At 44.4% G+C, this 57,671-nt stretch carries 54 protein-coding genes and 1 other annotated feature (1 of these 55 running past the window's edge); of the genes, 42 read left to right on the forward strand and 12 right to left on the reverse strand.

The window, feature by feature from the left end; translation table 11 throughout:
- The 14 genes from dnaA (at position 1) to ACTW1R_RS00070 (ending at position 16,276) form a co-directional block, all read left to right on the forward strand.
- Positions 1 to 1,338, forward strand: coding sequence for a chromosomal replication initiator protein DnaA (gene dnaA, locus ACTW1R_RS00005; RefSeq protein ID WP_015508676.1), 1,338 nt, complete (start codon positions 1 to 3; stop codon positions 1,336 to 1,338).
- Between the two features lie 159 nt (positions 1,339 to 1,497).
- Positions 1,498 to 2,628: a DNA polymerase III subunit beta gene (gene dnaN / locus ACTW1R_RS00010; protein WP_005226354.1), complete on the forward strand. Its 1,131-nt coding sequence runs from the start codon at positions 1,498 to 1,500 to the stop codon at positions 2,626 to 2,628.
- A 222-nt stretch (positions 2,629 to 2,850) separates the two neighbouring features.
- Complete coding sequence (gene yaaA / locus ACTW1R_RS00015) at positions 2,851 to 3,090, forward strand: S4 domain-containing protein YaaA (RefSeq protein WP_008376781.1); 240 nt, start codon at positions 2,851 to 2,853, stop codon at positions 3,088 to 3,090.
- Complete coding sequence (recF, locus tag ACTW1R_RS00020) at positions 3,077 to 4,189, forward strand: DNA replication/repair protein RecF (RefSeq protein WP_489927364.1); 1,113 nt, start codon at positions 3,077 to 3,079, stop codon at positions 4,187 to 4,189. The genes yaaA and recF overlap by 14 nt, the downstream gene beginning before the upstream one ends.
- Positions 4,190 to 4,194: 5 nt before the next feature.
- Positions 4,195 to 6,144, forward strand: coding sequence for a DNA topoisomerase (ATP-hydrolyzing) subunit B (gyrB, locus tag ACTW1R_RS00025; RefSeq protein ID WP_005226359.1), 1,950 nt, complete (start codon positions 4,195 to 4,197; stop codon positions 6,142 to 6,144).
- Between the two features lie 23 nt (positions 6,145 to 6,167).
- Complete coding sequence (gyrA, locus tag ACTW1R_RS00030; RefSeq protein WP_325836623.1) at positions 6,168 to 8,693, forward strand: DNA gyrase subunit A; 2,526 nt, start codon at positions 6,168 to 6,170, stop codon at positions 8,691 to 8,693.
- Between the two features lie 263 nt (positions 8,694 to 8,956).
- Complete coding sequence (gene rpsF / locus ACTW1R_RS00035; RefSeq protein ID WP_005226363.1) at positions 8,957 to 9,256, forward strand: 30S ribosomal protein S6; 300 nt, start codon at positions 8,957 to 8,959, stop codon at positions 9,254 to 9,256.
- Between the two features lie 43 nt (positions 9,257 to 9,299).
- Positions 9,300 to 9,824: a single-stranded DNA-binding protein gene (gene ssb / locus ACTW1R_RS00040; protein ID WP_005226365.1), complete on the forward strand. Its 525-nt coding sequence runs from the start codon at positions 9,300 to 9,302 to the stop codon at positions 9,822 to 9,824.
- Positions 9,825 to 9,847: 23 nt separating this feature from the next.
- Positions 9,848 to 10,084, forward strand: a complete 237-nt coding sequence (rpsR, locus tag ACTW1R_RS00045; RefSeq protein ID WP_005226367.1) for a 30S ribosomal protein S18 — start codon at positions 9,848 to 9,850, stop codon at positions 10,082 to 10,084.
- A gap of 240 nt (positions 10,085 to 10,324) precedes the next feature.
- On the forward strand, positions 10,325 to 11,773 hold the full coding sequence (locus tag ACTW1R_RS00050) for a GGDEF domain-containing protein (protein WP_015508681.1): 1,449 nt from the start codon (positions 10,325 to 10,327) through the stop codon (positions 11,771 to 11,773).
- Between the two features lie 15 nt (positions 11,774 to 11,788).
- Positions 11,789 to 12,241 carry a 50S ribosomal protein L9 gene (gene rplI / locus ACTW1R_RS00055; RefSeq protein ID WP_005226371.1) on the forward strand — a complete coding sequence of 151 codons (453 nt, stop codon included), beginning with the start codon at positions 11,789 to 11,791 and terminating at the stop codon, positions 12,239 to 12,241.
- A 108-nt stretch (positions 12,242 to 12,349) separates the two neighbouring features.
- Positions 12,350 to 13,720, forward strand: a complete 1,371-nt coding sequence (gene dnaB, locus ACTW1R_RS00060) for a replicative DNA helicase (RefSeq protein ID WP_005226374.1) — start codon at positions 12,350 to 12,352, stop codon at positions 13,718 to 13,720.
- 247 nt (positions 13,721 to 13,967) lie between these two features.
- Positions 13,968 to 15,260 (forward strand): adenylosuccinate synthase, encoded by a 1,293-nt coding sequence (locus ACTW1R_RS00065; protein ID WP_005232916.1) that lies wholly within the window; start codon positions 13,968 to 13,970, stop codon positions 15,258 to 15,260.
- 140 nt (positions 15,261 to 15,400) lie between these two features.
- Positions 15,401 to 16,276 carry a DegV family protein gene (locus ACTW1R_RS00070; protein ID WP_005226378.1) on the forward strand — a complete coding sequence of 292 codons (876 nt, stop codon included), beginning with the start codon at positions 15,401 to 15,403 and terminating at the stop codon, positions 16,274 to 16,276.
- A gap of 100 nt (positions 16,277 to 16,376) precedes the next feature.
- Here ACTW1R_RS00070 and ACTW1R_RS00075 read toward each other — a convergent pair whose 3' ends face one another.
- Complete coding sequence (locus tag ACTW1R_RS00075; RefSeq protein WP_005226380.1) at positions 16,377 to 17,999, reverse strand: ABC-F family ATP-binding cassette domain-containing protein; 1,623 nt, start codon at positions 17,997 to 17,999, stop codon at positions 16,377 to 16,379.
- Positions 18,000 to 18,207: 208 nt separating this feature from the next.
- On the opposite strand from ACTW1R_RS00075, the gene ACTW1R_RS00080 reads away from it, so the two are divergent.
- Positions 18,208 to 19,026 (forward strand): ZIP family metal transporter, encoded by an 819-nt coding sequence (locus ACTW1R_RS00080; protein ID WP_016608938.1) that lies wholly within the window; start codon positions 18,208 to 18,210, stop codon positions 19,024 to 19,026.
- Between the two features lie 55 nt (positions 19,027 to 19,081).
- On the opposite strand, the gene ACTW1R_RS00085 is transcribed toward ACTW1R_RS00080, so the two are convergent.
- Positions 19,082 to 19,285 (reverse strand): hypothetical protein, encoded by a 204-nt coding sequence (locus ACTW1R_RS00085; protein ID WP_010748476.1) that lies wholly within the window; start codon positions 19,283 to 19,285, stop codon positions 19,082 to 19,084.
- Positions 19,286 to 19,435: 150 nt separating this feature from the next.
- Here ACTW1R_RS00085 and ACTW1R_RS00090 point away from each other — a divergent pair, with 150 nt between their 5' ends.
- Complete coding sequence (locus ACTW1R_RS00090; RefSeq protein WP_087626680.1) at positions 19,436 to 19,837, forward strand: DUF4809 family protein; 402 nt, start codon at positions 19,436 to 19,438, stop codon at positions 19,835 to 19,837.
- Positions 19,838 to 19,941: 104 nt separating this feature from the next.
- Here the strand turns inward: ACTW1R_RS00090 and ACTW1R_RS00095 are convergent, their stop codons facing one another.
- Together ACTW1R_RS00095 and proB are read right to left on the reverse strand one after the other, a co-directional pair.
- Complete coding sequence (locus tag ACTW1R_RS00095; protein ID WP_077453230.1) at positions 19,942 to 21,186, reverse strand: glutamate-5-semialdehyde dehydrogenase; 1,245 nt, start codon at positions 21,184 to 21,186, stop codon at positions 19,942 to 19,944.
- Entirely contained in the window at positions 21,183 to 21,998 is an 816-nt protein-coding gene (gene proB, locus ACTW1R_RS00100) for a glutamate 5-kinase (protein ID WP_005226390.1), read from the reverse strand. Before proB ends, ACTW1R_RS00095 begins: the two co-directional genes overlap by 4 nt.
- A gap of 189 nt (positions 21,999 to 22,187) precedes the next feature.
- Here proB and ACTW1R_RS00105 point away from each other — a divergent pair, with 189 nt between their 5' ends.
- The 12 genes from ACTW1R_RS00105 (at position 22,188) to ACTW1R_RS00160 (ending at position 32,481) form a co-directional block, all read left to right on the forward strand.
- On the forward strand, positions 22,188 to 22,697 hold the full coding sequence (locus ACTW1R_RS00105; RefSeq protein ID WP_010748479.1) for a dCTP deaminase/dUTPase family protein: 510 nt from the start codon (positions 22,188 to 22,190) through the stop codon (positions 22,695 to 22,697).
- A 44-nt stretch (positions 22,698 to 22,741) separates the two neighbouring features.
- The gene (gene radA / locus ACTW1R_RS00110) at positions 22,742 to 24,112 is read left to right on the forward strand and encodes a DNA repair protein RadA (protein ID WP_005226394.1); all 1,371 of its coding nucleotides are present in this window, start codon (positions 22,742 to 22,744) and stop codon (positions 24,110 to 24,112) included.
- Between the two features lie 155 nt (positions 24,113 to 24,267).
- On the forward strand, positions 24,268 to 25,407 hold the full coding sequence (locus ACTW1R_RS00115) for a PIN/TRAM domain-containing protein (RefSeq protein WP_005226396.1): 1,140 nt from the start codon (positions 24,268 to 24,270) through the stop codon (positions 25,405 to 25,407).
- A 169-nt stretch (positions 25,408 to 25,576) separates the two neighbouring features.
- Positions 25,577 to 27,034, forward strand: a complete 1,458-nt coding sequence (gene gltX, locus ACTW1R_RS00120; protein WP_016608945.1) for a glutamate--tRNA ligase — start codon at positions 25,577 to 25,579, stop codon at positions 27,032 to 27,034.
- Positions 27,031 to 27,229, forward strand: a binding site (T-box leader). It overlaps the preceding gene by 4 nt.
- A 65-nt stretch (positions 27,230 to 27,294) precedes the next feature.
- On the forward strand, positions 27,295 to 27,831 hold the full coding sequence (epsC, locus tag ACTW1R_RS00125) for a serine O-acetyltransferase EpsC (protein WP_026008130.1): 537 nt from the start codon (positions 27,295 to 27,297) through the stop codon (positions 27,829 to 27,831).
- Positions 27,824 to 29,236, forward strand: a complete 1,413-nt coding sequence (gene cysS, locus ACTW1R_RS00130; RefSeq protein ID WP_016608947.1) for a cysteine--tRNA ligase — start codon at positions 27,824 to 27,826, stop codon at positions 29,234 to 29,236. The genes epsC and cysS overlap by 8 nt, the downstream gene beginning before the upstream one ends.
- Positions 29,233 to 29,655 (forward strand): Mini-ribonuclease 3, encoded by a 423-nt coding sequence (locus tag ACTW1R_RS00135; protein ID WP_005226405.1) that lies wholly within the window; start codon positions 29,233 to 29,235, stop codon positions 29,653 to 29,655. The genes cysS and ACTW1R_RS00135 overlap by 4 nt, the downstream gene beginning before the upstream one ends.
- Complete coding sequence (gene rlmB / locus ACTW1R_RS00140; RefSeq protein ID WP_005226411.1) at positions 29,621 to 30,460, forward strand: 23S rRNA (guanosine(2251)-2'-O)-methyltransferase RlmB; 840 nt, start codon at positions 29,621 to 29,623, stop codon at positions 30,458 to 30,460. The genes ACTW1R_RS00135 and rlmB overlap by 35 nt, the downstream gene beginning before the upstream one ends.
- Positions 30,457 to 30,975, forward strand: coding sequence for an NYN domain-containing protein (locus tag ACTW1R_RS00145; protein WP_010748486.1), 519 nt, complete (start codon positions 30,457 to 30,459; stop codon positions 30,973 to 30,975). Before rlmB ends, ACTW1R_RS00145 begins: the two co-directional genes overlap by 4 nt.
- 95 nt (positions 30,976 to 31,070) lie before the next feature.
- Positions 31,071 to 31,634: a sigma-70 family RNA polymerase sigma factor gene (locus ACTW1R_RS00150; RefSeq protein ID WP_015508689.1), complete on the forward strand. Its 564-nt coding sequence runs from the start codon at positions 31,071 to 31,073 to the stop codon at positions 31,632 to 31,634.
- 87 nt (positions 31,635 to 31,721) lie between these two features.
- Entirely contained in the window at positions 31,722 to 31,967 is a 246-nt protein-coding gene (locus tag ACTW1R_RS00155; RefSeq protein WP_005226417.1) for a Veg family protein, read from the forward strand.
- Positions 31,968 to 32,028: 61 nt separating this feature from the next.
- A complete protein-coding gene (locus tag ACTW1R_RS00160) occupies positions 32,029 to 32,481 on the forward strand; it encodes a GNAT family N-acetyltransferase (protein WP_010748489.1) in 453 nt (150 codons plus the stop codon).
- Positions 32,482 to 32,576: 95 nt separating this feature from the next.
- Here ACTW1R_RS00160 and mscL read toward each other — a convergent pair whose 3' ends face one another.
- Positions 32,577 to 33,023 carry a large conductance mechanosensitive channel protein MscL gene (gene mscL / locus ACTW1R_RS00165; protein ID WP_005226421.1) on the reverse strand — a complete coding sequence of 149 codons (447 nt, stop codon included), beginning with the start codon at positions 33,021 to 33,023 and terminating at the stop codon, positions 32,577 to 32,579.
- Between the two features lie 161 nt (positions 33,024 to 33,184).
- On the opposite strand from mscL, the gene yfmF reads away from it, so the two are divergent.
- The 7 genes from yfmF to rny all read left to right on the forward strand — a co-directional run bounded on the left by yfmF (position 33,185) and on the right by rny (position 42,155).
- A complete protein-coding gene (gene yfmF / locus ACTW1R_RS00170) occupies positions 33,185 to 34,453 on the forward strand; it encodes an EF-P 5-aminopentanol modification-associated protein YfmF (RefSeq protein ID WP_060791695.1) in 1,269 nt (422 codons plus the stop codon).
- Complete coding sequence (yfmH, locus tag ACTW1R_RS00175; protein WP_074934338.1) at positions 34,446 to 35,744, forward strand: EF-P 5-aminopentanol modification-associated protein YfmH; 1,299 nt, start codon at positions 34,446 to 34,448, stop codon at positions 35,742 to 35,744. The genes yfmF and yfmH overlap by 8 nt, the downstream gene beginning before the upstream one ends.
- Positions 35,745 to 36,208: 464 nt before the next feature.
- On the forward strand, positions 36,209 to 37,111 hold the full coding sequence (locus ACTW1R_RS00180; protein ID WP_016608952.1) for a helix-turn-helix domain-containing protein: 903 nt from the start codon (positions 36,209 to 36,211) through the stop codon (positions 37,109 to 37,111).
- A 132-nt stretch (positions 37,112 to 37,243) separates the two neighbouring features.
- Positions 37,244 to 37,825, forward strand: coding sequence for a CDP-diacylglycerol--glycerol-3-phosphate 3-phosphatidyltransferase (pgsA, locus tag ACTW1R_RS00185; RefSeq protein WP_005226440.1), 582 nt, complete (start codon positions 37,244 to 37,246; stop codon positions 37,823 to 37,825).
- Positions 37,826 to 37,952: 127 nt separating this feature from the next.
- Positions 37,953 to 39,191, forward strand: a complete 1,239-nt coding sequence (locus ACTW1R_RS00190; RefSeq protein WP_005226441.1) for a competence/damage-inducible protein A — start codon at positions 37,953 to 37,955, stop codon at positions 39,189 to 39,191.
- Between the two features lie 102 nt (positions 39,192 to 39,293).
- Entirely contained in the window at positions 39,294 to 40,337 is a 1,044-nt protein-coding gene (gene recA, locus ACTW1R_RS00195) for a recombinase RecA (RefSeq protein WP_005226448.1), read from the forward strand.
- Between the two features lie 243 nt (positions 40,338 to 40,580).
- Positions 40,581 to 42,155 (forward strand): ribonuclease Y, encoded by a 1,575-nt coding sequence (gene rny, locus ACTW1R_RS00200; protein WP_005232891.1) that lies wholly within the window; start codon positions 40,581 to 40,583, stop codon positions 42,153 to 42,155.
- Positions 42,156 to 42,453: 298 nt separating this feature from the next.
- On the opposite strand, the gene treR is transcribed toward rny, so the two are convergent.
- Genes treR through ACTW1R_RS00215 form a run of 3 tightly spaced genes read right to left on the reverse strand, consistent with a single transcriptional unit; the run spans position 42,454 to position 46,517 of the window.
- A complete protein-coding gene (treR, locus tag ACTW1R_RS00205) occupies positions 42,454 to 43,170 on the reverse strand; it encodes a trehalose operon repressor (RefSeq protein ID WP_005226457.1) in 717 nt (238 codons plus the stop codon).
- Between the two features lie 54 nt (positions 43,171 to 43,224).
- Entirely contained in the window at positions 43,225 to 43,875 is a 651-nt protein-coding gene (gene pgmB, locus ACTW1R_RS00210; protein WP_005232889.1) for a beta-phosphoglucomutase, read from the reverse strand.
- Between the two features lie 14 nt (positions 43,876 to 43,889).
- The gene (locus ACTW1R_RS00215; RefSeq protein ID WP_489927365.1) at positions 43,890 to 46,517 is read right to left on the reverse strand and encodes a glycoside hydrolase family 65 protein; all 2,628 of its coding nucleotides are present in this window, start codon (positions 46,515 to 46,517) and stop codon (positions 43,890 to 43,892) included.
- Positions 46,518 to 46,853: 336 nt separating this feature from the next.
- On the opposite strand from ACTW1R_RS00215, the gene treP reads away from it, so the two are divergent.
- Positions 46,854 to 48,833 carry a PTS system trehalose-specific EIIBC component gene (gene treP / locus ACTW1R_RS00220; protein WP_074934335.1) on the forward strand — a complete coding sequence of 660 codons (1,980 nt, stop codon included), beginning with the start codon at positions 46,854 to 46,856 and terminating at the stop codon, positions 48,831 to 48,833.
- 121 nt (positions 48,834 to 48,954) lie between these two features.
- Here treP and ACTW1R_RS00225 read toward each other — a convergent pair whose 3' ends face one another.
- On the reverse strand, positions 48,955 to 50,328 hold the full coding sequence (locus ACTW1R_RS00225; RefSeq protein ID WP_074934334.1) for an MFS transporter: 1,374 nt from the start codon (positions 50,326 to 50,328) through the stop codon (positions 48,955 to 48,957).
- 258 nt (positions 50,329 to 50,586) lie between these two features.
- Here ACTW1R_RS00225 and ACTW1R_RS00230 point away from each other — a divergent pair, with 258 nt between their 5' ends.
- Positions 50,587 to 51,072 carry a DUF2798 domain-containing protein gene (locus tag ACTW1R_RS00230; protein WP_005226468.1) on the forward strand — a complete coding sequence of 162 codons (486 nt, stop codon included), beginning with the start codon at positions 50,587 to 50,589 and terminating at the stop codon, positions 51,070 to 51,072.
- A 292-nt stretch (positions 51,073 to 51,364) separates the two neighbouring features.
- Here ACTW1R_RS00230 and ACTW1R_RS00235 read toward each other — a convergent pair whose 3' ends face one another.
- Genes ACTW1R_RS00235 through ACTW1R_RS00245 form a run of 3 tightly spaced genes read right to left on the reverse strand, consistent with a single transcriptional unit; the run spans position 51,365 to position 52,429 of the window.
- Positions 51,365 to 51,529: a hypothetical protein gene (locus ACTW1R_RS00235; protein ID WP_005226470.1), complete on the reverse strand. Its 165-nt coding sequence runs from the start codon at positions 51,527 to 51,529 to the stop codon at positions 51,365 to 51,367.
- Positions 51,526 to 52,116 (reverse strand): DUF1700 domain-containing protein, encoded by a 591-nt coding sequence (locus ACTW1R_RS00240; RefSeq protein ID WP_010748498.1) that lies wholly within the window; start codon positions 52,114 to 52,116, stop codon positions 51,526 to 51,528. The genes ACTW1R_RS00235 and ACTW1R_RS00240 overlap by 4 nt, the downstream gene beginning before the upstream one ends.
- Entirely contained in the window at positions 52,103 to 52,429 is a 327-nt protein-coding gene (locus ACTW1R_RS00245) for a PadR family transcriptional regulator (protein WP_005226473.1), read from the reverse strand. The genes ACTW1R_RS00240 and ACTW1R_RS00245 overlap by 14 nt, the downstream gene beginning before the upstream one ends.
- A gap of 319 nt (positions 52,430 to 52,748) precedes the next feature.
- On the opposite strand from ACTW1R_RS00245, the gene ACTW1R_RS00250 reads away from it, so the two are divergent.
- The 5 genes from ACTW1R_RS00250 to ACTW1R_RS00270 all read left to right on the forward strand — a co-directional run.
- Positions 52,749 to 53,363, forward strand: a complete 615-nt coding sequence (locus ACTW1R_RS00250; RefSeq protein WP_175496508.1) for a TetR/AcrR family transcriptional regulator — start codon at positions 52,749 to 52,751, stop codon at positions 53,361 to 53,363.
- Between the two features lie 345 nt (positions 53,364 to 53,708).
- Positions 53,709 to 55,730 carry a type I pullulanase gene (gene pulA, locus ACTW1R_RS00255; protein WP_489927366.1) on the forward strand — a complete coding sequence of 674 codons (2,022 nt, stop codon included), beginning with the start codon at positions 53,709 to 53,711 and terminating at the stop codon, positions 55,728 to 55,730.
- Between the two features lie 117 nt (positions 55,731 to 55,847).
- Positions 55,848 to 56,855 (forward strand): LacI family DNA-binding transcriptional regulator, encoded by a 1,008-nt coding sequence (locus ACTW1R_RS00260; RefSeq protein WP_016608965.1) that lies wholly within the window; start codon positions 55,848 to 55,850, stop codon positions 56,853 to 56,855.
- Positions 56,856 to 57,011: 156 nt separating this feature from the next.
- On the forward strand, positions 57,012 to 57,299 hold the full coding sequence (locus ACTW1R_RS00265; RefSeq protein WP_489927367.1) for a PTS cellbiose transporter subunit IIB: 288 nt from the start codon (positions 57,012 to 57,014) through the stop codon (positions 57,297 to 57,299).
- A gap of 31 nt (positions 57,300 to 57,330) precedes the next feature.
- On the forward strand, positions 57,331 to 57,671 hold the 5' portion of the coding sequence (locus ACTW1R_RS00270; RefSeq protein WP_074934330.1) for an L-fucose/L-arabinose isomerase family protein. Its footprint extends 1,078 nt past the window's final position; 341 of the gene's 1,419 nt are visible here — the first part of the coding sequence; it begins with the start codon at positions 57,331 to 57,333; its stop codon lies off the right edge, out of view.

Raw genomic sequence — 57,671 nt, forward strand, 5'->3', positions numbered from 1 at the left:
ATGCCATCTGCTGATTCTATTTGGCAAGATCTTCAACGTTCCTTTAAAGAAGAGCTGAATCCGGCCAGTTATAGTGCTTGGATCGAGACTGCCAATGTCTTGTCGTTTGAAAAAAATCAGCTGCTGATCGAAGTACCCAGCGATCTTCATAAATCTTATTGGGAAAAAAATCTAGCTGCCAAAATTGTTGAAATGGGATTTATGAAAACTGGTGAAGAATTGATTCCTAGTTTTGTGACTGTCGAAGAAGCAGAAGCTTTAAAAACAGCCCCTTCTACTATTCAAACAGCTGCAGAAGAAAACGAGCGGCCGCCGAAATCGATCTTAAATGAAAAATACACATTTGATACCTTTGTCATCGGGAAAGGCAATCAGATGGCCCACGCTGCTGCTTTAGTTGTTGCAGAAGATCCTGGGTCTATTTATAATCCGCTGTTCTTCTATGGTGGCGTTGGTTTAGGGAAAACCCACTTGATGCACGCGATCGGTCATCAAATGTTGCTGAAACGTCCCAATGCCAAAATCAAGTACGTTAGTAGTGAAAATTTCACCAATGATTTCATTACTTCTATTCAAAAGAACAAAATGGAAGATTTTCGAAACGAATACCGCAATGTTGATCTTTTGCTGGTGGATGATATTCAATTCTTAGTCAATAAAGAAGGAACCCAAGAAGAATTCTTTAATACCTTCGAAGAACTGTATCGCAATAATAAACAGATCGTCCTGACAAGTGATCGCTTGCCAAATGAGATCCCGACTTTACCGGAACGTTTGGTTTCCCGTTTTGCTTGGGGCTTATCCGTTGATATCACCCCGCCGGATCTAGAGACGCGGACTGCGATTTTGCGGAAAAAAGCCGAAGCCGAACGCTTGGAGATCCCCGACGATACCTTAAGTTATATCGCTGGGCAGATCGATTCGAATATCCGAGAACTTGAAGGAGCACTCGTGCGGGTGCAAGCTTTTGCTACGATGCAAAACTCAGACATTACAACGAGCTTGGCAGCTGAAGCCATCAAAGCCTTGAAATCAAGCCATGGCTCGACCCAAGTTTCGATTTTGCAGATCCAAGAAGAAGTCGCAAAATACTATCACATTCATGTCAATGATCTAAAAGGGAAAAAACGGGTCAAAGGCATCGTTGTCCCACGCCAGATCGCGATGTATCTCTCTCGAGAATTGACCGATAGTTCTTTACCAAAAATCGGCGGCGAATTTGGCGGCAAAGACCATACAACGGTCATTCATGCCCATGAAAAAATTCAGCATTTAGTCGAAACAGATCCCACGATCAAAAATGAGATCGCTGAAATCAAACAAATCCTCTTCAGCTGATCTGTGGATAAGAAAAGAAGAACCAAAAAAGTTGTCCACAAGTTATTCACAGGCATTTTCGTTAGTCTAATCACTCTTTTCTCGAGTTATCCACATTACTAACAAGCCTATTACTACTATTACTTTTATTTAATAACTATAAATTAAAGGAGTATCGCTATGAAGCTAACTTTAAACCGAACAGAGTTCATGCAAGAATTACAAACTGTCCAACGGGCGATTTCAACCAAAACCACCATCCCGATCTTAACTGGAGTAAAATTATCCCTTTCCGAAAAAGGATTGACCATGACTGGGAGCAACGCCGATATTTCCATTGAAACTTTTTTAAGTGTGGAAAACGAAAAAGCGCAAATGCAAATCGAAAAAACAGGAGCGATCGTTTTACAAGCACGTTTCTTCAGCGAAATTGTTCGTCGTTTACCTGAAAGTACCTTAACGTTAGAAGTTTTAGACAATAATCAAGTAGCGATCACTTCTGGAAAAGCCAACTTTACCGTCAACGGCTTGGATGCCGATAGTTATCCACATTTACCAGTTGTCGAAAGTCAAGATTCGATCGAGATTCCAGCGCACGTATTGAATAAGGTCGTTAGTGAAACAGTCTTTGCGGTTTCGCAACACGAAAGCCGTCCGATCTTGACTGGGGTCCACTTTGTCTTAGAAAATCAAAAATTATTAGCTGTTGCGACGGACTCACACCGTTTGAGCCAACGGGTGATTCCATTGGAAAGCGGAGAAACAGCCTTCAACATCGTGATTCCTGGCAAAAGCTTAACGGAACTTTCTCGTTCCTTAACAGATGAAGAAGAAGCGATCCAAATCAGCATTATGGATAACCAAGTGTTGTTCCAAACGAAAACCATGAAATTCTATTCTCGTTTATTGGAAGGAACTTACCCAGATACCAACCGTCTGATTCCTTCAAGCTTCAATACTGAGATTGAATTTTCTGTCCCAGAATTGTTACAAGCCATCGAACGGGCGTCATTGCTTTCTCATGAAGGCCGTAACAACATCGTTCGTTTGGCGATCTCCGAAGAAGCCGTTGTCTTATACGGAAACTCACCAGAAATCGGGAAAGTGGAAGAAGATCTTTCTTTTGAAAAAGTGACCGGCGACCCATTAGAGATCTCTTTCAATCCTGACTATATGAAAGCAGCACTACGAGCCTTTGGTGACACCAGCATCGTGATCCGCTTTATCTCAGCGATCCGTCCCTTTACATTGGAGCCGACAGAGAGCAAAGGCAGCTTTATCCAGCTGATCACACCGGTGCGGACCAACTAGTTTTTCATGTCTTTTGAAAAAAGTTGAAACAATCATCTGAAAATGAATAAATGAGTTAAAAGGGCTTAAAATCGTTTTTAAGCCCTTTTTTCTATTTTGGCTTCTTTTTTATCTAAAAGCAGTAAGTCTTCTGAGAATGAAAAATATGCCGATGAATTTGTTTTCTTGGCAAAAAAAGAGTATAATAGAGCTAAACGCTCTTTGATAGAATTGAGGGGAATTATGAAAATGCAAATACCGTTAGAAACGGAATACATGACACTTGGACAAATGCTCAAAGAAGTCAGTGTGATCAGCAGCGGCGGCCAAGCGAAATGGTACCTTGCAGAGCACACCGTTTTTGTCGACGGCGAGCCAGAAAATCGACGAGGGCGCAAATTGTATGCGGGAATGCGTGTTGAGCTACCTGATGAAGGTACTTTTTTTATGGTGAAGAAGGAAGACGCCGATGCGGCTGAATGAGTTGCATTTAAGCAATTATCGGAACTATGATTCGCTGACACTGACTTTTGAGAAAGGTCTGGTCATTTTTTTAGGCGAAAACGCGCAAGGAAAAACCAATATTTTAGAAAGTATCTATGTATTGGCGATGACCAAAAGCCACCGCACCTCCAGCGAGCAAGAGCTTATCCGCTGGGACACAGAAGGGGCGCGGATCTCTGGCAGTGTCAGTCGGGGACGCTCAACGATCCCGTTAGAACTGTTTTTGTCAAAAAAAGGACGAAAAACGAAAGTAAACCACATTGAGCAAAAAAAGCTCAGTAGTTACATAGGGCAGTTGAATGTCATTTTATTTGCTCCAGAAGACCTCTCCCTTGTAAAAGGAAGTCCCCAAGTCCGCCGCAAATTTCTCGATATGGAAATTGGGCAGATCGATCCAATCTATCTCTATGATCTCGTTCAATACCAATCCGTTTTGAAACAGCGCAATCAATACTTAAAACAGCTGAATGAAAAAAAACAGACCGATGAGATCTATTTAGATGTTTTAACGGAACAGCTGGTGGCTTTCGGCAGTAAAATCATTTTATCCAGACAACGATTTGTTCAGCGCTTGGCGTATTGGGCAAATCAGCTGCACCAAAAGATCAGCCAAGGAAAAGAAACCTTGCAGATCGACTACTTATCGAATGTGCCCGGTGAGGCGAGTACGCTGGAGGAGATCCAACAGCAATTTGTCAAAGCCTTGGCACAAGTCAAAGACCGTGAACGATTTCGGCAAGTCACGTTGGCAGGTCCCCATCGAGACGATCTGGATTTTTTGATCAATGAGAAAAATGTTCAGACCTTTGGTTCGCAAGGACAGCAGCGAACGACCGCCTTAAGTGTTAAATTGGCAGAAATCGATTTGATGAAAGAAGAAACGGGGGAATATCCCGTCCTTTTATTAGATGACGTTATGAGTGAGCTGGATGATTCCCGACAACTGCATTTATTGGAGACCATTGAAGGAAAAGTTCAGACCTTTCTGACAACGACGACATTAGAACATGTGAAAGACAAAATGTCTGTGGAAGCAGAGATTTTTTATGTAGAGCAAGGACATATTAAAGGAGAATAGACTGAATGACAGAAGAAGAAAAAAGCTTAGTTGAACGTGCAAAAGCCTATGATGCCAGTCAGATCCAAGTGCTGGAAGGACTAGAAGCCGTCCGCAAACGACCTGGGATGTATATTGGTTCTACCAGTTCAGAAGGTTTGCACCACTTAGTATGGGAAATCGTCGATAACTCGATCGATGAAGCACTAGCAGGCTTTGCCTCAAGTATTCAAGTGATCATTGAACCAGATAATAGTATTACGGTCGTCGATGACGGTCGGGGGATCCCCGTTGATATCCAAGCCAAAACAGGCCGTCCAGCGGTAGAAACCGTCTTTACGATCCTGCATGCCGGCGGGAAATTCGGCGGTGGCGGCTACAAAGTATCTGGTGGACTGCACGGGGTAGGGTCCTCCGTCGTTAATGCGTTATCCACGACTTTAGACGTAAAAGTCTATAAAGAAGGCAAAGTGTATTATCAAGAATACCATCGTGGGGCAGTCGTTGATGATTTGAAAGTGATCGATGAAACCGACCGCCACGGAACGACCGTCCACTTTGTTCCAGATCCAGAGATCTTTACGGAAACAACCGTATTCAATTTTGATAAATTAGCGACACGGGTTCGGGAATTAGCCTTCTTGAACCGTGGCTTAAAAATCTCGATCGAAGACAAACGGGAAGAAAAACCCGTCTTGAAAGAATATCATTACGACGGTGGGATCAAGAGCTATGTGGAGCATTTGAATGCAAGTAAGACAGTGATTTTCCCAGATCCGATCTACTTAGAAGGAGAACAACAAGGAATCACGGTTGAAGTTTCCATGCAATATACCGATAGCTACCACAGCAATCTGTTGAGTTTTGCCAACAACATCCATACCTATGAAGGCGGAACCCATGAATTCGGGTTTAAGACTGCCTTGACACGGGTGATCAACGATTACGCCCGCAAGTCAAAATTGATGAAAGAAAACGACGAAAACCTGACCGGAGAAGATGTTCGGGAAGGATTGACGGCAGTTATCTCTATCAAGCATCCAGATCCTCAGTTTGAGGGACAAACGAAAACCAAATTAGGAAATTCCGAAGTGCGGACAGTCACTGATCGTCTTTTTTCCGAACATTTCACGAAATTCTTGATGGAAAACCCGAATGTGGGTCGTCAAGTCGTGGAAAAAGGACTTTTGGCATCAAAAGCCCGTCAAGCAGCCAAACGTGCCCGAGAAATGACTCGCCGAAAAGGTGCGTTAGAAATCAGTAACTTACCTGGGAAATTAGCCGACTGTTCCAGTAATGATCCAGAAAAATGCGAACTGTTTATCGTCGAAGGAGATTCTGCCGGCGGTTCAGCAAAACAAGGCCGCAGTCGCGAATTCCAAGCGATCTTACCGATCCGTGGGAAGATTTTAAATGTCGAAAAAGCCAGCATGGACAAAATCTTAGCAAACGAAGAGATCCGTTCATTGTTTACAGCAATGGGAACTGGGTTTGGTGCTGATTTTGATGTAGCAAAAGCCCGTTACCACAAGCTAGTTATCATGACCGATGCCGATGTCGATGGTGCCCATATCCGGACCCTGCTTTTGACGCTTTTCTATCGTTATATGCGTCCAATCGTTGAAGCTGGTTATGTCTATATCGCACAACCGCCATTGTACGGTGTCAAACAAGGGAAAAATATCCACTATATCCAACCCGGCAAGAATGCCGAACAAGATTTGAAAAATACGATTGAATCACTGCCTGCGACACCAAAACCAACGGTTCAACGCTACAAAGGTCTAGGGGAAATGGATGACCACCAGTTATGGGAAACCACGATGGACCCTGAAAATCGGATGATGCTGCGGGTCAGCGTAGATGATGCCATAGAAGCCGATCAAATTTTTGAAATGCTGATGGGGGATCGCGTCGAACCAAGACGGGCCTTTATCGAAGAAAACGCGCACTACGTGAAAAATCTTGACATCTAGCCAATCGTAGAGGAGGAAACAGCTTGAGTGAAGAAGCAAAACAAAATATTCATGACGTCAATCTGACCAGTGAAATGCGCGAGTCCTTTATCGATTATGCAATGAGTGTAATTGTTGCTAGGGCTTTACCAGATGTGCGGGATGGCTTAAAGCCGGTTCACCGCCGAATTTTATATGGAATGAATGAATTAGGGGTCACACCAGACAAGCCCCATAAAAAATCAGCCCGGATCGTCGGCGATGTCATGGGGAAATACCATCCCCATGGGGACAGTGCGATCTATGAATCAATGGTGCGGATGGCACAGCCCTTTAGCTATCGCTACATGCTAGTCGATGGCCATGGAAACTTTGGTTCAGTCGATGGTGACGGTGCCGCTGCGATGCGTTATACCGAAGCCCGCATGAGTAAACTGGCGATGGAGATGCTGCGGGACATCAACAAAGATACCGTTGATTTCCAAAGCAACTATGATGATACAGAACGAGAACCAGCGGTATTACCTGCCCGCTTCCCGAACCTTTTGGTCAACGGGACGACTGGGATCGCTGTTGGGATGGCGACCAATATCCCGCCTCATAACTTGAATGAAGTCATTGCAGCCATCGATCTATTGATGGAAAATCCAGAAGTTACAACGAGTGAATTGATGGAAGTCCTACCAGGACCAGACTTCCCAACTGGCGGGATCGTGATGGGAAAATCCGGTATTCGCCGTGCCTATGAAACAGGGAAAGGTTCGATCACTGTTCGCGGAAAAGTCGAAGTGACTGAAATGCCCAACGGCAAAGAACGGATCTTAGTGACTGAATTGCCGTATATGGTTAATAAAGCGAAGTTGATCGAACGGATCTCTGAGCTGCACCGTGACAAACGGATCGAAGGAATCACCGATCTGCGGGATGAATCATCTCGTGAAGGCATGCGGATCGTGATCGACGTTCGTCGCGACGTCAGTGCGTCGGTGATCTTAAACAATCTCTACAAAATGACTGCACTGCAATCTTCTTTTGGCTTTAATATGTTAGCCATTGAAAAAGGCGTGCCGAAGATTTTGAGCTTGAAACGAATTTTAGAAAACTACATCGAGCACCAACAAGAAGTGGTGACTCGTCGGACACAGTTTGATAAAAACAAAGCAGAAGCTCGTGCCCACATCTTGGAAGGATTACGGATCGCATTGGATCATATCGATGAGATCATTGCTTTGATCCGGGCATCAAATTCTGATGATGAAGCGAAAAATAGCATGATGGAGCGCTTCAAATTGTCCGATCGCCAAGCGCAAGCGATTTTAGATATGCGTTTGCGTCGCTTGACTGGTTTGGAACGCGACAAGATCGAAAGCGAGTACCAAGGCTTGTTAGAATTTATCGCTGATTTGACAGACATTTTAGCAAATCCACAACGAGTCCTAGAGATCATCCAAACGGAGTTGCAAGAATTAGGCCAACGCTTTGGTGATGATCGCCGGACTGAATTATTGGTTGGGGAAGTCTTAAGTCTTGAAGATGAAGATTTGATCGAAGAAGAAGAAATCGTCATTACCTTGACGAACAATGGGTACATCAAACGAGTAGCTAAGTCTGAATTCCGTGCACAACGCCGCGGCGGACGTGGCGTTCAAGGAATGGGGATCCACGATGAAGACTTCGTGAAGACGTTGGTTTCTTGTTCGACTCATGACACATTACTGTTCTTCACCAATAAAGGGAAAGTTTACAAAGCCAAAGGCTATGAAATTCCTGAGTATGGTCGGGCAGCCAAAGGGATCCCTGTGATCAATCTCCTAGGGATCGATTCTAGCGAACGGATCGAAGCGATCATTTCGGCTTCTGGTGGGCCTCAAGAAGGACGCTACTTGTTCTTCACGACGCGTCTAGGTGTGGTCAAACGGACCTCAGTGACGGCCTTTTCAAATATCCGTGCCAATGGTCTGATTGCGATCGGTCTTCGGGAAAATGATGAGTTGGTCAACGTAATTGAAACCCACGGCGAAGATGTCGTGATCATCGGAACCCACGATGGCTACTCTGTGACCTTCAAAGAAGCGCTTGTGCGGGATATGGGCCGAACAGCTGCTGGTGTGCGAGGCATTCGTCTAAGAGACGGAGACTACGTGGTAGGCGCTGCAGTGATCACAGAAGACAGTGAAGTCTTGGTCATCACTGAGAACGGCTATGGCAAGCGTACCAAAGGCTCTGAATACCCAATCAAAGGTCGTGGCGGAAAAGGGATCAAAACAGCCAACATTACGGCGAAAAACGGTCCATTAGCCGGCTTGACGACGGTCAGCGGTGAGGAAGACATCATGGTGATCACCGATAAAGGCGTCTTGATTCGTTTCAATGTAGCGACTGTTTCCCAAACTGGTCGGGCAACCTTAGGGGTTCGTTTGATGAAGATGGAAAACAATGCCAAAGTAGTGACGATGGCAACGGTTGAACCAGAAGTCGAAGAAGAACTAGCGACTGCTGAAGAAACAGCGGTACAAGACGTACCAGATGTGGAAGAAACAACGGAAGACACCACGGATACACAAGAATAAGCAATACGTTTTCTAGGAAGACAGCAACCTGCGAACCTGCAGGTTGCTGTCTTCCTATTCTTTTTCAAAAAATCGGCAGAAGCTGACGTATTTATCAGTGTAAGCGATTGTTTGCGGTGATGGGTAGATGCAGGGACGCAAAAAAACAGCTTGCAGTAAGGACGAAAAAAGTGTATAATAATTATTTGTGAGTAGTCTAATTAGACCACTCTCTCTGCTCCTAGAAAACTAGGGGCCAAAGTCCACAGGGAGGTGAAAAATCAATGGAAAACACGAAATATGAGATTTTATATATCATTCGTCCAAACATTGATGAAGAAGCAAAAGCCGCATTGATCGCTCGTTTTGACTCAATCTTAACTGATAACGGCGCTGAAGTTATCGAATCAAAAGATTGGCAAAAACGCCGTCTAGCGTATGAAATGGATGGATTCCGTGAGGGTATCTATCACATCGTTAAAGTTTCTTCTTCAACAACTGCAAGTGCAATCAACGAGTTTGACCGTCTTGCGAAAATCAATGATGACATTATCCGTCACATGATTGTCAAAGAAGAAGCATAATATTGTTTCACATGAAACAAAAGCGATGAGGAGATGATGAACTTTGATTAATAATGTTGTACTAGTAGGAAGACTAACCAAAGATCCTGATTTACGTTACACTTCTAATGGCACTGGTGTCGCAACCTTTACCTTGGCGGTAAACCGCAATTTTACCAACCAAAGTGGAGAGCGCGAAGCTGATTTCATCAACTGTGTTATTTGGAGAAAACCAGCGGAAACATTAGCAAACTATGCACGCAAAGGAACTTTATTAGGGGTTACTGGACGTATTCAAACCCGTTCATACGACAACCAACAAGGCCAACGTGTTTATGTAACAGAAGTCGTTGCTGACAACTTCCAATTATTAGAGTCGCGGAATGCTTCCGAGCAAAGACGCACAACTGATAGCGGATCTGGCAGTAACAATACGTATAACTCAAACAGTTCTTCTGGATTTGGTAACAATAACTCAAATCAAACTCAATCCTCTCAACCATCAGGAATGCCTAATTTTGATCGAGACAACTCCGATCCATTCGGAAACTCATCAATCGACATTTCAGACGATGATTTACCATTCTAAGAAATTGATAGGAGGGAAATAGGATGGCACAACAAAGAAGAGGCGGACGCAAACGTCGTAAAGTAGACTACATTGCTGCAAACCATATTGAACATATCGATTATAAAGATATTGAATTACTAAAACGTTTCATTTCAGAACGCGGTAAAATCTTACCACGTCGTGTAACTGGTACTGGTGCGAAAAACCAACGCAAACTTACCATTGCAATCAAACGTGCGCGTATCATGGGATTACTTCCATTCGTAGGCGAAGAATAAATCGAATGATTTTTATTGACAAGTTTCTTTTGAAGCTTGTCAATTTTTTTATCCAGCGAAGAGTAACTTGTTATTTTATATATAGATAGAATAACGAATGATAGAAATTTTTTCCTAGTTGGTTCACCAAAAAAGTTTCACGTGGAACTTTTTTGCATCAATCGCCTATTTGATTGTTTTGTGGTAAAATAAGGAACAAAGCTTCAAAAAAATGGAATGATACATTGAGGGGTAAAAAAGATGGCAGCAATTGGGTTGATTTCAATTGATAATTACGATGATTTGATTGAGAAAAAAGACGACAAACAAGTTTCTTATTTGAACTCGCTGATCACGACATTGATTTCTGATTGGGCAAGTGAGAATCATGTTTTTTACAAACGAATCAATTCCGAGCGGTTTCTTTTCGTCGCGAAGTATTCAGATATTGAGCGGATGAAGGAAGAAAAATTCCAATTTTTGACTAGAGTACGGCAAGTTGCGGAAAAAAATGATCTGCCATTAACGATCAGTATGGGGATCTCCTATGGGGAAGAGTCTTTTGAAGAGATCGGGGAAGTGGCACAAAACAATCTCGACATTGCGTTAGTTCGTGGCGGTGATCAAGTCGTTTTAAAAGAAGCCAAAGAAGAAGCAAAACCGCAATTCTTTGGTGGCAATACAGACGGCACACCCAAGAGAACGCGTGTTCGTTCTCGTGCCATGAGTACGGCGTTGAGAAAGATTTTTGCTGAAAACCAGCGGATCTTTATCATGGGTCATCGTTACCCAGACATGGATGCCTTAGGTTCGGCTTTTGGGGTGGCTTACATGGCGATGATGAGCGACAAAGAATGCTACATCATTTTAAATCCAAAAGAGATCACCGCAGACATTCAGCGGGCATTGGAAGAATTGAAAAAATACCCCGAGCTGGAACGATTTGTGATCACTGGGGAAGAAGCAGTTAATTTATCAAATGAAGAAAGTGTCTTAGTGATGGTAGATTACCATAAGCCGTCGATGTCGATCTCGCAAGCGGTCTATGATGAATTTGACAAAATCGCAGTGATCGATCACCATCGTCGCGGGGATGAGTTTCCCGATAAGCCACTCTTAACGTATATTGAATCTTCCGCGTCTTCGGCATCGGAACTGGTAGCAGAATTAATCCAGTATCGTGCTTCTCGCAGATCGCAAGTCCCGAAATTTATTACGACTTCCTTATTAGCGGGCATCTACGTGGATACGAAGAACTTCACGGTGCGAACCACTGGTCGGACCTTTGATATTGCTGGTTATTTGAAAAACCAAGGCGCAGATACGTCATTGGTTCAATACATGTTGAGTACGGATCTCGATTCCTATTTGATGATCAGTGAACTGGTTTCTCGCAGCCAGCATTTCCGAGAAGATATCGTGATTGCTGCAGCGGATGAAGATCGGGTGTACGATAGTGTCACTGTTGCGAAAGCGGCCGATACTCTGCTATCGATCAATGGGATCCATGCCGCATTTGTCATTACTAAACAACCAGGAGATTTGATCGGTATCAGTGCTAGAAGCACTGGTAAAGTCAATGTACAAACCTTGATGGAGGCATTAGGCGGCGGCGGACATTTTACCAACGCAGCCACGCAAATAAAGAACAGCAGCATTGGTGATGTAGAAAACCAGCTGCGAGCGGAATTAACGAAAAATGAACAATAACAAGGAGTGACCAAGATGAAAGTTATTTTCTTACAAGATGTCAAAGGCAAAGGCAAAAAAGGCGATATCAAGGAAGTCCCTAATGGCTACGCACAAAACTTTCTGATCAAAAACAACTTAGCCAAACCTGCCAACAATGAAAGCATGGCAGAATTAAAAGGCAAACAAAAAGCCAAAGAAAAACAAGACGCAGAAGTCTTAGCAGAAGCGAAAGAGTTAAAAGCACTTCTTGAAAAAGAAGAAACCGTTGTGAAGATCAATGCCAAAGCAGGGGAAGATGGCCGCTTGTTCGGTTCGATCCCATCAAAACAAATCGCAGATGCCTTGAACAAGCAATACAAAATCAAAATCGACAAACGCAAAATCGAATTGGATCAGCCGATCCGTGCATTAGGCTTTACGCAAGTACCTGTAAAATTGCACCCACAAGTAACAGCAACGATCAATGTTCATACCATCCAAGAATAAGCATTACTCCCAACAGTCACATGTTGGGGTTTTTTTCGGCAAACGTCCAAGCAATCTTGTACTTTGGATGGGAATCTTGTAGAATGAATGGACGAAGGAGCGAATGGCATGAATGAAGTTTGGCAAAATCAAGTTCCCCCACAAGATATTGAAGCGGAACAAGCGGTCCTTGGGGCAGTCTTTTTAGATGCCGATGCGATCATCGATGCAATGGAAGTAATCGCCCCAGAAGATTTTTATCGCCGCAGCCATCAAATAATTTTTCAAGCAATGATCCAGTTGAACGACCGTAGTGAATCGATCGACTTGATTACGTTGAAAGCAGAAATTGAAAAAAGCAACAGTCTTGAAGATGTTGGCGGCCTGACGTATCTGACTGAATTGAGTCAAGCTTCACCATCAGCAGCAAGTATTGCTTATTATGCGAAGATCGTTGACGACAAAGCCACGTTACGCAATCTGATCCAAACAGCGAGCCGCATCGTAACCAAAGGCTTTGAACAAGATGAAGATGTGCAGTCGATCATTGATCAAGCAGAAAAAAGTATTTTAGAAGTATCCGAAAAGCGCAATAGCAATGGCTTCCAATCGATAGCGGAAGTCTTGAATCGGACGATCGAAACGATCGATCAGTTGGCGCAAAACAATGAAGAAATCACCGGATTACCTACGGGTTATGCGGCTTTAGACAAAATGACGGCGGGGCTGCAAAAAGAAGAGCTGATTATTCTCGCTGCCCGCCCCGCGGTAGGGAAAACCGCGTTTGCCTTGAATATCGCGCAAAATGTCGGAACGAAAACCGATCGTTCCGTAGCGATCTTTAGTCTGGAAATGGGGGCTGAATCATTGGTCAACCGGATGCTTTGTGCGGAAGGCTCGATTGAGGCCAGTCACTTGCGGACGGGGCAGCTCTCAGAAGAAGAGTGGCGCAATTTGATCGTTGCCATGGGCAGTCTTTCTAACGCCAATATCTATATCGATGATACCCCTGGGATCAAGATCTCTGAGATTCGGGCGCGTTGTCGGAAACTGGCGCAAGAAAAAGGCAATCTCGGCTTGATTTTGATCGACTATTTGCAGCTGATTGAAGGAACGGGTCGCGAAAACCGCCAACAAGAAGTCTCTGAGATCTCTCGCCAATTAAAGAAACTGGCGAAGGAATTAAAAGTGCCAGTGATCGCACTGTCTCAGCTTTCTCGGGGTGTGGAACAACGACAAGACAAGCGTCCTGTTTTAAGTGATATCCGAGAATCAGGATCGATCGAGCAGGATGCCGATATCGTTGCTTTCTTGTACCGAGATGACTACTACCGCAGCGAAGGCGATGATGACGATGAACCAGAAGAACAACAAAACAACAATGTGATCGAAGTCATTATCGAGAAAAACCGGAGTGGTGCCCGAGGGACCGTCGAACTTCTATTTATCAAAGAATACAATAAGTTCTCCTCGGTCTCGCCGCGAGAAGAGTTCGGGTAAGACACCAACGATGTGAGAAACCAAGGCTCCTGCTGCCGTCTGCATTGCGCTGATGGCAGCAGGGCTTTTTTTATGTGCTGACTTTATTCGTTTTTACGTGTATAAATAATTATTGAGAAGAAAATAGTTCGTTTTTTACCCCTGAAAAATGAGAATTTAAAACGATTATTCGATTTTAGATTGAAAGAGCTTGCGAATCTTGTTACAATACTTAAGGAATGCACTAATTAAAGAAAGAGGTCATTATATGTCATCTGTAGTAGTAGTAGGTACACAATGGGGCGATGAAGGTAAAGGAAAGATTACGGACTTTTTGAGTGAAAACGCGGAAGTCATTGCACGTTATCAAGGTGGAGACAATGCCGGCCATACGATTAAATTTGACGGTGTGACCTATAAACTGCATTTGATTCCTTCTGGGATCTTTTATGCAGATAAAATCAGTGTCATTGGAAACGGGGTCGTTGTGAACCCGAAATCATTAGTTAAAGAATTAGCATACTTGAAAGAAAACAATATAATAACAGAAAACTTAAAGATCTCTGATCGTGCTCATGTTATTTTACCTTACCATATCCATTTGGATCAGCTGCAAGAAGATGCCAAAGGTGACAACAAGATCGGTACGACGATCAAAGGGATTGGACCAGCCTATATGGATAAAGCTGCCAGAGTCGGCATTCGGATCGCTGATCTTTTAGACAAAGAAATTTTTGAAGAACGTCTGCGTATCAACTTAGAAGAAAAAAATCGTCAATTCGTGAAAATGTTTGACGCAGAGCCAATCGCCTTTGAAGACATTTTTGAAGAGTATTACGAATATGGCCAACAAATCAAAAAATATGTGACGGATACTTCGGTGATCCTTAACGATGCCTTAGATGAAGGCAAACGGGTTTTATTTGAAGGGGCACAAGGCGTGATGCTGGATATCGACCAAGGAACCTATCCTTTCGTGACATCATCCAACCCCGTTGCTGGGGGAGTCACTATTGGTAGTGGTGTGGGTCCTTCAAAAATCAACAAAGTCGTTGGTGTCTGCAAAGCTTACACCTCTCGGGTAGGAGATGGTCCTTTCCCAACGGAACTGTTTGATGAAACAGGTGAACAAATTCGTAAGATCGGTCGTGAATACGGAACAACGACAGGACGTCCTCGCCGTGTGGGCTGGTTTGATACCGTCGTGATGCGCCATTCAAAACGGGTCTCAGGGATTACAAACCTATCCCTTAACTCGATCGATGTTTTGAGCGGTTTAGAAACCGTGAAGATCTGTACCGCTTATGAACTAGATGGTGAATTGATCTATCATTACCCAGCAAGCTTGAAAGAGTTGAACCGCTGCAAACCAGTCTACGAAGAACTTCCTGGCTGGTCTGAAGACATTACTGGCTGCAAAACATTAGCAGATCTGCCAGAAAATGCACGCAATTACGTTCACCGCATCTCTGAATTAGTCGGTGTCCGCATTTCGACCTTCTCGGTAGGACCAGACCGCAGCCAAACCAACATTTTAGAAAGTGTTTGGGCGCAAATCTAATCTGACGCAAAAGCTTCAGAACAAGACGAAGAACTCCTGTGTCAAAAGCAGTCAACGATAAGTTTGGCTGCTTTTGATGAGAATTTCTTCTGTCTTGTTCTTTTTTTGCTATAATAGGGGGTAACGAGAGGGGTGAAACCATGTTTCAAATCATGACAGATTCCTGCTGTGATTTACCAGCAGCAAGATTAGCGGAGCTAGATGTTGCGTATATTCCGATGCTGATCGAATTAGACGGCAAAGAATATATCGATGATATGGGCAAAGAATTTGATACGGAATGGTTTTTAGGAAAACTAAAAGAGCATGCGCAGCCGACAACTTCTCAAATCAATGTCGGACGTTATATGGAGTATTTTCGGCCATATGTCGAAGCGGGCACACCGGTCCTTTATTTAGGTTTTTCTTCAGGAATGAGCGGCTCATTCCAAAGTGCCGTCCAAGCCGTAGCCTTACTAAAAGAAGAATACAAAGAAGTTGCGATCACCTTGATCGATACGCGCTCTGCGAGTTTAGGCGAAGGCTTCTTAGTGGCTGAAGCAGCCCAACAAAAAGCCCAAGGACGTTCGTTGCTAGAAGTCAGCCAATGGGTAGAAGAAAACAAACTGCGTTTAGATTCATGGGTCACCGTCGACGATTTAAAACAATTGGAACGCGGCGGCAGAATCTCTAAAACGGCGGCAGCGATCGGCGGATTGCTGAACGTGAAACCAATTATTACCGTCGATACTGCGGGAAAATTACGCAGCGTTGATCGAGTGCGGGGACGCAACAAAGCGATCCAAAAAATCGTAGATCAAACCATCGCCAATCTTCACGAATCAAAAACCAATACGGTTTATTTTGCCAATGCTGGCGATGCCGAAGCGGCGGAGAAAGTCATCAAACGTTTGACCGAAAAAATTCCTGACATTATTATTCATCATTATCCATTAGGTCCAACGATCTCCAGTCATACCGGCTACGGCTGCTTGGCGCTGTTTTCATTCGGCAAAGCCCGTTTAGAACAAGCGTAACCTGCCAAAAATACCCGAAGCACCTAGGAAAAATAAAAGAAACGCTCCAGTTGCAGCCTTGGTGGCGGGCAACTGGAGCGTTCTTTTTTTCAAAAGCAGCTTATTGATTCATTTCTGCTACGCGTTTTTGGACATCTTTGTTTTCTAAGAATTCATCGTAGGTCGTTTCGGCACGATCCACCACGCCTTTGCTAGAGACCGCAATGATACGGTTCGCAAGGGTTTGAATAAATTGGTGGTCATGAGAAGCAAACAACAATGAGCCGGTGAAGGCCATCAAGCCATCGTTTAATGCGGTGATCGATTCTAAGTCCAAGTGATTGGTTGGATCATCCAATACCAATACGTTGGCTTTTGAAAGCATCATTTTCGACAACATGCAGCGAACTTTTTCGCCCCCGGAAAGAACATTGACGGGTTTTAATACTTCGTCACCAGAGAATAACATGCGACCTAGGAAGCTGCGCAAGAAGGTATTGTCGTCTTCTTCTTTGCTTGCGTATTGACGCAACCAATCAACGATCGGGGTATCCGTATCAAATTCGCTGGTCGTATCTTTTGGCAAGTAGGCATGCTGCGTGGTCACGCCCCAACGAACACTACCTGTATCAGGAGTGATTTCCCCCATGATGACTTTGAATAGCGTCGTGGTGGTGATATCGCTATTGGCAACAAAAGCGACTTTGTCGTCTTTATTCAAGGTGAAAGAGATATTGTCTAAAATCTTTTTGCCATCGATCGTCACACTGACATTGTCGACTTGCAGCAAGTCATTCCCGATTTCACGTTCTGGTTTAAAACCGACAAACGGGTAGCGGCGAGACGAAGGTTGAATATCATCAAGAGTGATTTTATCCAACATTTTTTTCCGAGATGTTGCTTGTTTGGATTTTGATGCATTGGCACTAAAGCGTGCGATAAAGTCTTGCAGTTCTTTGATCTGCTCTTCTTTTTTGGCATTTGATTGGGATTGTAATTTCGCAGCTAATTGGCTTGATTCCAACCAGAAATCATAGTTGCCGACAAACAATTTGATTTTGCCGAAGTCTAGATCGGCCATATGGGTACAAACTTTATTTAAGAAGTGGCGGTCATGGGAAACAACGATGACGGTGTTGTCAAAGTTGATCAGAAACTCTTCTAACCAGTTGATAGATTGGATATCCAATCCGTTGGTAGGCTCATCTAGGAGCAAGACGTCTGGCTTGCCGAAAAGGGCTTGTGCCAGTAAGACTTTCACCCGTTGACCAGCAGTTAGATCTTTCATCAAGACATGATGCAATTCATCGGGAATGTTCAAGCCTTGCAAAAGAACCGCTGCTTCGGGCTCTGCTTCCCAGCCATCAAGTTCCGCAAATTCGCCTTCTAGTTCGGCGGCACGAATCCCATCTTCATCAGAAAAGTCTTCCTTCATGTAGATCGCGTCTTTTTCTTTCATCACTTCGTAGAGACGTTTATGGCCCATGATGACCGTTTCGATCACTGGAAACTCTTCGTAATCATAGTGGTTCTGCTTCAAGACAGCCATCCGTTCATCAGGACCTAAAGAAACATTCCCGGTCGAAGGTTGGATCTCACCAGATAAAATTTTTAAAAAAGTTGATTTACCAGCACCATTTGCACCAATCAAACCATAACAATTACCAGGCGTAAACTTAATATTAACATCATCAAACAGTTTGCGGTCTGAAAAATGCAAACTTACATCACTTACTGTAATCAATTCTTTTCCTCACTTTATATAAATTGACATGGAGTCTCCTAGCATTATAGCGATGAATGTTGAAACTTTCAAGTAAAGCCGAGGATTTCATCAGGAAAGGCTTAGGGCTGGTGAAAGAAAAATTTTGGCTGCTGCTGCCTTCCTAGTAGAACCTGACGGCTTCCTATGCTAGAGTATTGGTAGAATAGTTAGACAAAGGAGCAGACGAATGGTGGATTGGTTGGTTGGATTGTCGCCATGGCAGCAAGCGTTGGCGGGGACAATCTTTACGTATGGTATGACGGCGCTTGGGGCAGCGCTAGTCTTTTTCTTCAAAGAAATCAATAAAAATGTCCTGAATACGATGCTGGGGTTTGCCTCTGGCGTGATGATCGCTGCTAGTTTCTGGTCGTTATTAGATCCTGCGATCGCACGAGCCGAAGAAAATGGCGACATTCCGTGGCTTGTGGTCAGCATCGGGTTTGGATTGGGTGGTTTGTTTCTATATGCAGCAGATAAGACGCTCCCGCATATGCATTTTGGTCCGAATCATGAAACAGAAGGTTTGCCCAGTCATTTGAAGCGAACGATCTTGCTGGTCTTTTCCATCACGCTGCATAATATCCCAGAAGGCTTGGCGGTAGGGGTAGCGTTTGGGGCGGCGGCTAGTGCCGATGATCCGCGAGCAGCGATCTTAGCGGCGCTTTCGGTAGCGATCGGGATCGGGATCCAAAATTTTCCAGAAGGCGCAGCCGTTTCGATCCCCTTGCGCCAAGAAGGGTTAAGCCGAACCAAAGCCTTTATGTACGGGCAAGCGTCAGGGATCGTAGAACCGATCGCCGGTGTGATCGGAGCTTTGCTAGTAACGAGTATGTCCGCTGTCTTGCCGTATGCGTTGGCTTTTGCAGCGGGTGCTATGATCTATGTAGTGGTGGAAGAATTGATTCCAGAAGCGCAGCAAACCTTGTCTAGTCGCCGCCATTTTGCGGTCTTTGGCGTCATGCTAGGCTTTATCTTAATGATGGTTTTAGATGTAGCATTAGGCTGATCGATAAAAAAACACCTGACTTTCCAAAAGTCAGGTGTTTTTGATTTACTTGTAATTAACGATAATATTTTCTTGGCTTTTGGCGAATCGATGTTAACCAGCGAACGATCAAAACGGCTAGCAGCAAAGGAATCCCGAAACGGAAGACCAATCCGATCAACCCACCAATAATGCCTAATACAACGGATAAAACAAGGGATGCTGCGATTAAAACTGCCACGACAGTAACGATTCTTCCTAATAAACTTTCTGTATTCATTGTGACTCCTCCTAGACTTTTTTTCTTATCCCAAGCATAACAAGAAAGAAAAAGAAACACATCCAACTTAAGACGGAATAATTGCTCCGCCGTGCGCCATAGGTTTGTGATAAACTAAACATGAATGAATCATGAAAGGAGTCAAAAAGAATGAATGCAGAAATTCTCACGAGCCAAGTCATCACAGAAGGAGGGTGCAATGCCTGTTTGCCTTATGAACTCAATACCTTCACGCTGCAGCTGCCGGATGGTCGTCGTTTTTCGTTAGAAAACTTGGATGCTGCTGCATTGGTGATGCCAATTGCCCAGATCAATCAGTGGCAGACTCGCTTATTATTAGAAGAAGACGAAGGATTGATCTATCAAAAAGGAACGCAAGAAGTAATTTTCGTAGAGGGCAACCGTCAGGATACGTTTTCCAGCAAAGGAAAGACGATTTCTTGTCCGAAAAAGAGTTGCGAAGCTGACGTCTTTGCCACAACCAATCGAGTGCTGACAGAATTGTTTGGCATCGAACCGATTTCCTTCGTTCTGCGGGCTGCACAAGCATGAGAGGACGAAAAAAAGCCGCTTGCGCATGTACCGACCTTTTAAAGTTAGCTTTTTAGTCTAACTATTGGGAGTCATGACAGCAAGTGGCTGTTTTTTTCGTATCGTTACTTACGGATCTGGCCTTCGCCATAAATAATGTATTTGGTAGAAGTCAGTGCTTCTAACCCCATTGGCCCACGGGCATGGAGTTTTTGCGTCGAGATGCCGATCTCGGCACCAAAGCCAAACATAAAGCCATCGGTGAAACGGGTCGAGGCATTGACGTAAACCGCCGCCGCATCAACTTCTTTCAAGAAGCGTTGGGAAGCGAAATAATCATCGGTGATGATCGCTTCAGAGTGCTTCGTATTGTAGCGATTGATGTGGGCAATGGCTTCTTCTAGCGAAGCCACCACTTTGATCGCTAAGATATAGTCTAAAAACTCGGTTGCCCAGTCCTCTTCAGTGGCAAGCTGCGCGTTGTTCAAAAACGCCAACGCTTTTTCATCTCCTCGCAATTCGACTTGATCGGCAAATTGCTGTTCTACCATAGGCAAAAATTCTGCCGCCACTGCTTCATGGACGAGGATCGTTTCGATGGCATTGCAGACAGAAGGGCGTTGCGTCTTTGCATTCGTGACGATCGCCAGAGCCATCGGCAGCTGGGCTGCTTGGTCGATGTAGATATGGTTGTTGCCGGTGCCGGTTTCGATCACTGGTACTGTGGCGGTCTCTTTGACACGACGAATCAAGCCGGCGCCCCCCCGGGGGATCAAAACATCCAAGTAATCTGTCAGCCGCATCAGCTCAGCCGCTGTTTCGTGGCTCGTGTCTTCGATAAACTGGATCGCATGGCGGGAGTGTCCGTTGGCAGCTAATGCCTCTTGTAAAATAGTCACGAGGACTTGATTGGAGTGGAAGGCTTCTTTTCCGCCACGCAAAATCACGGCATTTCCTGATTTGAAACACAGACTAGCCGCGTCAGTAGTGACATTAGGGCGGGCTTCGTAGATGATGCCGATGACCCCTAAAGGCACCCGCTGTTGACCAATCAAAAGATCGTCAGCATTGCGCCACATTTTATCCACGGCACCGATTGGATCGGGCAATTGGGCGACTTCTCGGATGCCGTTAGCCATCTCGGTGATCCGTTGTTCTGTCAGCAACAGACGATCTAGCATCGTTTGGCTGGTTCCTTTGGCTTTTGCGGCGGTTAGATCTTGTTGATTAGCAGCTAAAATCTTCTCGGTAGCTTTTTCTAAAGCATCGGCCATCGCTGCCAGTAGGTGGTTTTTTTCACTGGCACTCAGTAAGCTTAATGCCTGGGCGCTTGCTTGTGCTTGTTGACCGATCGTTTGTAAATTGCTCATTGCTCATCCTCCGTTCGTTGATAAAAGTGGGTGCCGACAGGTTCCCCTGCGAGCAAGTCAAAAATAATTTTCGGCTGCTTGCCGTTAGCCAGCAGCATGTGACTGTTCAAGTCTAAGATACGTTGAGCGGCTTTTAATTTGCTGGTCATACCGCCGGTTCCATAAGGACTGCCTTTTCCCGTAGCTTGTTCTAAAAGTTCCGGGGTGATTTCATTGATCTCGGAATACAAAACAGCCTCAGGATCATTCAGCGGATTGGCGGAATAAAAGCCGTCGATATCAGAAAGCATGATCAAAAGCTCGGCTTTCGTCAACTGAGCGACGATCGCTGACAGCTGGTCATTGTCGCCAAATTTGGTGAGATGGTCCAATTCATCCACTGCCACCGTGTCGTTTTCATTAATGATCGGGATGATCCCCATCGTAAGTAATTGCTCTAAGGTGTTGCTAACGTTTTGACGGCTTTGGGGGAATTCGATGATGTCTCTGGTCAGCAGGATCTGTGCAGTCTGCTGGCTATAGCTTTGAAAACGCTGGTTGTAGATCGTCATCAGTTCTGATTGGCCAACGGCTGCCACGGCTTGCTGCTGCGGGATCTCCACGGGTCGTTCTTTCAAATTCAACTTGTTCATGCCAACACCGATCGCACCAGAAGAAACTAAGATGATTTCTTTGCCTTGGTTTTGCAAAGCTGCTAAGACAAAGGCTAATTCATCGATGCCAGCTAGATTGATGGCACCATTGGGATAAATCAACGAGCTGGTGCCGATTTTTACAACGATTCGGTTTTTGTTTGAAAGATCTGCGCGCATATGCCACCGCCTATTTTTTGATATTTTTTCTATTGTACTCGCAAACGGGCGTTTCGTCATGTCCTTTTTTCTTTTTGGTCTATTTTTAAACGAAGAAATTGTAAAGACTTTTCGATAATTGTGTTTTCCATGAAGAAAATAGTTCTTCCTATGCTAAAATAGCTATATGTTTTATTATTGGAGGAACCCATGAAATTACGAGGATTTGAAATTATTACAGCATATAAAGAAAAAAGCATCACCTTGCCTCAACGTGCCACCCATCATGCGGCTGGTTACGACTTTGAAGCAGCGGAAGAAATCGTGGTGCCAAGCATTTGGAAAGCGGGCGTGATCGACGGGGTCAAAGCGCTTTTTGCGAAAGAGACCGCAAAACAGTTGAAGCCAACCTTGATTCCCACGGGGATCAAAGCCTATATGGGGGAAGACGAGTATTTGCAGCTGACAAATCGTTCCAGCAATCCTTTGAAACGTTTCTTAGTCTTGACGAATGGTGTCGGCGTCATCGACAGCGATTACTATGACAATCCAGATAATGAAGGGCATATCATGTTTCAGTTTACCAATTTCGGCCCCACAGATGTCGTCATTAAAAAAGGCGAACGGATCGGCCAAGGAATTTTCTTGCCGTTCTTAAAAGCTGATCAAGATACAACCACTGCCAGCCGAACCGGCGGCTTTGGCTCCTCGAATCAGTAAATCCTGCCTGGGGGTCTGTTTGATAGAAGTAGTGGAGGAGATCAATGGCAAAAAAAGCAAAAAGTCAATTTGTCTGTCAAAATTGTGGGTATAGTTCCCCTAAATATTTAGGGAAATGCCCCAATTGCGGCAGCTGGAATTCAATGGTGGAAGAAGTGATCCAAGAAACCGCCGATCGTCGAGTACGTACGACATTGACGGGGCAAAAGATGCAGCCGACGAAAATCGCCGATGTCGTACCGAAAAAAGAACCGCGGGTCCAAACGAAACTCGCTGAGTTGAATCGCGTCTTAGGTGGCGGCGTGGTCCCAGGCTCCTTGATTTTGATCGGTGGGGATCCAGGGATCGGAAAATCGACGCTGCTCTTGCAAGTTTCCCAGCAATTAGCAGCGATCGGCGGGACGGTCTTGTATGTGTCAGGAGAAGAAAGTGCCGAACAAATCAAAATGCGGGCGCAGCGCTTAGGCGCCATCGACACAGAATTTTATCTCTATGGGGAAACGGACATGTCAGAGATCAGTAAAGCGATCGAAAACATCCGCCCAGATTATGTGATCATCGATTCGATCCAAACCATGACCCAACCGGATATCACCAGCGTGGCAGGCAGTGTCAGCCAAGTGCGAGAAACGACCGCAGAATTGCTGAAAATCGCCAAAACCAATGGCATCGCCATCTTTATCGTTGGCCACGTGACGAAGGAAGGCTCGATCGCAGGACCGCGGATGCTGGAGCATATGGTGGATACCGTCTTGTATTTCGAAGGCGAAAAGCACCACAGTTTTCGAATTTTGCGGGCCGTAAAAAACCGCTTTGGGTCCACCAATGAGATCGGGATTTTTGAAATGGAAGAAGGCGGGTTGAAAGAAGTCGCCAATCCGTCACAAGTCTTTTTGGAAGAACGCTTAGAAGGCGCAACTGGATCGGCGATCGTAGTGGCAATGGAAGGCAGTCGGCCAATCTTGGTGGAAATCCAAGCACTGGTCACGCCAACGATGTTCGGCAATGCCAAACGCACGACGACGGGGCTAGACTTCAACCGCGTCTCGCTGATCATGGCGGTTTTAGAAAAACGGGCAGGCTTGCTGCTGCAAAATCAAGATGCCTACTTAAAAGCAGCCGGCGGGGTCAAATTAAATGAACCTGCGATCGATCTAGCGATCGCTGTTAGTATCGCGTCTAGCTACAAAGAAAAAGGCACCAGCCCGACGGAGTGTTTTATCGGTGAAATTGGCTTGACGGGTGAGATTCGCCGAGTCAACGCGATCGAGCAACGGGTCAAAGAGGTGCAAAAACTAGGTTTTACGAAAGTTTATTTGCCGAAAAATAATCTGACTGGCTGGCAGCCGCCCAAAGGCATCGAAGTCGAAGGCGTGTCTACCTTAGCCGAAACCTTGCGGAAAGTCTTCCGTTAAAGTGGAGTCAATGCAAGAGCAAGGGGCAATCGCCTCTCCTCTTGCCCTGACGCTGCTGATTCATTCGTTTGAACCAACCGACCGACAGCCGTTGACTGGCGGAAGGAGCCGGATTTTTGAACAAAAGAAACCTACTGGAGTATGGAGGAACATGTATGCAGAAACGAGTCATTACCGCACTAATGGTACTTGCCGGAGCAAGTCTGGGGATCTCACTGATGCCTATCGCATGGCAAGCCATTGGGCAAACCCAAAATGAATGGCTGAATAATAACATCACTAATAGTTTGCTTGGAGCCCTTATTTTCTTTTTATTATCTTTACTATTAGCGAAATATATTGCAGCCGGTATTCGCAAAATTGAAGAAAAACTAAGTGAATTGAGCTTAACGTATCTCTTGTTTGGCGCAATTGGTTCGATCATCGGTCTGATGATCGGTGTGATCGTGTCGATTCCTTTTTACAATTGGGATATTCCTTTTATCAACGGGATCGCCCCAATCTTAGTGATGGTCCTGTTAGGGTATCTCGGTTTTCAGATCGGGACGACACGGATCGATGAATGGAAAAAAGTCTTTGCCCCGAAAAACAAAAAGGCAGAGCCCCAAGAGCAAGATGAACAGCAGATGCTGGAAAGAAAGATCGCGGACCACTTCCACAAATACAAAATTTTGGATACCAGCGTGATCATTGATGGTCGGATCTATGACATTGCTAAAACAGGCTTTTTAGAAGGCGTCTTGCTGATCCCGAATTTTGTCTTGTACGAATTGCAATACATCGCAGATTCTGGCGATAGTTTGAAACGGGTTCGGGGCCGCCGCGGCTTGGATATTTTGAATGCTTTGCAAAAAGAAGAAGGCATCGCAGTTGAGATGTATGAAGGCGATTTTGAAGACATTTCCGAAGTTGATAGCAAGCTGATCAAGTTAGCGAAGATGCTGGATGGTGTCGTCGTGACCAATGATTACAATCTAAACAAAGTTTCTGAATTTCAAAATGTGCCTGTCTTGAATATCAATGCGTTAGCCAATGCGGTCAAACCAGTGGTGATTCCAGGAGAAAGCATGCACGTCTTAGTGGTGAAAGCTGGCACGGAGCGCCAGCAAGGGGTCGCTTATCTAGATGACGGGACGATGGTCGTGGTGGAAGATGGCCAGCATTACATGAATGAACACATCGAAGTGATCGTCACCAGCGCCTTGCAAACGGCAGCTGGGCGGATGATTTTTGCCAAACCAGCCCATTCTGGTCGCGGCATCGACAACAAAGAAGGATCGAAATCAGAGAAATAATCCTAGGCAGCTGGCGTAAAATATGCCAGCTGCCTTTACTAATTGGGTTATTGATTGTACAATTCAACTTGAGGGTTCTGTTTTTTACGCGGGTCTTTCCCACTAAACTGAACAATAAGCCCCAAGCAGCTTGGCTGGCTTGGAAATCAGATGAAGGAAGAGGAAAACAATGACAAAAGTACGTGTACGTTACGCGCCAAGTCCAACAGGACATTTACACATCGGGAATGCTCGGACGGCTTTATTCAATTATTTGTTTGCTCGTCACAATGACGGTGAATTTATTATCCGAATCGAAGACACCGATCAAAAAAGAAACATTGAAGATGGTGAAAAAAGCCAGCTTGAAAACTTGCAATGGTTAGGAATGGATTGGGACGAATCACCTGAAAATCCAGGAGAATACGGTCCGTATCGTCAATCAGAACGCGGCGATATCTACCAACCACTGATCGATCAATTGCTTGCAAGCAATCGTGCGTATAAGTGTTATTGTACGGAAGAAGAACTGGAAGCCGAACGTGAAGGCCAAAGAGCTCGTGGCGAAATGCCCCATTATGCAGGGAAATGTGCCAACTTAACACCAGAAGAGCAAGCCGAAAAAGAAGCACAAGGCTTGAAACCAGTGATTCGTTTCCGTGTCTCTCGCAATACTGAATACAAATTCCACGACATGGTCAAAGGCGAGATCGTTTTTGAATCAGATAATGTCGGTGGCGATTTTGTCATCCAAAAACGTGACGGTATGCCGACTTACAACTTTGCAGTAGCAGTCGATGACCATCATATGAAAATCACCCATGTGCTGCGTGGAGATGACCACATCGCCAACACACCAAAACAGTTGATGATCTATGAAGCATTTGGCTGGCAAGCACCAGAATTCGGGCATATGACGTTGATCATCAATAGCGAAACCGGGAAAAAATTAAGCAAACGGGACGAATCGATTCTCCAATTCATCGAGCAATACCGTGAGTTGGGTTATCTACCAGACGCTATGTTCAACTTCATTGCACTTTTAGGCTGGTCACCAGTAGGGGAAGAAGAAATCTTCTCTCAAGAAGAATTGATCAAAATCTTTGATCCTGAACGGTTGAGCAAATCACCAGCTGCCTTCGATGCCAAGAAGTTGGAATGGGTCAATAACCAATACATGAAACAAATGGATCTGGATGAATTGACGGCAATGTGCGTCCCTTACTTGGTAAAAGCCGGTCGCATCGAAGAAACATTGACCGAAGAAAAAGCTGCCTGGTTGAAAAAAATCGTTTCCCTGTATCAACCGCAAATGAGTTTTGCGGCACAAATCGTCGACCTTTCGGAATTGTTCTTCGAAGAACACCCTGAATTAGATGATGCAGCCAAAGAAGTCTTAGCAGGAGAAACTGTACCGACGGTTTTGACAGCCTTTAAAGAAAAATTACAGGCGATGCCAGTCGTTGAGGCTGCGGCAGTCAAAGCAGCCATCAAAGAGATCCAAAAAGAAACAGGCATCAAAGGCAAGAATTTATTCATGCCGATCCGCGTGGCGGTCTCAGGCCAAACCCACGGACCAGAACTACCAGATACCGTTGAATTATTAGGGAAAGAAAAAGCCCTTGATCATTTGAATAACGTGTTATAAACACAGCGAATAGACGAAGTACTAGCCGATTTTTTTCAGAGAGACCACGGAAGGTGAGAGTGGTCAAAAAAGGCTAGGAAATGCACCTAGGAGTGGCTTTGGCGCAAGTCAAAGACGAAGCAGCGGACGTTACCCGCTTGAAGGCAGTGCCGAACTGCGAACAAAAGTGGGACCACGCAAAAAAGCGTCTTTTGAATAAGGAAACTTATTTGAAAGACGCTTTTTTCGTATCAAGAAGTTTGGATAAAGTAGGTGAGAAGATGACTTGGTTCAAAAAAGCAATTGCGGCAACAAAAAAACATGATCCATCGGTACGATCAACGTTGGAGATCATCATCACATACCCAGGATTTCATGCCTTGTTTTGGCATCGTTGGTCGCATTTTTTGTTTCAGCATCGCTGGTATTTTTTGGCAAAACTGACGGCCCAGTTTTGGCGTTTCTTGACTGGGATCGAGATTCATCCTGGTGCGCAGATCGGCCAAGGGGTCTTTATCGATCATGGGATGGGCGTCGTGATCGGGGAAACGGCGATCATTGAAGATGATGTCGTCTTGTTTCACGGGGTCACCTTAGGGGGAACCGGTAAAGAGCGGGGCAAGCGTCATCCCACGGTCAAAACCGGTGCGTTTCTCTCAGCCCATGCGCAGATCTTAGGCCCTGTCACGATCGGTGAGCGTGCAAAGATCGGCGCCAATGCAGTGGTTTTGAAGGATATCCCCGCAGAAGCAACTGCTGTCGGAATCCCAGCAAAGATCGTTCGAATCAAAGGAAAGAAGGTTACCCACGATGATTAAAATCTATAATACGCTGACACGAGAAAAAGAAGTGTTTCAGCCATTAGAAGAAAAAAAAGTAAAAATGTATGTTTGCGGACCCACCGTCTATAACTACATCCATATCGGGAATGGCCGCAGTACTGTGTCGTTTGATACCGTGCGCCGTTATTTTGAATACCGCGGCTATACAGTGGACTATTTGATGAATTTTACCGATGTCGATGATAAAATCATTCGTGCGGCAAAAGAATTAGGCACGACGGCCCCAGAAGTGGCAGAGCGTTTTATCAACGCCTTCAATGAAGATACCGCAGCGCTGAACGTCAAACCTGCTACGATGAATCCTCGTGTGATGGATCATATCGAAGACATCATTGCCTTTATTGCTGCTCTTGTAGAAAAAGGCTATGCCTATCCAGTCAATGGCGATGTTTATTACCGTACCCGTAAATTTGCTCACTATGGGCAATTAAGCGACCAATCCATCGATGAGCTGGAAGTCGGCGCAAGCCAGCGGACCGGTGAAGAACAAAAAATCAAGGAAGATCCGTTGGATTTTGCTTTGTGGAAAGCGGCAAAAGGCGATGAGATCGCTTGGGAATCTCCTTGGGGAGCCGGTCGTCCTGGCTGGCATATCGAATGCTCGGTGATGGCTACCAAACACCTAGGCGAGACCATCGATATTCATGGAGGCGGACAAGACTTGACCTTCCCGCATCATGAAAATGAGATCGCCCAAAGCGAGGCGAAAACTGGCAAGACCTTTGCCAACTATTGGATGCATAACGGCTATGTGACGATCGGTGAAGACGAAGAAAAAATGAGTAAGTCACTGGGCAACTTCGTCACAGTGCATGAGATGGTCAAAAAAGTTGATCCGCAGGTGCTGCGTTTCTTTTTGGCAACGACCCAGTACCGCCGACCAATCAAATACAGTGAGACTACCTTGCATGAAGCACAAACCAACCTGCAAAAATTGCGGACGACTTATGAAAATGCCAAATTCCGCTTGAATAGCAGTCATTATCAAGCCAGCGATGAGGAAATCCATGCAGCGGTTCTGGAAGAATTTGAAGAACGTTTCGTCAAAGAAATGGACGACGATTTCAATGCGGCTAACGGGATCACTGTGGTCTATGAATTGGCGAAGTGGCTGAACTTAGCTAGCGAAGACCCAGAAACAGATTTGGCTTTATTAGCCGCTGGATTAGCCAAATTCAGCGAATGGCTGACGATTTTCGGGATTTATTTTGTATCCGAAGAATTGCTGGATGAAGAAATCGAACAGCTAATCAATGAACGGATCGCCGCCCGCAAAGCCAAAGATTTTGCCCGCAGCGACCAAATCCGTGATGAGTTGAAAGAACAAGGGATCATCTTAGAAGATACCCCGCAAGGAACCCGATGGAGACGAGAAGCATGAGAGATTATAAACAATTGAATGGTTTGGCATTGGCCTATGTGGGGGATGCGGTCTATGAAGTCTATATTCGCGATTATTTAGTCGCCCAAGGCCAAACCCGCCCGAACCAACTGCACCATATGGCGACCCACTATGTGTCGGCCAAAGCCCAAGCGGCATTGATCCAAAAGATGTTGGATGAAGAGATCCTGACCGAAGAAGAACATGATTTTTACCGCCGCGGCCGCAATAGTAAAAGCCATACGGGCGCCAAAAATGCCGATGTCACGACGTATCGTATCGCTACTGGCTTTGAATCGCTGATCGGGTATTTGCACCTCACGCAGCAACAAGAACGCTTAGACGAGCTAATAGACTGGTGTATAAAGAAAGTAGGAGAAGAAGATGCGAGAAAAACCGCAAAGAAAGCGTCCAAATAAAAAAACAGCTGGCCGATCAGAAGCCAGACAAGAAAATAAACCGGATCGCCGCAAAGAAGCCGCTGGAGAAGCCATCGAAGATAATTTTGTCTTCGGCTATCATGCGGTTGCTGAAGCCTTGAAAGAAGGGCGAGGCAACAAGCTGTTTCTTTCCGAAGAAGCACGGGGAGAAAAAATCGATCGTTTGAAAGAAATGGCGCGGGAACAGGCAGTTCCAGTCAAATGGGTGCCAAAACAAAAGCTGGATACGATGAGTGACCAAGGGGTCCATCAAGGCATGATCTTGGCGATCACCCCTTATCAGTATTTGACCTTGGATGAATTGTTGGCCCAAACGAAAGAACAGCCGCTGTATCTGATTTTAGATAATCTAGAAGATCCCCATAATTTCGGCTCCATCATGCGAACCGCTGATGCCAGCGGCGTAGACGGGATCATCATTCCAAAACACCGTGCGGTGGGGATCACGCCAATCGTGGTGAAAACGTCGACCGGCGCAGTGGAACATATCCCTGTGGCCCGCGTGACCAACTTGACCCAAGCAGTCCAGCAACTGAAAAAAGCTGGTTTTTGGATCTTCGGTACGGATATGAGTGGCAGTGATTACCGCACATGGAATGCCCAAGGGGCGGTCGGTTTGATCATCGGCAACGAAGGTCGCGGAATGGGGGAAGGTTTGAAAAAAGAAGTGGATCAAATGCTGACGATCCCAATGACTGGGCACGTGCAGAGCTTGAATGCCAGTGTGGCGGCAGGTTTGTTGATGTATCAGGCCTTTACTAGCCGAAATGGGGCGTCCCAATGAAAACCCCTTTGCTGATCGTGGATGGCTACAATATGATTGGCGCTTGGCCGGAGCTGGTTCTTTTGAAAAATCAGGACCGTTTAGAAGATGCCCGAGAAGCCTTACTGAATCGGCTGTCGAATTATGCAAAATATGAAGGGTTGAAAATCATCGTTGTTTTTGATGCCCAACTGGTGCCTGGTGTGACCCAAAGTTACACCAAATATCAGCTGGAAGTTATTTTTACCGAAGAAGGAGAGACCGCCGACAGCTACATCGAACGAATCGCTGGTGAATTAAACAATCGATTGACCCAAGTCACCGTCGCTACCAGCGATTTAGCCGAACAGTGGGTGATCTTCTCTCAAGGTGCTTTGCGAACTTCGGCACGGGAATTGTACAAAAGCGTGGAAAAAACAGAAAAAGACATCCACGAGCATCAAACCGACTTGCGGTTTGAAAATTTCCGACGCAATTCCCCTTGGTCACCTGAACAATTAGCCGAACTTGAAAAGAAATTGCAAGACCTTAGTTAGGGACAAAGTTGGTCTGGTAAATTAGAAGATGTCCAAGCCATTTATGATACGCTCCTTTTGTAGCAAATGAAGCAAAAACAAAAGGAGTGATCTCGATGCGCACAAAGGAAAGACAAGTATCGCACCGTTCAGATAGATTTGAAGAGTTGTTCAGAAAATATCGACCGATCGTTGAGATTTTGCATAAAAAGTATTATCTGCGGGATTATGACTTAGACGATTGGCTGCAAGAAGGCAGGATCGTTTTTAATAAGTGTCTAAAGACTTACGATAAGGACAAAGGAACGACGATCGGTATCTTGTTTAAGCGTTCCTTTGAGAACCGTATCTGCAGCCTGTTGCGGGCGCAGCATGCCCAAAAACGCAAAGCCCAGGTCGATGCCTGCTCGCTGGAAGAAAAGCTTTTACAAGAAGGCAATCGGTTTTTGACCGATCATAATCGCTGTGCGGAAACTGCAGAGACCTACTTGTTCGTTAATGAATCGTTGGCAGAGTATCCGAAAAGTTTATCGTCTTTAGAACGAATGGTTATAATGAATTATTTAAAAGGATTAGAACTTGATCAGATTGCCGCTCAAGAAAAGCTGCCTTATGAAAAAATAAAAAGCGCTTTCAGTCGCGGTCGGACAAAGTTGATAGCGCTTATCAAGGGTGTTTAACAAAAATCTTATTGAAAGTAGAATTATTTTATGGTAAACTTGAAATTTTCTGCTTTTCGTGGTATGATGATGCTCGAGGTGAATGCGATGCCAACAACTTTAGCTACGATCAAGAAAGATTTAGAAGGCCGTATCGGTAGTGAGATTATGCTAGTTGCTCAGACTGGACGTAAGCGTCAAACTGAACGTCGCGGCGTTTTGACAGAAACTTATCCTTCAGTTTTTGTTGTAGATTTGGATCCAAATGAGAATTCATTCGAGCGGGTTTCTTATAGTTATTCAGATATTTTAACTAGAACTGTTGAGATTGAATTTTTATCAGAAGCTGTTTGAAACAAGAAGAGTTGACACTTTGTTGACTCTTTTTTGGTTCAATAAGATAAGGAGTGATGGGATGGCGTTTTTTCTAAAAGAGTTAGGGGAAATGACTGGGGTGGAGTTTTATCAGCTTGCCCGTTTGCGTACAGCGGTTTTTGTGGTGGAACAAGCGTGTGCGTATCAAGAGATCGATGCGATCGATGCACAAGCTAAACATTTATGGGCCCTTGATGAGGAAGGGCAGATCGTTTCGTACGCCCGTATTTTCCAGCAGGAACAAACGGTGCATTTTGGTCGGGTCATTGTGGCACCAGCATACCGGGGGCAAAAAGAAGGCCATCGTCTGATCAAAGAAGTTTTGCATCGCATTGAGCAGTGTTATCCAGCTTTGCCTATTGAGATCGAAGCACAAGCCCACTTAGAAAAATTCTACGGCCAGTATGGCTTTAAAACCATTACACCGCCTTTTTATGAAGACGGGATCCTGCATGTCGGGATGAAAAAAGAAGCAAGCACAGCGACTCTCTAGCGAGGTTCGCGTGCTTGCTTCTTTTAGCGCTATGATTGATGGATCGGATGAATCCGAATCGCTTCTTTCGACCTTATTGACTAAGAGCCGTTTTTTTATCGGATCGTATCATCCAATGATGTTGGACGTGGATCAACAGTGTTGGCAGGAGGCGTTTGCGCTTTTAGAAGGTCACGAATCTCTTCTAAATAATCCTCTGCAGTGACTTCTGGTACTTCTTCTTCCTCAGGTTGTTGTTTCAGATTGCGTAGTTTGTTGACTGCTTTGACAATCAAGAACAAGACAAATGCGGTAATCAAGAACGTAATAATGGCAGTAATTACGCGGCCGAAATCAAAGACCACATTTTTGGCTGGTTCAAAGACCAAGCCAGAAAAGGCATCTGCGTTACCAAAGAGTGATAAGATCCATGAAACCAATGGTGTCAGCAATCCTTCAACTAAACTAGTGACGATTGCGGTGAAGGCACTCCCGATCACGACCCCGATCGCCAAGTCAATGACGTTTCCTCGTAAAATAAATTCTTTAAATTCTTTAATCATCCTGTATCCTCCCTTCTAAATCTTACTGACAGTATAGCGAAAAACGCGGGATTTATAAAAAAAAACGCTCGCTGCAGCAGGTTTGATCAGCGAGCCGAGGAGAAAGTTTGTCAGCTATGCTATAATTGAAGAGATAATTTTGCTTCTAGAAGGGGTGTCACATGTCTATTGAATTAAAAAAAGGTGTTCGGTTAACGGTGCTACCGACCAAAAAGTATAAAACGATCCGTTTTTTCGTTCGGTTTACTGCACCATTGCAGGCTGAAATGACCGCCAAACGGACCTTATTGACCAGTTTATTAGAAACGACTAGTTTGGCTTATCCGACACAGACCGCATTTAGCAGTCAGCTGGCAGAGCTTTACGGTGCCAGCTTTGGTATGAATGTCAACAAACGGGGCAATCTGCATCAAATCAATGCAGCGATGTCCTTTGTCAACGGGAAGTACGTGTCAGATGAAGCAGTATTGCCGCAAGCAGCCGCTTTTTTAGCAGAAGTTTTGTTCCATCCGAATGCCCACGAGGAACAGTTTGAAGAAAAGAACTTCACCATCGAAAAGCACAACTTGATCGCCTATATGAACAGCGTGGCAGAAGATAAGCAAGCATTGGCTTCTTTAGGGCTGCAAGAGTTGTATTTCGAAAACGATCAGAATCAGAAGTATCCGAGCTTTGGCCGTCCCCAAGACTTAGAAGCTGTGACCGCAAAAGAGCTTTACCAAACCTATCGCTCAATGATGGACAATGATCAAATCGATCTTTTCGTGATCGGCGATGTGGTTGAAGCAGAAGTTGCGGCGCTCTTCCAAAACATGGCCTTTACCGATCGGCCAGACCAAGCAATGCCGGTCTTTTATCAGCAAGCGGCGGAAAATATCATTCGCGAGAAAATCTTGCGGGAACCAATCATCCAAGCCAAATTGAACTTAGGCTATCATACTGGCGTGTATTATGACCAAGCCGAGCGGATCGCCTTTATGGTCTTCAACGGGTTGTTTGGCGGATTCCCTCATTCAAAACTGTTTATGAATGTCCGAGAGAAAGAAAGTTTGGCGTATTATGCTTCTAGCAGTATCGATACGTTTCGTGGGTATTTGTCGGTCCAAACGGGGATCGATGGCAAAAACCGCGATAAGGTCTTCAAATTGATCGAACAGCAGCTGCAAAGCTTGCAGCGTGGCGAAGTCACCGCGGAAGAACTGGCACAAACAAAAGCGATGTTGAAAAACCAGTACTTGCTTTCATTGGATAACCCACAAGCACTGATCGAAACAGCCTATCTGAATCAGTGGGTACCGAATACGAAAATGACGGAAGATGAATTTATGCAGAAATTGGCACAAGTGACCGTGGCTGATGTCCAAGCATTGGCTCAAAACGTGTCCTTGCAAGCTGTATTCTTCCTGGATAAGGAGACGACCCATGAATAAAAAAGTCTATCAGCAAATCAATGAGACCCTTTATGAAGAAGTATTGCCAAACGGCTTGAAAGTTTATTTGCTGCCAAAAGCCGATTTCCATAAAACTTACGGACTTTTCAGTACGAACTATGGCTCTGTCGACAATCATTTCGGGTTTTCACCCGAAGCATTGCATCAAGTTCCTGATGGCATTGCCCATTTTCTAGAGCACAAACTGTTTGAAAAAGAAGACGGCGATGTCTTTCAAACCTTTGGTCAGCAGGGGGCTTCTGCCAATGCCTTTACCAGTTTCACGAAAACCAGCTACCTTTTTTCGGCAACCGATCAAATCAAGCTGAACCTTGAAACGTTGATCGATTTCGTTCAAGCCCCGTATTTCACAGAAGAAACCGTCGAAAAAGAAAAAGGGATCATTGGTCAAGAAATCCAAATGTATGATGACGATCCAAACTGGCAGCAGTTTTTCGGTATCATCAAAAATCTGTATCCGAAGCACCCCTTGCATATCGATATCGCTGGTACGGTGGAAAGCATTGCGCAGATCACCGCTGAAGACTTGTATCTTTGCTACAATACCTTCTATCACCCAAGCAACATGACGCTTTTTGTGGTAGGCAATATCGATCCTGAAGAAACGATGGCGTGGATTCGGACCAATCAAGCGGCCAAGACCTTTCCAGAAACGCAGGCGATCATTCGCCAGTTTCCTGAAGAAACCTTTGCCGATATTCAAGCAGAATCAAGTCTTACCATGCCAGTAACACGTGCCAAAGGCGTATTAGGGATCAAAGGGGACTTGAACAAACTGCCGAAATCAGGAAGAGAGCTCTTGCGCTTCAAAAATGCGTTGAATCTTTTCTGCCAATTGGTGTTAGGCAATACTTCCGCCAATTATTTGCGTTTGTATGATCAAGGCATCATCGACGACACATTTGGGTTTGAAGTGAACTTGGATCGCGGCTTTTACTTTGCCGACTTCTCGGGAGATTCTGAAGAGCCAGAAAAAATGTTGGCAGAGATCGAAGCGATCGTAATGAATTTTCAGCAAGATCCAGAGATCAATGAAGAAAACTTGACGTTATTGAAGAAGAAAATGCTAGGAAAATATTTCCAATCACTGAACTCACTGGAGTTTATCGCAAACCAGTTTACCCAAAGTTTATTCGGTGAAACGACGCTCTTTGATCTGCCAGAGGTGATCCAATCGATCACTTTGGAAGATGTCCAGCAAGCGGCTCGTTCCTTTATCGATCCTAAAGCGTTTAGTCGTTTTTACATGTATCCAACGGAAAAAGCCTAAGCGAAGGCTGGTTTTGTCAAACAGCTATCATCTAAGCGACACTGACTGATTCAAGGAGGAACGCCCAACAGAACAAGGGCTGGCCAACTCCTGAGTCATTCAGTGTTTTCTTTTTGCGTCAAAGGGTGGTTTTTTCTTGCAATTTGATGCCAATTTGGCGAAAAGTATTAAAATTTGTTTGCGAGTTGTGGTTAGGCTATCCTCAGACTTTTTCTTTTATGGTATTCTTTAATTATTGAAGCAAAATCTTTTTTTGTTTTTTTACAAAAAATCACGGAAAAAATGTTATATTTAGTAGACGGCGCGCTCAGATGGCAATCGGCGTGACGGAGTTTTTTTTATTGACGTATACAGGGAACCCCTGTTTTAAAATGATAGAGCAGCTTTGCTGACCTTACGACAAGCAGCGAAGCGATTTTAGGGCTTTTTTTAAAGATGAATAAAAGACTGGAGTAGATGATCGAGTGGCCAACGAAACAACGATTGGAGCAAAATTACGGCAAGCCCGTTTAGATAAAAACATTTCATTGATTGAATTACAACAAATGACAAAGATCCAAAAACGCTATTTAGAAGCAATTGAAGCAGAGCGTTTTGATCAATTGCCAGGCACTTTTTATGTCCGTGCGTTTATTCGCCAATATGCAGCAGCGGTTGGAGAAGACGGCGACAAATTGGTAGCCGTTTTTGATGGCAAAGATACGTTAGACGCCCCCTTACCAAAAAGACCGCAGCCTGAAACCGTCAGCGGCTCACGAAAAGCACAGCACGTAGAAGAAAAAAGCGGCTCATTTGTCGTCCGCTATTTGCCGATGATTCTATTAGGCCTGGTGGCCATTACGATCGTGAGTATCGTGGGCTACATGGCTTGGCAAGACCGGAATACAACGCCGATGATCCAAGGAAGCTCTTCTCTTGTGGTAGAAAATTCAGCGTCTACCGCTTCCACCACGTCAAGTACGGAAGAAACCAGTACCTCCAGTGAAGCGACTGAGTCCTCAAGTACGACGGAATCCAGCGAAGCGAAAATGACGATGACTGCCAGTGATTCGACGCAATCGTCGATCACGATCACGATGAAAGATGCGGAAAATCCTATTGAATTAGCATTTACTGGGCTAGATGCTTCTTGTTGGGTCGGTGTACAAGTCGACAACGCTTATGTGTACCAATACACTGTTCAAGCGGGAGAAACGCAATCGATGACGCTGCCAGAAGGCGCCACGAATGCGACCTTGACCCTGGGCGCAAGTCAAAATATCTCCATCACTGCCAATGGTCAGGAAGTGGACTTTTCTGACCCGCAATTTGAATTGTTACAAAAGACAGTCCGCCTCGTGATTGAATACCAAGACGATGCGGCATAAATCTGACAAATGCGCCTTATTGAGGTATCATTAGCTAAAAAGTTATCTGTTGCATCCGACCATTGAAAAGCAGAAGTAGTGGCATGATTTGCCGTTATTTCGTACAATAGTCGGCAGAGAGGAGTCTATTTCGTGAATTTACCCAATCAATTAACTGTATTACGGATCATTATGATCCCCATCTTTATTTTGGTCTTGGTTTTGCCAATCGATCTTGGCACGCTGACCGTTGGTACGACACAATTAGAAAACACGCACCTTATTGCAGCGATCCTTTTTGCGGCAGCCAGCATTACAGACTGGCTAGATGGCAAGATCGCTCGTTCCAGAGGCCTTGTTACCAACTTCGGGAAGTTTGCTGACCCGTTAGCAGATAAAATGCTCGTCATGACGGCTTTTATCATGCTGGTTGAATTAGACAAAGCCCCAGGCTGGGTAGTTTCGATCATCGTTTGCCGCGAGTTGGCAGTGACAGGTTTACGCTTGTTGTTAGTGGAACAAAGCGGGGAAGTCATGGCTGCTGCGTGGCCAGGGAAAATCAAAACCGCGACACAAATGGTTGCGATCATTTTCTTGTTCTTGAACAACATTCCCTTTTCAATGATCGGTTTGCCTATCGATCAAATCATGTTGTATCTATGTTTGATCTTCACGATCTATTCCGGGGTCGATTATTTCATAAAAAATACGAATGTTTTTAAAGATTCTATGTAAAATTTCTAGATCTAGATAAAGAAGCGATAAAAACAAGGATACAAGTCACGAAAGTTCAGAAGTTTTCTGGACTTTTTTTGTCAATATGAAAGACTTTTACGTATCTGATAAATGAAGGAGTAAACGAATGAAAGCAGAAATTATTGCAGTCGGGACCGAATTACTTTTAGGACAGGTGGTGAATACGAACGCGACCTTCTTGTCGGAAGAACTGGCAAGTCTTGGGATCGATGTTTTTTATCATAGTGTTGTCGGGGACAACCCCAATCGCTTAGAAGAATTGCTGACGATCGCCGACAAACGCAGCGACTTGATCGTATTGTGCGGCGGCTTAGGGCCCACCGACGATGACTTGACGAAACAAGTCACTGCCCGTCATGTGGGACAAGAGTTAGTCAGAGATGAACCAGGTTATCACCAATTGAAAGCCTTCTTTGAAAATAGTCAACGGAGGATGACGGAAAACAATTTGCGGCAGACCCTCGTTTTTAAGGACGGTGTGTCTTTGCCAAATCCCAATGGACTAGCGATCGGGATCTTTTATCAGACAGCCGCTACCAGTTATTTGCTGCTGCCAGGACCACCAAGTGAACTACAGGCGATGTTTCTTACCCACGCAAAACCACTTCTGTTAGAGCAGTTTCCCCAAGAAGAGGTCTTGCTTTCTCGCGTTTTGCGCTATTACGGGATCGGGGAATCGGCATTGGTCACAGAATTGGCCGATTTGATCGAGAATCAAGTCAATCCCACCATCGCTCCTTATGCCAAACCCAATGAGGTCACGCTGCGTCTGACGGTCAAAACCGCAGACGAGGCGCAAGGGATCAAACAATTGGATGCGTTAGAAGAAACCGTCCAAGCACGGGTCGGTGCGTATTTCTATGGGTATGGGGAACAAAATTCGCTGGCAGAAACAGTCGTCGAGCGACTGATCGAGAAAAAGAAAACCGTCACCGCAGCGGAAAGTTTGACCGCTGGTTTGTTCCAAGCGACCCTAGGAGGGATTCCTGGCGTCTCTGAGGTGTTTCCCGGTGGGTTCGTGACATATTCTGCTGCAACAAAAAGCAAGCTCTTAGGCATCGATCCAGGGCTTTTGGAAAGTTATGGAACTGTTAGCCAGGAATGTGCAGAAGCAATGGCCGTCTATGCCCGCAAACAAGCCGAGACTGATTATGCGGTGGCGTTTACTGGTGTTGCTGGTCCAGACGAGTTAGAAGGTCAGCCTAAAGGCACCGTTTGGATCGCCTTAGCTTCTGACAAAGGCGTCTCGAGCCAGCTGTATCACTTCAACCGCGACCGCGCCTATATTCGGCATAGTGCCGTCATGGCGGGCTTAAATCAAATACGTAAGGAATTATTAAATTAATGCGAATGTTTGTTCGTTTTTTCTTGCAATTTCCCGTCAGAAGGACTATTATTATCTTATGAACGACACACGAAAGTGATGAATATAAGGAGGATTATCCGTTTGGCAGATGATCGTAAAGCAGCCTTAGATGCTGCACTAAAGAAGATTGAAAAGAACTATGGTAAAGGTGCCATCATGAAGCTTGGCGAAAAAGTTGATCAACAAATTTCAACGATCCCAAGTGGTTCATTGGCCTTGGATGTTGCATTAGGTGTAGGTGGTTACCCACGAGGACGGATCGTAGAAGTTTACGGCCCAGAAAGTTCTGGTAAAACGACAGTTGCTTTACATGCCATTGCGGAAGTCCAAAAAAATGGCGGAACAGCAGCATTTATCGATGCCGAACATGCGTTAGATCCTCAATATGCGCAAAAATTAGGCGTAAATATCGATGATCTTTTGTTATCACAACCAGATACAGGGGAACAAGGATTAGAGATCGCTGACGCCTTAGTTTCAAGTGGTGCGGTTGATATCGTGGTCATTGACTCGGTAGCAGCTTTAGTCCCACGGGCGGAGATCGACGGTGAAATGGGTGATACCCACGTTGGTTTGCAAGCTCGTTTGATGTCACAAGCATTACGGAAACTTTCTGGTTCCATCAACAAAACGAAAACGATCGCGATCTTTATCAACCAAATTCGGGAAAAAGTTGGGATCATGTTTGGGAATCCAGAAACGACGCCTGGTGGTCGTGCGTTGAAATTCTATTCAACCATCCGTTTGGAAGTACGTCGTGCTGAGCAATTGAAATCCGGTACAGATATCATCGGGAACCGCACGAAGATCAAAGTAGTCAAAAACAAAGTAGCGCCACCATTTAAAGTAGCAGAAGTCGACATGATGTATGGTCAAGGGATTTCCCAAGAAGGTGAATTGCTGGATATGGCCGTGGAACAAGACATCGTCGATAAAAGCGGTGCGTGGTATGCCTATAAAGGGGATCGTATCGGTCAAGGTCGTGAAAACGCCAAAAACTACATGCGTGAACACCAAGAAATGATGCTAGAAGTTTCTGCTCGCGTCCGCGATGCTTACGGGATTGGAACAGGAGAGACCGTAACCCTTGAGGAAGCGCAAGAAGAATTACCATTAGACGACTAAGTCTTGAAAAAGCCAAACAACCTCGTTGTTTGGCTTTTTTGTGGTTTTTTGCTAGATTCGTCCATTGTTGAAAAAACATCCGTAAAAAGGAAGGGTTGCGAAAGTTTACTTTATTATTTAAAGTTGACACTCTTGGGTTCAAACATTAGAATAAACGTATGTGGATTTCCACATAAGAAGTAGCGAATTGATAATTTTGTTATCCTTTGTTAATCAAAATTACAAAATATTTAAAAAGATAGTATGGAGGTGGATTCATTGGAACTACTTTACATTCTCCTCGCTATCATCGGTTTAATTGTCGGTCTTGGATTAGGAGTTTATGTGACGAAATCTCGTCATGAGAAAGAAATCAACGGCGCCCAAAATTCTGCAGCTGGAATTATCGAAAGCGCTAAGAAAGAAGCAGAAACTCTTAAAAAAGAAGCATTGTTAGAAGCTAAGGAAGAAAATCAGAAGTATCGGTCAGAGATTGAAAGTGAGTTGAAAGAAAGCAAACTTGATTTAAAATCACAAGAAAATCGTTTACTCCAAAGAGAACAAGTACTTGATCGTAAGGACGATTCTTTGGAAAAACGAGAACGCTCACTTGAAGATAAAGAAGGCAGACTTAGTGAGAAACAACAATTAATTGACGAGCGAGAAAAAGAAGTAGAAAACTTAATCGATGGACAACAGAAAGAATTAGAGCGCATCGCTGCGCTGTCTAGAGATGAAGCAAAAGAGTTGATCATGAAATCAACGGAAGAGGAATTGAACCATGAATTAACGATCATGGTCAAAGAATCTGAACAGCGTGCGAAGGAAGAAGCAGATCGAAAAGCAAAAAATCTCTTGTCCTTAGCAATCCAACGTTGTGCCGCAGACCAAGTGTCTGAAACCACGGTATCGGTCGTATCATTACCAAACGATGAGATGAAAGGTCGAATCATCGGAAGAGAAGGTCGGAACATTCGCACCCTTGAAACCTTGACAGGGATCGATTTGATCATCGATGACACGCCAGAAGCAGTCGTCTTATCAGGATTTGATCCGATTCGCCGTGAAATTGCTCGTATGACCCTTGAAAAACTGATTCAAGACGGCCGGATCCATCCAGCCCGAATTGAAGAAATGGTCGAAAAATCTAGGAAAGAAATGGATGAGCATATTCGTGAATATGGGGAACAAGCAGCCTTTGAAGTCGGCGCCCACACCCTTCATCCAGACTTGATCAAGATTTTAGGTCGTTTGCGTTTCCGTACCAGCTACGGACAAAACGTCTTGAACCACTCGATCGAAGTCGCAAAACTAACCGGTGTTCTTGCCGCAGAATTAGGCGAAGATATCCAGTTAGCCAAACGTGCTGGACTCTTGCATGATATCGGGAAAGCCCTTGACCATGAAATCGAAGGCTCTCACGTTGAGATCGGGGCTGAGTTAGCTGCCAAATACAAAGAAAATGGTGTGGTGATCAATGCGATCGCTTCTCACCATGGAGATGTTGAAGCAACATCGGTTATCTCTGTTTTAGTTGCAGCCGCAGATGCCTTGTCAGCAGCCCGTCCAGGTGCCCGCAGCGAATCATTGGAAAATTATATTCGCCGCTTGCAAAATCTAGAAAATATCGCCAACGGCTTCAAAGGGGTCGATTCCAGTTTTGCAGTCCAAGCCGGACGTGAAGTCCGTGTAATGGTCAAACCAGAAGAGATTTCTGATTTGGATGCTGTACGATTGGTTCGCGACATCCGCAAGAAGATCGAAGACGATTTGGATTACCCAGGTCATATCAAGGTAACCGTTATTCGCGAGACTCGCGCAACGGATTACGCCAAATAGCAAGCAAAAGCAGTATCCTCTCAGAGGGTACTGCTTTTTTGTGTAGCTGATTGTTAATAAGAACGGCTGAGTTTTGCAAAATCAACTCTATTTCATCAGTCCCATAAATGATCGTGCCTTTTTTATTCGCCGGCAATAGAACAACGAGCAAGCAAAAGGATGGCTCGATAGCGACAGAGGCGAAAAATGGGAGGATCGATCCAGTATTATCGAGTGGGAGGCTATTGAAAAACAAAACAGACCCAGACTTCTCGGGGAAGTCCAGGTCTGTTTCATGTGTTTCACGTCTATACGTCCATCAAATCTTGCGTCGGCGGGCAAAGTCCACAAAGCGGAATTTATCCAGTCGGTGGATCGATTCGGTGTATTCAAAACAGCGCGTGTCTTCTAGATACACGAGGCTGCGAACCGTAACGACATGCTGATCTTCAGGACGCAGATCCATTAGATCCCGCAATTCTTTGTTGACGGGGTCAACAGTGATTTCTTTTTGTGCATAAGCGATCTCAAGGCCAAGGTCATTTTCAAAGTAATCAAAAATCGATACTTTCGCTCGGTTTTCTGGCAACTCTTCGATGATAGAAGCATCAAGGTAATCTTTATCCAAAATCACCACTTCTCCATCGATTCTCCGCTGACGGATCAGTTTCCATGCCTCAGAGGCGACAGGCCAACCAGTAGTCTCGTGCAGCTTTGGCGAGACGGCGATCTTACGGATCTCGACAACCTTTGTTTCACTAGGAATGCGTTGGGTATCTTGCAGCTCTCGAAAACTCGTCAAGCCAGAAATCGGGAAATCAAAGCGATTCAAGTCTAAAACGATTGAACCTTTCCCTTGTTTCTTTTGGATATAACCAGCATCCCGCAATAAATTCAATGCCTTACGGACAGTCTCGCGGGAGACACCATAAGTTTTGATCAATTGGTTTTCGCTAGGCAGCAAAGAATGCGGAGGGTATTCGTTTGCTAGAATTTTTTGTTCTAAATCTAAAAATATTTCTTTGAACTTGTTCATCGGATTGCCCCCTCTTTGGCTATTATAGCGAGGCCAATTTGGAAATGCAATCGACTATTTCGCCAAAAGTTCGTCAATGTTTAGGTCCGTTAATTTTTCAACGATCACATCTGCACCGTGTAATTCTTCTCCTGAATAAACGCCTACCGCATACATACCAGCAGCTTTGATACCGTCGATCCCTGCTTGAGCATCTTCAAAGCCAACTGCTTCTGCCGGTTCAATGCCTAGTGCCAGCGCTGCTTGGATAAAGATTTCTGGATCTGGTTTGCCTTTTTTCAAGGTTGCTGGGTCAACGATCGTATCAAAGTCTTGCATGACCCCAAGTTTGTCCAAAATAAACGGTGCATTTTTGGATGCCGAAGCGATCGCACAAGGAATGTTTTTTGCTTTGGCTTCATCAAGGAATGTCTTTACCCCTGGCAATAGATCATCAGGAGTCAAGCTTTGTAATAATTGTACATAGTGGGTATTTTTCTTCGTCGCTAACGCTTCTTTTTCGACTTCTGTGTAGGCATCATTTTTGTTGCCTAGGGTTAAGATTCGCTCTAAAGAGTCCATGCGGCTGATGCCTTTTAACTGCTCGTTGAACTTCAAATCGATCTCAATCCCGATCTCCGCAGCTAATTCTTTCCATGCAATGTAGTGGTATTTGGCCGTATCCGTGATAACGCCGTCTAAATCAAAAACAAATCCTTTTTTCATGTGTAACACTCCTTTTAGTAAGTAATCGTTGCTTCTTTCTTTGCTTCTAGAGAAACTTGTTGCCCATTCACTAAGATCATGACTGGCTGATCAGCGGTAATCGTCAATGTTTCATGTGTAACATTCATCGCAAAGCGGGTGCCGCGAACTTCTAGCTGAAAGGCTAAGCTGTCCCAAGCTTTCGGCAAGTTTGGCGTGATCTGCAGCTGCTCTTCTCGAATATCGATCCCAGCAAAAGTGGTTAATGGAATAAACAACGTAGCAGCCATGACACCGGCGTGAATGCCTTCTGCTGTAGTCCCGCCTTGGATATCACGGTAATCAGAAGAGAGGGCTTCTTGGTATAATGACCAAGCCAACTCCTGATCATCTACCATTGCCGCCAACTGGGCATGAACGATGCGTGACAACGTCGAGCCGTGGGAGGTACGAGCCAAGTAATAATGGAGATTTTTTTCAATATAGTCTGTTGGCAGCTGGTAAGAAAGATCTGCCAAAATCTGATTGACTTGCTCTTTTGAGAAATTGTAGAAAATCATCAAACTATCCGCTTGTTTCGCGACTTTGTAGCTGTCAGCACTCTTGCCTTCAGCGTTCAAGATGCGGTCCATCCGATAGATGTTGCCATATTTCTCTTTGTAGTGAGCCCAATCCAGATCTTCCAGCTGGAAGTACCCTTCAAATTGTGCAATGATGCCTTCTGGATCGATCTCTAAGCCCAGCTTGGTACGAATATCTGCCATAGCAGCAATATTTGCAGGGGTTAAAGCCGTTTTCTCTAATACCGCTTGGAAGCTCTCTGCGGAAAGTTGTTGTTGAAGGTTCTCGATCTCTTCAAACAACCATACTACCATCATATTGGTATAGGCGTTGTTTTTCAAGCCGCCTTGTTCACTATTTGGGTAGCTTTCATGAAATTCATCTGGTCCCATGACTTTATCGATAAAGTAACGTTGAGCAGCATCATCCCAGGTGGCAGCACTTTGCCAGAAATGAGCGACTTCTAACATCAATTCTAACCCATATTGTTCCATGAAGACTCGATCTTGCGTGTTGTGCCAGTATTGCCAAATGTTATAAGCGATCGCTAAGGAGACATGGCGTTGCAAGCGACTGTGATCTTCTTTCCATTCGCCGCTGATAGGGTTCAAATGCAGTTCTTGGGATTGCTCACTGCCATCCAATCCTGATTGCCATGGGAACATGGCGCCTTGGTAGCCAGCTTTTTGGGCATCTTTTTTGGCAGCAGCTAAGCGGCGGTAGCGATACAGCAAAATTTCTTTGGCGGTGTCAGGAAAATGTAGAATGTAAAACGGTAAGATAAACAGTTCATCCCAGAAAATATGACCGCGATAGGCTTCACCATGTAGGCCACGGGCAGTGATACTGGCATCTAAGGACTCCTGATAAGCATTCGGTGCTGCGGAGACCAGCAGATGATACGTATGCAGATTCAGCATTTTTTGCGACATCAAGTCACCAGTGACTTCGATGGCCGCTTTCGCCCATAATTCAGCCCAGGCTTGTTTTGAGGCGGTATACATCGTCGCAAAATCAGGTAATGCTAAGGAAGAAAACGTAAATGCCGGTTGCGGCTCTTCTTGGCGATAAGCGGCAACAGTGACTGATTTTTCGACCCGATAAGTTTGTCCTTCCGTCACCTCAAGGGTTACTTGCTGACGGATGAGCTGGTCGGTTGTTTCAGCTTGCAGCTCAGCCAATGGCAGGTCCTGTGAAAACAGTTCAGAGGATTGGACAACGGTAATCTGTGATTGGTTAGTGGTGACCACTAAATGCGCTTTGTTTTGTTCAGCTGCTGCCTCTTTCACGGTCAAATGCTGGTTAGTTAAACTACGGTAACGAGCGACGTTATAGTTATAGACCGATCCGTCGGCTTCACTGACGAAGGTAACGGCGCCAGAAAAGTTCAGCGGGGTAAACTGATAGACCAAGCTGTATTGGTGAACGTCTTGCATATTGGCGATCTTCTTCGTTTCGATTCGCAGACGCTTTTGTTTTTTGGTTTCAATTTCTGCCACTGATTGGAACAAGCCGGTCTTCAGATCCAATGTCCGTTTAAAGTAAAGGAGCTGATTGTTGGCGATATCGATCACTTCATCATCGATCTTTACGTACATTTTTTGCAGATTCGGTGCATTGACGAAGTCTTCATTGCTGATGGTATGACCAGAAACATCCGATTCCACCGTATTGTAAAGACTTGCTAAATACAGTCCTGGATAGTTCGCTTCACAAATGGTCATCTCAGGCGTTGTGCCTCGCAGCCCTAAATAGCCGTTACCGACGGTTAAAAGTGACTCCACCGAGTATTCATCTTTACCAGGGGTGTAGCCATAGTATTCGAGGCGCCAAGGAATTTCAGCAGTTTTTTCTTCATACTGTTCTTTCGTAGTGCAAACAAAGGGACGATTCAATTTTTCTGTCAACCATTGGTCCAGTGAAAAAGTCCCTTCTTCATTCGTAAACACCAGCGATTCAGAGACGATCCCGCCACCTTCCATTTGCTGCAGCTGCGCGGTCAGTGCGGCAACGCGCTCACTGTCAGTTCCAGAAAACGGATAGGTCGTACCAGTTTGATCCGTTAACAGCCATTGTTCCTTAGACAATATAATCGTATTCACAGTAGTTGTCCTCCTTTAAACTTGTCTATACATGCAAAATGATTATAACGTAAATTGTAAGCTATTTCAATTTATCTAGCCTGTTTTTTTATTCTTTTTTGTAAAATAAACAGTAAATAAAGTTGTTAGCAATATTATTTTATATTAATGAAATATTTTAAAAAACGTTTATTTATCAAGGTTTTTATATCGTAACTTTGCTATTTGCTTGTATTGTTTATAGAAAAAGTGAAAAAAATTGGTTTGAAACGCTTGCAATATCAAAATTATCAAGTTATGATTAGTGCGTAATCAAAACATATATATACAAGTGGAGATGAAAGGGGTTTATTAATTATGGGAAAGTATCGTGATGATGCTGAGAAGCTGCTGGAATATGTTGGCGGCAAAGAAAATATCGCCGCAGTAACACATTGCGCGACACGGATGCGTTTTGTTTTGAACGATCAGTCAAAAGCAAACGAAAAGGCAATTGAAGAAATTCCAAGTGTCAAAGGAATGTTTACCAATGCGGGACAATTCCAAGTCATTATCGGCAATGATGTCTCAACGTTTTACAATGATTTTACCGATGTATCAGGAATAGAAGGTGTTTCTAAAGAACAAAGTAAAGCGATTGCAAAAAACAATCAAAATATCGTGCAACGAGCGATCGCTACGTTAGCTGAGATCTTTACCCCGTTATTACCAGCGATTATTGTCGGTGGTTTGATGCTAGGGCTGAGAAATTTCTTAGAAGGTGTACCGCTAGAAGCTCTAGGTGGACAAACCATTACACAAGCTTCTACTTTTTGGAACGGTGTCAACGGCTTTTTATGGCTGCCCTGTGAAGCCATCTTTCACTTTCTACCAGTAGGGATTACTTGGAGTATTACACGTAAGATGGGAACCACGCAAATATTAGGGATTGTTTTAGGGATTACATTGGTTTCACCGCAATTATTAAATGCTTATTCAGTAAGTTCAACTTCTGCTGCAGAAATTGCTCAAAATTATACGTGGGACTTCGGGTTCTTCACTATTGATAAAATTGGGTATCAAGCACAAGTGATCCCAGCAATGCTGGCAGGTTTCTTATTGGTTTATCTTGAAAGATTCTTCCGGAAATGGATTCCAGAAGCGGTTTCAATGATCTTCGTTCCATTGTTCTCATTGCTGCCAACTATTTTAGCAGCCCACATGGTGTTAGGTCCAATCGGTTGGCAAATCGGATCAGGCATTTCTTGGGTCGTAAATGCTGGCTTGACCTCACCATTAAACTGGTTATTTGGTTTCATTTTCGGTGGCTTGTATGCGCCTTTGGTTATTACCGGATTGCATCATACAACGCTAGCGATCGACTCTCAATTAGTAGCGGATTTTGGGACAACCAACCTTTGGCCAATGATCATGCTGTCAAATATTGCGCAAGGTACGGCAGTATTGGCGATTTGGTTCCTTCACCGTGGCAATAAAAAAGAAGAACAAGTCTCTGTTCCAGCAACGATTTCTGCTTACATGGGGGTTACTGAACCAGCGATGTTCGGGATCAATTTGAAATATGTTTACCCATTTGTCGCAGCAATGGTAGGTTCTGCCTTTGGTGGAATGCTGATCACTGCAACGAATACCCGTGCATTAGGTATTGGTGTAGGGGGACTGCCTGGCTTCTTATCATTTAAAATTGAAAACTATCCAATGGTCTTCATCTCAATGGCGGTGACGATTGCCATCACGTTTGTTTGCACCATCATCTTTAGAAAAGTTACCTTCTTAAATAAATTAGAACCGCAATTGGCTGCTGATACAGCTGCAGCAGCGGCTGTTGCACCAACGACGGCTGCACCGACAACTGCAGCCCCAGAAGCGGCACAAGTTTCAGAAGAAACCCTTTATGCCCCAGCTGATGGGAAAGTAGTTGCCATCACTGAAGTTTCTGATCCTGTCTTTTCTCAAAAAATGATGGGTGACGGCTTTGCTGTTCAGCCAACGAATGGAACGATTTATGCTCCTGTTGCAGGTACGATCTCTAGCATTTTTGAAACAAAGCATGCAATTGGGATTTTAACGTCTGGTGGCGCGGAAGTTCTTGTTCATATGGGCTTAGATACTGTGGAATTAAAAGGTGCGCCATTTGAGGTCCTTGTTTCTGAAGGTGACACGGTCACACCAGAAACGAAGATTGCAGTGATGGATCTAGATGCAGTGACCGCAGCTGGCAAACAGACAGATGTTTTAACAGTCATCACGAATGCCGAAAAAGTGCGTCAGCTTTCATTGACGACCACAGGCACAGTGACAGCCAAAACAGCGGTTGGTTCAGCTGAATTAAACTAAAAAAATAATCCGTTTCCGAGAGCGCCCTTTGACTAAGAAGGGGGATCGGAAGCGGATTTTTTTATGGCCGCCCTCAAGGGAGAGCGGCTTTTGTCTTGGTTTTCAATGGGTAAAGCCGCAGTTAGCTGACGGCTTTTTTGTCGGTGCTTTTACGGAAGTAGTTGATCGTTAATAGGAAAGTCAGTAAGACTAAGGCCCACAAAAAGAATAAGGCGATTTGAGAGCCGATGACCGTCCCTTGGGTGTAATCGGTCGCCGCATTTTGTGCCAAATTGATGATGGTCGCCACCACAGCCGTCGCCACTGCACCAGAAAATTGCTGTAGCGTATTAAAGATCGCATTACCGTCCGCGTACAACGCAGGAGTCAGCTTGTTTAAGCCGGTGGTCATCATATTGCTGTAGGCTAAGCCGATCCCGATCATGTAAAAGACATGTCCAGCAACTAGGCTCCAAATGAAAGGCGAACGCAAAACGAGGGCTAAGGAAAGCCAACCGATGGCAATCAACGTCAAACCAGACAGGATCGGTTTTTTCGGTCCAACTTTATCCAGCAACCGACCAGAGATCGGCGCAAGGATCGCCCCGATCGCCGCCCCAGGAAGCATAACTAATCCTGCAGTAAAGGCATCTTTTCCCAAGACGAGTTGGACAAAGTTCGGCAAGACAAAGGAAATGCCCAGTAAAAGGAACTGACAAACAAGAAAGCCAAACAGAAACAAACTGAAGCTACGGTTTTTCAAAACAGCCAAACGAATCAAAGGGTTCGGGCCTTTTGAGCGTTGATAAAACAAGCCAGCACCAATGAAACCGAAAAGCAGCGGCAGTAGACTCGCTAAGGTGCCTACTTGATTCAAGAACAATAAGAAGCCGCTGAACATCAAGACGATTCCTAATACACTCAGTAAATCCAGGGAAGTGTCTTTTGCCCCAGCCGTTTTAGGGATCGAGTAAAGGCCGAGTACTAGGGAGATCAGCAAGACTGGGATCAAGAAAAGAAAGATCGCATTCCAAGACCAATGGGCGGTCAATAAGCCCCCATATGTCGGTCCGATCGCTGGAGCGATGGAAGTGGTCAAATTCCCTAAGCCGATTGTCGCTCCCCGTTTTTCAAAGGGGGAGTAAGTCAAAATGATGTGGAACATCAAAGGCAGTGCGATCCCTGTGCTGGCACCTTGGAAAAAGCGGCCAATCAGCAAAACGGCAAACGTCGGCGATAAAAAGTCGATCACCAAGCCAACAAGGAAAAAGGCATTGGCAGCTAGAAACAAGGTTCTCAATGAGAAGCGTTTCAAAAGGTAGGTCGATATTGGGACAATGATGGAGATGACCAGTAAGTAGATGGTCGTCACCCATTGAACATCGGATGTTGAAAGCGTAAATTGATCGATCAATGTCGGAAACGTTACATTCATGGCTGTTTCAATCAGCACACCTGCAAATGACATCAATCCGGTTGCGAGGATCGCCCCCACGAGTTTTTTGTTGTTTTCCATATTCTCACCTCTAAAAATTCGCAAAAAAAGAGACCGTTTCTATTCTCATAGAAACCGCCTCTCTCTCGACAAGCGAACCCGCTTGTTATCTGTACGATTTAATCTATCGCTATTCTACTGACTTCATAAGAAAGTGTCAAGAGAAGTGGATAAAAAAATAGCAAAAAACTTTTTTGAAAGTTTTCAAACTTTTACTTACACGAAAAATTTTCTTCTGCTAGAATAGTCGAGTACGAAAAAGAGAAAGGAAGTTGTTACATGCCCATCAACAAAAAAGAAAGTTTGATCTATACGACACTTATGTGTATTTTTATGGTGTATTTTATGAGTGTTTATAACCTCATGTTTCAAGTCGGTGTTTCTGCATTGGCATTCCAATTGGCGTGGAATGAATTGCCATTAGCCCTTTGTGTGGCCTTTATTTTGGATTGGTTCATTGTTTCTGGTCCGGCAAAAGGTTTGGCGTTTCGATTTTTGGACCATCAATCAGCTACTTGGAAAAAAATCGGGTTGATTTCTTCATTGATGATCGCCGGCATGGTGATCTGTATGTCACTCTTTGGTGCGTTGATGCACCCAAACCCTGATCACTCGGTGTTCGTCAATTGGCTAAGCAACATTGGGAAAAATGTGATCGTCGCATTGCCGTTGCAATTGTTCATTGCAGGTCCAATCGTTCGCCGGGTGTTTCGCGCCTTGTTTCCTATTGGCACTGTGCAAGAACAGCCAGTACTAGGGGAATAATCGATCATTAGAAAAAACGTACTGCAGACAGGTTCTGCCAAGGTTAGCTAAAACAGCTGGCTTGGCGATACCTGGACTTGCGGCACGTTTTTTTGCTTTTATAGACAGCAAAAAAACCCATAGGATGGTATGGGTTTTTCTGGTTACCCTATGAAATAGGATACAGGATGTACCTATATAGTAATATGGTTCCGTCAAAAAGAGAAGTTCAATTTTTTCACCGATACATGAAATTAATGCAAATTGCTAGTTTTTCTGACGAAAAAATCAACTTATAATTATTTTCCGTCTGTTATTCCGTATAGAAACCAACGAGTTGATACCAGCGACGATGCTCAATATGGTAGGCATCAGGTGAGTAGCCTGACATTGAAAAACCGATAAAGGTGATGACCAGTCCGAGAATAATAAACAACAGACTGAGAAAAACGAAAAAGCGCTTATTGATTTTGATCATAGGACTGCCTTCTTTCGATAGTTTTGAACAAATGATTTCGGCCAAACAACAAGGGAGTGGGTAAGACGTGAAAAAGGTCGGCTCATACTATAAGTGGCGATCAGGCAAAGCAGCCCTAAACCAAATAAGAAAATCCCCATGCCTAACTGACTTAAAAAGAGATAGAAACCATCCGCCATCAGCATGGGACTTAAGACAACGCTGGCGATCCCACCGATAAACGTAGTGACACCAATCATGCCAGTGGTGAAAGGCACACACCAGATGATTATTAAAAAGCTTAGGATCAGCAAAGCGGCACTTAACAAGAGGCTGCCCCACAATGGGAAGCCCAGTACTAAAATCAAGAGCAAAAAGGGATGAAAGCGGCGGGGAATCTCTACTACGACCTCTTCCGTTTCGGTAACTGCTTGGATCAGTTCTTTTGGGGAGCCAAGGCGTGCCACGGCTTCTTCTTCGGTGTATCCTTCTTCCATCAAATCTTCGATCATCTCGTCATAATAGTTGATCAGCTGATGAATCTCGCTAGGTCTGACTTTTTCAGATAATTCCGCAGCCAATGCCTTGATAAAATCAACTCTGTTCATCTAATGTTCCTCCTTTAATAAATCGCTGGATCAATGTCAATTGGGGCCAGTCGTTGGTTAAAAAATCGTCGATCCGCTGTTTTCCGATTTTGGTCAAGCGGTAATATTTTCGGGTCCGTCCTTGATGGCTTTTATTATAAGTCTCAACCGCTCGGCTGGCTTCTAAGCGCTTCAAGATAGGATAGAGCGTTGATTCTGAGATTGGCAGTAAAGGAGATATGTTTTTGACTAATTCATAGCCATAAGAGTCACCATGCTGCAAATAAGCCAACACACAAATTTCCAATAATCCTTTTTTTAATTGGGCATCCAAAGGCTCTCCTCCTGTTCATACTCATACTATACATTACATAGTATCATTCCACAAGCAGCACCAGTCAAAATCAGCCTTAAGTCTGAGCACCATAAGACAACAAGAGTTTCTTTAATAAAATGGTCAAAAATAAAAAATAAAATTAAGAAAATCGGCGGAAAGTATAGGTTAACGTGCTCTTTTTTGTTAAAGTAGAAGTATAAAGATTACTTTCAGTAAGAAAATGGGCGTTGGTTGTGCTTCTAAAAGCTGCAAGTAGTCAAAGTGAATGAGACGAACATCAGCAAGAATTGGTGACGTCCAGAAAGGAAGGGGTATTATGAGAAAAGCAACGATTACGAAAAAATATTTGATCAATTGCTTAAAAAAATATCTGGTGGAATATCTTTATCGACCAATCACTGTCCGCGACATTGCTAAATATGCACGAACATCGACCCAACCGATCTATTTAAATTTTTCAAACATGCAAAATTATAAACAGGCGATGGTTGATGATGTGTTTCGCGACATTCACGAAACAAAAAAAGAGTCAGAAGAGACACTCGATTCCTTATACAGCTTTTGGCAGGACTATTACGTATTTGCCAGCCGCAATCGTAACCTCTTTTTCGCACTTTTTTTAAATGATATTGGCTGTGGTCCTTACATAAAAGAGCGTTCTTTTGCTTATTTTCAAGAAGCAATTGCTGAATCAGCTGTTTTTCAATGTGCGCATAAAAGCGATCTGAGAAAATATCATGAAGAAGCCTTGATCTTTTTTAGTGGGTTGGTATTGCTGTTTATTCGAGAAGGAAATACGCAAGATAATGCTAATTTTTTGAAAGAGACACAAAATTATTGGCAGCGAGTCCTTCATGAACCAATCGATTTTTATCAAGGTGATTTACCTAAAACCTTACTCGAATCAGGTCTAGCTGTAAGTGATCAATAGATAGCGAGAAAGAGAGGAAGAGATTTCAGAATATTGTGACAGCTATCATTGCCATTATTGATTTCTTCTTTTTCAACAATCCCCATCGGAGCATTGACCTTAAAGATTAGAAGCAATAGCTATTCTTTAAGAGCCGTTCAACGAGTGGGGGTTTTTCTTTTGATAAAAAGAGGTGTGGAGTCGTTTAGCAAAATAAGAAAAGGGCTTGTCTGTAGTGTTAAGGCTTATTTTTAGGTCAAAGAAAAGGCGGCTTATTGTTGGCAATTTTCAAGAAATATGAGAAGGTAGAAATAGCAGAAAAGTAACTGGGTTTTATAGTTAGCAACGTTGAATGGAGGAATTTTGATGGGACAAAACACGCAGTATGGAGAAAAAAAGATTGCGATCGATCGCAGGATCGGTTTTTTAGAAGAACATACGTATCACGGGAATGATCTTGGTGTGACTTTTCAAGGACAGCAAACCACGTTCAAATGCTGGTCACCAGAAGCAGAGGCCGTTTCATTATTGATTTATCAAAGCGGTGTCGCTGGGGCTGACGATCGCCTGCTGACGCTGCCAATGGTCCAAGAAGACAACTGTTGGCAAGTCACGACGGAAGAAAACGTCAAAGAGCTATTTTATACGTTTGAATTTCAACGGGACGGTCAAAAAGTCGAAGCGGTGGATCTTTATGCCAAGGCAGTAGGGATCAACGGGAACCGTGGGGCCATCATTGATTTAAAGGAAACAGATCCTGAAGGCTGGCAGGAGACTCACGGTGTCGGTCAGCAATCGATCACAGATGCCTATATTTGGGAATTGCATGTCGAAGATTTCATCGGCGCCGAAAACAGCGGGATTTCACCAGAAAATCGCGGAAAATATTTAGCCTTCACTGAAAAAAAGACCCATCTGGTGGGAGATGAAAGTCAACCAACTGGCATGGCCTATTTAAAAGAGTTGGGGATCAATTATGTTCATCTGCTGCCGATCTTCGATTTTGACAATGATGAAACTTCGTCTGCCTACAACTGGGGCTATGATCCGAAAAATTACAATGTACCTGAAGGACGATACGCTTCTGATCCTAGTGATCCCAAGGCGCGGATTCGTGAATGCAAGCAAATGATCCAATCGCTGCATGAAGAAGCCATCGGCGTTGTAATGGATGTGGTCTTCAATCACACTGCGATCACAGAAGAATCGTGGTTTAATTTAACGGTGCCTGATTATTACTACCGCCAAGATGATGCGGGGAATTTTGCAGACGGTTCTGCTTGCGGCAATGAAGTGGCTTCTGAACGGAAAATGATGCGCAAATTTATCATTGATTCAGTTTTATATTGGGCGCAAGAATACAAAATCGACGGCTTTCGTTTTGATTTGATGGGCTTGATCGATGTGGAAACCATGAACCAATTGCGGCAACGCCTAGATGCTGCCGGCTTCAGCCATGTGATTTTATACGGCGAACCATGGGATGCCGGCAGCAATCAAATTATTCAGCCGAATATCCCAGCGAATAAAAGCAATGTTTGGGCACTGTCAGAAGGCGTTGCGGTTTTTAGTAATGATTTAAGAGACAGTATCAAAGGCGATGTCTTTGAAGAAACAGACGGCGCGTTTATTCAAGGAATGAATGGTCAACCGCAAGTCAAGCAAACCTTTTATGCGGCAAATTTGGCAACGGCGATTCAAGGAAATACGAAAGTTGCTGGACAAGAAGGCGCCGAGCGTTGGGCAAAATCGCCCCGTCAAGTGATTGCCTATGCGTCAGTCCATGATAATTTGACCTTATGGGACAAACTGGTGGCAACCATGCAGGCTTCAGCGAAGGAAAGAAATTATGACTTTGATCCTGAGCTTTTAGCCCGTAACAAACTAGCAGCAGCCATTTTGTTTACTAGCCAAGGAGCCGTGCTGACTCAAGCTGGGGAAGAATTTGGCCGTACCAAAGAAGGCGATGAAAATTCCTTCCGTTCGCCACTGGCAGTCAATCAGCTGGATTGGGGACGTGCTAAAACCTTCAAAGAATTGCGCGAGCTGTATCGGGGCTTGTGGGCATTGCGGCAGTCCTATGCACCATTGAGAGATACCACGACCCAAACGGCTGAAAGCATGGTCTTTTATGAGACAAAGGATGAAAATCGCTTGGCGTATCAAGTACCCAATCGTGACGAACAGCATCCATGGCGTTCCTTGTTCGTTTTACTCAACAGCACGGAAGAAAGCTGGTCCTTTGACTTACCGACGGCAACAGAAAATACTTCTTGGCACCTCGTTGCTGACCCCAAAGGAGCTGGGATCGCTTCTCGCGGCGTAGCAGCGCCAAGGATAACCATCGACCCATTGTCCTTCTGCATTTTGGCGGAACAAAGTAACTAATCAAAGTAGAAGCTAAAACAAACTAAAAATTTTAGTTTGTTTTAGCTTTTTTGGTAGTAAAAAAACAATTCTTTTGCTATACTTTTAACAGAATGAGAAGCAGAAAGCGGTGAGCAAATGAAAGTTGTGATCTCTGATATTGCCCGAAAAGCTGGCGTTTCCAGCGGAACAGTCTCTAATGCGATCAACAATCGTAAGGGGATCAGTGAACAAAAACGGCAAGCGATCTTGAAGATCGCTCGTGAGATGGGGTATTTTGATCAGCGAGAAATTAAAAAAACGGAAAGCCAAAAAATCAAATTTGTCGTAATGAACAAACAAGGAAATGTCGTAGGGGATACGCCTTTCTTTTCTGAATTGATCCGAGGAATCGAAATGGAGTGCAGTGCGTTAGGCTATGAACTGGTCATTTCCCATATCACACTGGCACCAGAAGAAGACCCGATTGAAAAGATCCGTCCAGAATTAGCAGATGGTTTGCTATTGTTAGGAACGGAATTGGAAAAACAAGATTTAGCAGTCTTTCGCCATTTGGAAGTACCGTTAGTGATTTTAGATACGGTGTTTAATTCGCAGGACTTTGATTTTGTCGCCATCAATAATCGTGACAGTGCCTATGAGATCGTTGAAAAGATGATCGAAAAAGGCCACCGTGACATCGGCATCATCAATTCAACCTTTCAAATCAACAACTTTCGGGAACGCAAGCAAGGGTTCATCCAAGCGATCCAAGAGCATGATCTGATCCATTATGAAGAGACGGAAGCCTTAGTAGAACCCACCTTGGAAGGCTCCTATCAAGACATGAAGGTCTATTTGGAATCCTTGCGTGCCGATCAGCGACCGTTGCCAAGCGCTTTTTTTGCGGTCAATGACAATATCGCCATCGGTGCCATGAAAGCCATTCGCGAAGTGTTTCCCGATCATCCGTTGACCATTGTTGGGTTCGATGATATTCCTTTGGCGGAATTTTGCAACCCACCGCTGACCACCGTCAAAGTAGATAAAGTATACCTTGGTCGCCAAGCCGTGCGACGCTTGATCGAGAAAATCACGAGTGAAGATGAAAACCATCTGAAAATGCTGGTCGCCACGACGATCGTCGAACGCGAAAGCATCAATTAAGAAAAAAATAAGAAGAAGGACAAAACGTTTAGCAAGCGTTTTGTCCTTTTTTAGTTATTTAACAAAAATATTTATCTAAAACTATTGCAAAATATTTAGCTTGTGCTATATTTAAGGTGTAAAAAGTAAGGGATTACATTTTGAGGAAGTGAATAGATGACACAGATCGGTCTCTTTTGTGCCACTGGACTCTCCAGCGCACTGCTCGTCAAAGCGATCAAAGAACAACTAGCGGATGATCAGCATTACCAAGTCAATTCCGCGCCTTTTTCAGAAATATTTATGGTGGGGAATGACTATGATTTTTTGATTTTAGCTCCTCAAACCCGCTTCAATCAAGCGAAAGTCGCAGCAGCCTTTCCTGATAAAAAAATCGTTTTACTGACGGATGAGGAATTTCTAATTAAAAATGTAGCACGAATCGTCGAAGAAATAAAAATTTAGCTAAATATACTAAAACGAAAAGGGTGGTTTTATGGATAAAGTAACCATCGGGTTCGCCCCGACTAGAAGAAATTTGTTTAGTGCAGAAGCAGCCATTGAGTACGCCAATCTGACACGACAAAAAATGGACGAACTCGCCATTGATTATGTAGATATTTTAGATATCAATGAAGACGGCTTACTATACGATGATGAAGGGGTTGAAAAAATCGCCGAAAAATTCAAAGCAGCAAAAATCGACGGTCTTTTTCTAGCCAATGAAAACTTTGGTACGGAATATGCCTGTGCTCGTTTAGCCAAAAAACTAGATGTCCCCGTCTTACTGTGGGGACCTAAAGATGAGACGCCAGCCGCCGACGGTTCACGTTTGCG

It is taken from the genome of Enterococcus sp. R12, from assembly GCF_058135755.1.

Excerpts from the sequence above, each read along its gene's own strand:
- epsC (WP_026008130.1), top strand. The coding sequence starts at position 27,295 with ATGACTTGGTTCAAAAAAGCAATTGCGGCAACAAAAAAACATGATCCA.
- rny (WP_005232891.1), top strand. The coding sequence starts at position 40,581 with ATGGAGGTGGATTCATTGGAACTACTTTACATTCTCCTCGCTATCATC.
- mscL (WP_005226421.1), bottom strand. The coding sequence starts at position 33,023 with ATGATTAAAGAATTTAAAGAATTTATTTTACGAGGAAACGTCATTGAC.
- dnaB (WP_005226374.1), top strand. The coding sequence starts at position 12,350 with ATGAATGAAGTTTGGCAAAATCAAGTTCCCCCACAAGATATTGAAGCG.
- cysS (WP_016608947.1), top strand. The coding sequence starts at position 27,824 with ATGATTAAAATCTATAATACGCTGACACGAGAAAAAGAAGTGTTTCAG.
- rpsR (WP_005226367.1), top strand. The coding sequence starts at position 9,848 with ATGGCACAACAAAGAAGAGGCGGACGCAAACGTCGTAAAGTAGACTAC.
- ACTW1R_RS00135 (WP_005226405.1), top strand. The coding sequence starts at position 29,233 with ATGAGAGATTATAAACAATTGAATGGTTTGGCATTGGCCTATGTGGGG.
- dnaA (WP_015508676.1), top strand. The coding sequence starts at position 1 with ATGCCATCTGCTGATTCTATTTGGCAAGATCTTCAACGTTCCTTTAAA.
- ACTW1R_RS00065 (WP_005232916.1), top strand. The coding sequence starts at position 13,968 with ATGTCATCTGTAGTAGTAGTAGGTACACAATGGGGCGATGAAGGTAAA.
- ACTW1R_RS00050 (WP_015508681.1), top strand. The coding sequence starts at position 10,325 with ATGGCAGCAATTGGGTTGATTTCAATTGATAATTACGATGATTTGATT.
- ACTW1R_RS00230 (WP_005226468.1), top strand. The coding sequence starts at position 50,587 with ATGCCCATCAACAAAAAAGAAAGTTTGATCTATACGACACTTATGTGT.
- ACTW1R_RS00105 (WP_010748479.1), top strand. The coding sequence starts at position 22,188 with ATGAAATTACGAGGATTTGAAATTATTACAGCATATAAAGAAAAAAGC.
- ACTW1R_RS00150 (WP_015508689.1), top strand. The coding sequence starts at position 31,071 with ATGCGCACAAAGGAAAGACAAGTATCGCACCGTTCAGATAGATTTGAA.
- yaaA (WP_008376781.1), top strand. The coding sequence starts at position 2,851 with ATGAAAATGCAAATACCGTTAGAAACGGAATACATGACACTTGGACAA.
- rlmB (WP_005226411.1), top strand. The coding sequence starts at position 29,621 with ATGCGAGAAAAACCGCAAAGAAAGCGTCCAAATAAAAAAACAGCTGGC.
- ACTW1R_RS00080 (WP_016608938.1), top strand. The coding sequence starts at position 18,208 with ATGGTGGATTGGTTGGTTGGATTGTCGCCATGGCAGCAAGCGTTGGCG.
- treP (WP_074934335.1), top strand. The coding sequence starts at position 46,854 with ATGGGAAAGTATCGTGATGATGCTGAGAAGCTGCTGGAATATGTTGGC.
- ACTW1R_RS00155 (WP_005226417.1), top strand. The coding sequence starts at position 31,722 with ATGCCAACAACTTTAGCTACGATCAAGAAAGATTTAGAAGGCCGTATC.
- ACTW1R_RS00250 (WP_175496508.1), top strand. The coding sequence starts at position 52,749 with ATGAGAAAAGCAACGATTACGAAAAAATATTTGATCAATTGCTTAAAA.
- ACTW1R_RS00240 (WP_010748498.1), bottom strand. The coding sequence starts at position 52,116 with ATGAACAGAGTTGATTTTATCAAGGCATTGGCTGCGGAATTATCTGAA.
- ACTW1R_RS00090 (WP_087626680.1), top strand. The coding sequence starts at position 19,436 with ATGAATGCAGAAATTCTCACGAGCCAAGTCATCACAGAAGGAGGGTGC.
- ACTW1R_RS00085 (WP_010748476.1), bottom strand. The coding sequence starts at position 19,285 with ATGAATACAGAAAGTTTATTAGGAAGAATCGTTACTGTCGTGGCAGTT.
- ACTW1R_RS00115 (WP_005226396.1), top strand. The coding sequence starts at position 24,268 with ATGCAGAAACGAGTCATTACCGCACTAATGGTACTTGCCGGAGCAAGT.
- rpsF (WP_005226363.1), top strand. The coding sequence starts at position 8,957 with ATGGAAAACACGAAATATGAGATTTTATATATCATTCGTCCAAACATT.
- radA (WP_005226394.1), top strand. The coding sequence starts at position 22,742 with ATGGCAAAAAAAGCAAAAAGTCAATTTGTCTGTCAAAATTGTGGGTAT.
- ACTW1R_RS00225 (WP_074934334.1), bottom strand. The coding sequence starts at position 50,328 with ATGGAAAACAACAAAAAACTCGTGGGGGCGATCCTCGCAACCGGATTG.
- pulA (WP_489927366.1), top strand. The coding sequence starts at position 53,709 with ATGGGACAAAACACGCAGTATGGAGAAAAAAAGATTGCGATCGATCGC.
- ACTW1R_RS00190 (WP_005226441.1), top strand. The coding sequence starts at position 37,953 with ATGAAAGCAGAAATTATTGCAGTCGGGACCGAATTACTTTTAGGACAG.
- gyrB (WP_005226359.1), top strand. The coding sequence starts at position 4,195 with ATGACAGAAGAAGAAAAAAGCTTAGTTGAACGTGCAAAAGCCTATGAT.
- ACTW1R_RS00095 (WP_077453230.1), bottom strand. The coding sequence starts at position 21,186 with ATGAGCAATTTACAAACGATCGGTCAACAAGCACAAGCAAGCGCCCAG.
- treR (WP_005226457.1), bottom strand. The coding sequence starts at position 43,170 with ATGAACAAGTTCAAAGAAATATTTTTAGATTTAGAACAAAAAATTCTA.
- ACTW1R_RS00265 (WP_489927367.1), top strand. The coding sequence starts at position 57,012 with ATGACACAGATCGGTCTCTTTTGTGCCACTGGACTCTCCAGCGCACTG.
- pgmB (WP_005232889.1), bottom strand. The coding sequence starts at position 43,875 with ATGAAAAAAGGATTTGTTTTTGATTTAGACGGCGTTATCACGGATACG.
- proB (WP_005226390.1), bottom strand. The coding sequence starts at position 21,998 with ATGCGCGCAGATCTTTCAAACAAAAACCGAATCGTTGTAAAAATCGGC.
- ACTW1R_RS00070 (WP_005226378.1), top strand. The coding sequence starts at position 15,401 with ATGTTTCAAATCATGACAGATTCCTGCTGTGATTTACCAGCAGCAAGA.
- ACTW1R_RS00145 (WP_010748486.1), top strand. The coding sequence starts at position 30,457 with ATGAAAACCCCTTTGCTGATCGTGGATGGCTACAATATGATTGGCGCT.
- yfmF (WP_060791695.1), top strand. The coding sequence starts at position 33,185 with ATGTCTATTGAATTAAAAAAAGGTGTTCGGTTAACGGTGCTACCGACC.
- ACTW1R_RS00235 (WP_005226470.1), bottom strand. The coding sequence starts at position 51,529 with ATGATCAAAATCAATAAGCGCTTTTTCGTTTTTCTCAGTCTGTTGTTT.
- yfmH (WP_074934338.1), top strand. The coding sequence starts at position 34,446 with ATGAATAAAAAAGTCTATCAGCAAATCAATGAGACCCTTTATGAAGAA.
- gltX (WP_016608945.1), top strand. The coding sequence starts at position 25,577 with ATGACAAAAGTACGTGTACGTTACGCGCCAAGTCCAACAGGACATTTA.
- dnaN (WP_005226354.1), top strand. The coding sequence starts at position 1,498 with ATGAAGCTAACTTTAAACCGAACAGAGTTCATGCAAGAATTACAAACT.
- recF (WP_489927364.1), top strand. The coding sequence starts at position 3,077 with ATGCGGCTGAATGAGTTGCATTTAAGCAATTATCGGAACTATGATTCG.
- ACTW1R_RS00160 (WP_010748489.1), top strand. The coding sequence starts at position 32,029 with ATGGCGTTTTTTCTAAAAGAGTTAGGGGAAATGACTGGGGTGGAGTTT.
- ACTW1R_RS00260 (WP_016608965.1), top strand. The coding sequence starts at position 55,848 with ATGAAAGTTGTGATCTCTGATATTGCCCGAAAAGCTGGCGTTTCCAGC.
- rplI (WP_005226371.1), top strand. The coding sequence starts at position 11,789 with ATGAAAGTTATTTTCTTACAAGATGTCAAAGGCAAAGGCAAAAAAGGC.